The 57,671-nt window shown below is 41.7% G+C and carries 46 protein-coding genes and 1 tRNA gene (1 of these 47 only partly in view); 26 read left to right on the plus strand and 21 right to left on the minus strand.

The genetic code is table 11. The features are described from left to right. Window positions 1-70: 70 nt before the first annotated feature. The 4 genes from DBR43_RS02120 to pdeM are packed head-to-tail and all read left to right on the plus strand — an operon-like array spanning window position 71 to window position 5,866. A complete protein-coding gene (locus DBR43_RS02120; protein WP_124577467.1) occupies window positions 71-1,111 on the plus strand; it encodes a ligase-associated DNA damage response exonuclease in 1,041 nt (346 codons plus the stop codon). Next, the gene (locus DBR43_RS02125; protein WP_124577469.1) at window positions 1,108-2,700 is read left to right on the plus strand and encodes an ATP-dependent DNA ligase; all 1,593 of its coding nucleotides are present in this window, start codon (window positions 1,108-1,110) and stop codon (window positions 2,698-2,700) included. The genes DBR43_RS02120 and DBR43_RS02125 overlap by 4 nt, the downstream gene beginning before the upstream one ends. Window positions 2,701-2,706: 6 nt before the next feature. Next, window positions 2,707-5,247: a ligase-associated DNA damage response DEXH box helicase gene (locus DBR43_RS02130; protein WP_124577471.1), complete on the plus strand. Its 2,541-nt coding sequence runs from the start codon at window positions 2,707-2,709 to the stop codon at window positions 5,245-5,247. Beyond that, entirely contained in the window at window positions 5,231-5,866 is a 636-nt protein-coding gene (pdeM, locus tag DBR43_RS02135; protein WP_124577473.1) for a ligase-associated DNA damage response endonuclease PdeM, read from the plus strand. The genes DBR43_RS02130 and pdeM overlap by 17 nt, the downstream gene beginning before the upstream one ends. A gap of 13 nt (window positions 5,867-5,879) precedes the next feature. Here the strand turns inward: pdeM and DBR43_RS02140 are convergent, their stop codons facing one another. From DBR43_RS02140 to DBR43_RS02155, 4 genes are read right to left on the minus strand one after another with little or no spacing between them, the layout of a single operon-like run. Further along, window positions 5,880-6,509, minus strand: coding sequence for a hypothetical protein (locus DBR43_RS02140; protein WP_124577475.1), 630 nt, complete (start codon window positions 6,507-6,509; stop codon window positions 5,880-5,882). Between the two features lies 1 nt (window position 6,510). Next, window positions 6,511-7,779 carry an adenosylmethionine--8-amino-7-oxononanoate transaminase gene (gene bioA, locus DBR43_RS02145; RefSeq protein WP_124577477.1) on the minus strand — a complete coding sequence of 423 codons (1,269 nt, stop codon included), beginning with the start codon at window positions 7,777-7,779 and terminating at the stop codon, window positions 6,511-6,513. Beyond that, window positions 7,776-8,216, minus strand: coding sequence for an NUDIX domain-containing protein (locus DBR43_RS02150; protein ID WP_124577479.1), 441 nt, complete (start codon window positions 8,214-8,216; stop codon window positions 7,776-7,778). The genes bioA and DBR43_RS02150 overlap by 4 nt, the downstream gene beginning before the upstream one ends. After that, the gene (locus DBR43_RS02155; RefSeq protein ID WP_199756933.1) at window positions 8,213-9,187 is read right to left on the minus strand and encodes a cation diffusion facilitator family transporter; all 975 of its coding nucleotides are present in this window, start codon (window positions 9,185-9,187) and stop codon (window positions 8,213-8,215) included. Before DBR43_RS02155 ends, DBR43_RS02150 begins: the two co-directional genes overlap by 4 nt. Before the next feature lie 135 nt (window positions 9,188-9,322). Between DBR43_RS02155 and DBR43_RS02160 the strand changes: the two genes are divergently transcribed. After that, a complete protein-coding gene (locus tag DBR43_RS02160; RefSeq protein ID WP_199756934.1) occupies window positions 9,323-10,516 on the plus strand; it encodes a pyridoxal phosphate-dependent aminotransferase in 1,194 nt (397 codons plus the stop codon). Between the two features lie 550 nt (window positions 10,517-11,066). Here the strand turns inward: DBR43_RS02160 and DBR43_RS02165 are convergent. After that, window positions 11,067-12,308: an ABC transporter permease gene (locus tag DBR43_RS02165; protein ID WP_124577482.1), complete on the minus strand. Its 1,242-nt coding sequence runs from the start codon at window positions 12,306-12,308 to the stop codon at window positions 11,067-11,069. 357 nt (window positions 12,309-12,665) lie between these two features. On the opposite strand from DBR43_RS02165, the gene queA reads away from it, so the two are divergent. Together queA and DBR43_RS02175 are read left to right on the plus strand one after the other, a co-directional pair. Continuing rightward, window positions 12,666-13,715, plus strand: a complete 1,050-nt coding sequence (gene queA / locus DBR43_RS02170; RefSeq protein ID WP_124577484.1) for a tRNA preQ1(34) S-adenosylmethionine ribosyltransferase-isomerase QueA — start codon at window positions 12,666-12,668, stop codon at window positions 13,713-13,715. Window positions 13,716-13,800: 85 nt separating this feature from the next. Then, window positions 13,801-14,475: a 2-C-methyl-D-erythritol 4-phosphate cytidylyltransferase gene (locus DBR43_RS02175; RefSeq protein WP_124577486.1), complete on the plus strand. Its 675-nt coding sequence runs from the start codon at window positions 13,801-13,803 to the stop codon at window positions 14,473-14,475. A 39-nt stretch (window positions 14,476-14,514) separates the two neighbouring features. Here the strand turns inward: DBR43_RS02175 and DBR43_RS02180 are convergent, their stop codons facing one another. The 6 genes from DBR43_RS02180 to DBR43_RS02205 form a co-directional block, all read right to left on the minus strand. Next, entirely contained in the window at window positions 14,515-14,676 is a 162-nt protein-coding gene (locus tag DBR43_RS02180) for a lmo0937 family membrane protein (RefSeq protein WP_124577488.1), read from the minus strand. Between the two features lie 201 nt (window positions 14,677-14,877). After that, on the minus strand, window positions 14,878-15,099 hold the full coding sequence (locus DBR43_RS02185) for a DUF2795 domain-containing protein (RefSeq protein ID WP_008240955.1): 222 nt from the start codon (window positions 15,097-15,099) through the stop codon (window positions 14,878-14,880). A gap of 85 nt (window positions 15,100-15,184) precedes the next feature. After that, on the minus strand, window positions 15,185-15,733 hold the full coding sequence (locus DBR43_RS02190; protein WP_124577490.1) for a cob(I)yrinic acid a,c-diamide adenosyltransferase: 549 nt from the start codon (window positions 15,731-15,733) through the stop codon (window positions 15,185-15,187). Window positions 15,734-15,742: 9 nt separating this feature from the next. Then, the gene (locus tag DBR43_RS02195; RefSeq protein WP_124577492.1) at window positions 15,743-16,501 is read right to left on the minus strand and encodes an ABC transporter ATP-binding protein; all 759 of its coding nucleotides are present in this window, start codon (window positions 16,499-16,501) and stop codon (window positions 15,743-15,745) included. Between the two features lie 63 nt (window positions 16,502-16,564). Beyond that, a complete protein-coding gene (gene gatC, locus DBR43_RS02200) occupies window positions 16,565-16,855 on the minus strand; it encodes an Asp-tRNA(Asn)/Glu-tRNA(Gln) amidotransferase subunit GatC (protein WP_124577494.1) in 291 nt (96 codons plus the stop codon). Continuing rightward, entirely contained in the window at window positions 16,852-17,586 is a 735-nt protein-coding gene (locus tag DBR43_RS02205) for a lysophospholipid acyltransferase family protein (RefSeq protein ID WP_124577496.1), read from the minus strand. Before DBR43_RS02205 ends, gatC begins: the two co-directional genes overlap by 4 nt. Before the next feature lie 140 nt (window positions 17,587-17,726). On the opposite strand from DBR43_RS02205, the gene trpS reads away from it, so the two are divergent. The 10 genes from trpS (at window position 17,727) to DBR43_RS02255 (ending at window position 32,774) form a co-directional block, all read left to right on the plus strand. Next, window positions 17,727-18,725, plus strand: coding sequence for a tryptophan--tRNA ligase (trpS, locus tag DBR43_RS02210; protein ID WP_124577498.1), 999 nt, complete (start codon window positions 17,727-17,729; stop codon window positions 18,723-18,725). Between the two features lie 51 nt (window positions 18,726-18,776). After that, complete coding sequence (locus tag DBR43_RS02215) at window positions 18,777-19,391, plus strand: deoxynucleoside kinase (protein WP_074605561.1); 615 nt, start codon at window positions 18,777-18,779, stop codon at window positions 19,389-19,391. Between the two features lies 1 nt (window position 19,392). Next, window positions 19,393-20,124 (plus strand): 3-deoxy-manno-octulosonate cytidylyltransferase, encoded by a 732-nt coding sequence (kdsB, locus tag DBR43_RS02220; protein WP_124577500.1) that lies wholly within the window; start codon window positions 19,393-19,395, stop codon window positions 20,122-20,124. Continuing rightward, window positions 20,121-20,672: a hypothetical protein gene (locus tag DBR43_RS02225; protein WP_124577501.1), complete on the plus strand. Its 552-nt coding sequence runs from the start codon at window positions 20,121-20,123 to the stop codon at window positions 20,670-20,672. The genes kdsB and DBR43_RS02225 overlap by 4 nt, the downstream gene beginning before the upstream one ends. A 338-nt stretch (window positions 20,673-21,010) precedes the next feature. Continuing rightward, window positions 21,011-23,791, plus strand: coding sequence for an outer membrane beta-barrel protein (locus DBR43_RS02230; protein ID WP_124577503.1), 2,781 nt, complete (start codon window positions 21,011-21,013; stop codon window positions 23,789-23,791). A gap of 2 nt (window positions 23,792-23,793) precedes the next feature. Further along, the gene (locus tag DBR43_RS02235) at window positions 23,794-24,555 is read left to right on the plus strand and encodes a GLPGLI family protein (RefSeq protein WP_124577505.1); all 762 of its coding nucleotides are present in this window, start codon (window positions 23,794-23,796) and stop codon (window positions 24,553-24,555) included. Window positions 24,556-24,711: 156 nt separating this feature from the next. Beyond that, on the plus strand, window positions 24,712-26,328 hold the full coding sequence (locus DBR43_RS02240; RefSeq protein WP_124577507.1) for a CTP synthase: 1,617 nt from the start codon (window positions 24,712-24,714) through the stop codon (window positions 26,326-26,328). 20 nt (window positions 26,329-26,348) lie between these two features. Then, entirely contained in the window at window positions 26,349-28,151 is a 1,803-nt protein-coding gene (gene yidC, locus DBR43_RS02245; RefSeq protein WP_124577509.1) for a membrane protein insertase YidC, read from the plus strand. A 368-nt stretch (window positions 28,152-28,519) separates the two neighbouring features. Further along, complete coding sequence (locus DBR43_RS02250) at window positions 28,520-31,363, plus strand: prolyl oligopeptidase family serine peptidase (RefSeq protein WP_233602804.1); 2,844 nt, start codon at window positions 28,520-28,522, stop codon at window positions 31,361-31,363. 139 nt (window positions 31,364-31,502) lie between these two features. Continuing rightward, window positions 31,503-32,774: a nucleoside recognition domain-containing protein gene (locus DBR43_RS02255; protein ID WP_124577511.1), complete on the plus strand. Its 1,272-nt coding sequence runs from the start codon at window positions 31,503-31,505 to the stop codon at window positions 32,772-32,774. A gap of 57 nt (window positions 32,775-32,831) precedes the next feature. Here the strand turns inward: DBR43_RS02255 and DBR43_RS02260 are convergent, their stop codons facing one another. From DBR43_RS02260 to DBR43_RS02270, 3 genes are all read right to left on the minus strand, one after another. Continuing rightward, window positions 32,832-34,265 carry a SusD/RagB family nutrient-binding outer membrane lipoprotein gene (locus DBR43_RS02260; RefSeq protein ID WP_124577513.1) on the minus strand — a complete coding sequence of 478 codons (1,434 nt, stop codon included), beginning with the start codon at window positions 34,263-34,265 and terminating at the stop codon, window positions 32,832-32,834. A gap of 11 nt (window positions 34,266-34,276) precedes the next feature. After that, the gene (locus DBR43_RS02265; RefSeq protein WP_124577515.1) at window positions 34,277-37,501 is read right to left on the minus strand and encodes a SusC/RagA family TonB-linked outer membrane protein; all 3,225 of its coding nucleotides are present in this window, start codon (window positions 37,499-37,501) and stop codon (window positions 34,277-34,279) included. A 143-nt stretch (window positions 37,502-37,644) separates the two neighbouring features. Then, a complete protein-coding gene (locus tag DBR43_RS02270; protein WP_124577517.1) occupies window positions 37,645-37,881 on the minus strand; it encodes a hypothetical protein in 237 nt (78 codons plus the stop codon). A gap of 154 nt (window positions 37,882-38,035) precedes the next feature. Here DBR43_RS02270 and DBR43_RS02275 point away from each other — a divergent pair, with 154 nt between their 5' ends. Beyond that, window positions 38,036-38,440, plus strand: coding sequence for an OsmC family protein (locus DBR43_RS02275; RefSeq protein ID WP_124577519.1), 405 nt, complete (start codon window positions 38,036-38,038; stop codon window positions 38,438-38,440). A gap of 24 nt (window positions 38,441-38,464) precedes the next feature. Here the strand turns inward: DBR43_RS02275 and DBR43_RS02280 are convergent, their stop codons facing one another. Both DBR43_RS02280 and DBR43_RS02290 read right to left on the minus strand, forming a co-directional pair. Further along, window positions 38,465-41,872 carry a hypothetical protein gene (locus DBR43_RS02280; protein ID WP_124577522.1) on the minus strand — a complete coding sequence of 1,136 codons (3,408 nt, stop codon included), beginning with the start codon at window positions 41,870-41,872 and terminating at the stop codon, window positions 38,465-38,467. Window positions 41,873-42,279: 407 nt separating this feature from the next. Beyond that, window positions 42,280-45,564, minus strand: coding sequence for a hypothetical protein (locus tag DBR43_RS02290; RefSeq protein ID WP_124577524.1), 3,285 nt, complete (start codon window positions 45,562-45,564; stop codon window positions 42,280-42,282). 372 nt (window positions 45,565-45,936) lie between these two features. Here DBR43_RS02290 and DBR43_RS02295 point away from each other — a divergent pair, with 372 nt between their 5' ends. From DBR43_RS02295 to DBR43_RS02310, 4 genes are all read left to right on the plus strand, one after another. Beyond that, window positions 45,937-46,242, plus strand: coding sequence for a hypothetical protein (locus DBR43_RS02295; protein WP_124577525.1), 306 nt, complete (start codon window positions 45,937-45,939; stop codon window positions 46,240-46,242). Between the two features lie 9 nt (window positions 46,243-46,251). Then, window positions 46,252-47,154 carry a hypothetical protein gene (locus DBR43_RS02300; protein ID WP_124577527.1) on the plus strand — a complete coding sequence of 301 codons (903 nt, stop codon included), beginning with the start codon at window positions 46,252-46,254 and terminating at the stop codon, window positions 47,152-47,154. Window positions 47,155-47,790: 636 nt separating this feature from the next. Then, window positions 47,791-48,309 (plus strand): hypothetical protein, encoded by a 519-nt coding sequence (locus DBR43_RS02305; protein WP_124577529.1) that lies wholly within the window; start codon window positions 47,791-47,793, stop codon window positions 48,307-48,309. Between the two features lie 22 nt (window positions 48,310-48,331). Next, window positions 48,332-48,853: a hypothetical protein gene (locus tag DBR43_RS02310; RefSeq protein ID WP_124577531.1), complete on the plus strand. Its 522-nt coding sequence runs from the start codon at window positions 48,332-48,334 to the stop codon at window positions 48,851-48,853. A 143-nt stretch (window positions 48,854-48,996) separates the two neighbouring features. On the opposite strand, the gene DBR43_RS02315 is transcribed toward DBR43_RS02310, so the two are convergent. From DBR43_RS02315 to DBR43_RS02325, 3 genes are all read right to left on the minus strand, one after another. After that, window positions 48,997-50,121, minus strand: coding sequence for a RelA/SpoT domain-containing protein (locus DBR43_RS02315; RefSeq protein ID WP_124577533.1), 1,125 nt, complete (start codon window positions 50,119-50,121; stop codon window positions 48,997-48,999). Between the two features lie 281 nt (window positions 50,122-50,402). Next, window positions 50,403-50,885 carry a hypothetical protein gene (locus tag DBR43_RS02320; protein WP_199756935.1) on the minus strand — a complete coding sequence of 161 codons (483 nt, stop codon included), beginning with the start codon at window positions 50,883-50,885 and terminating at the stop codon, window positions 50,403-50,405. Between the two features lie 126 nt (window positions 50,886-51,011). Next, a tRNA-Arg gene (locus DBR43_RS02325) sits at window positions 51,012-51,085 on the minus strand. A 179-nt stretch (window positions 51,086-51,264) separates the two neighbouring features. On the opposite strand from DBR43_RS02325, the gene DBR43_RS02330 reads away from it, so the two are divergent. Next, on the plus strand, window positions 51,265-51,735 hold the full coding sequence (locus DBR43_RS02330; RefSeq protein ID WP_124577535.1) for a YciI family protein: 471 nt from the start codon (window positions 51,265-51,267) through the stop codon (window positions 51,733-51,735). On the opposite strand, the gene DBR43_RS02335 is transcribed toward DBR43_RS02330, so the two are convergent. Continuing rightward, entirely contained in the window at window positions 51,732-53,102 is a 1,371-nt protein-coding gene (locus tag DBR43_RS02335; RefSeq protein ID WP_124577537.1) for an exonuclease domain-containing protein, read from the minus strand. The genes DBR43_RS02330 and DBR43_RS02335 overlap by 4 nt on opposite strands. A 268-nt stretch (window positions 53,103-53,370) precedes the next feature. Between DBR43_RS02335 and DBR43_RS02340 the strand changes: the two genes are divergently transcribed. Then, window positions 53,371-53,646 (plus strand): hypothetical protein, encoded by a 276-nt coding sequence (locus DBR43_RS02340; protein WP_124577539.1) that lies wholly within the window; start codon window positions 53,371-53,373, stop codon window positions 53,644-53,646. Between the two features lie 159 nt (window positions 53,647-53,805). On the opposite strand, the gene DBR43_RS02345 is transcribed toward DBR43_RS02340, so the two are convergent. Next, a complete protein-coding gene (locus DBR43_RS02345) occupies window positions 53,806-54,360 on the minus strand; it encodes a GNAT family N-acetyltransferase (RefSeq protein ID WP_158622400.1) in 555 nt (184 codons plus the stop codon). Between the two features lie 340 nt (window positions 54,361-54,700). Here DBR43_RS02345 and DBR43_RS02350 point away from each other — a divergent pair, with 340 nt between their 5' ends. Next, a complete protein-coding gene (locus DBR43_RS02350) occupies window positions 54,701-56,200 on the plus strand; it encodes an acyl-CoA dehydrogenase family protein (protein ID WP_124577543.1) in 1,500 nt (499 codons plus the stop codon). Between the two features lie 162 nt (window positions 56,201-56,362). After that, window positions 56,363-57,671 carry the beginning of a Pls/PosA family non-ribosomal peptide synthetase gene (locus DBR43_RS02355; RefSeq protein ID WP_124577545.1) on the plus strand. It continues 2,660 nt past the right edge of the window, so the window shows 1,309 of its 3,969 coding nt (coding positions 1-1,309); the start codon lies at window positions 56,363-56,365; the stop codon falls past the right edge of the window.

Genomic DNA, 57,671 nt, shown 5'->3' on the forward strand with positions numbered 1-57,671 from the left:
AGGCTTCCTAAACTAAAGCAACAGGCATTGTCCTGTCAAACTTTATTGCTCCGGCTTTGTTGATGAAAAGATGGCTTTAATCAGATTCAGCAATAAGGGCATATACTGTGAACAGGGAGATTTTTATATCGACCCCTGGAAACCCGTTAAACTTGCCGTAACCACTCATGGACATGCAGATCATGTAAAATGGGGCAACCAGGCGTATTTATGCCATGAGTTGACGAAACCGATTCTTTTGCATCGCCTGGGGGCGGAGTTAAATATCCAGACCCTTCGCTATCGGGAGGAAATCAACATTAACGGCGTGAAGCTAAGCATGTTTCCCGCCGGACATGTCATCGGATCTGCACAAATCAGGCTGGAATATAAAGGAGAGGTCTGTGTCATTTCCGGCGATTATAAAGTGGAGTACGATGGCATCAGTACTGCTTTTGAACCGGTAAAATGCCATACTTTTGTTTCTGAAAGCACCTTTGGTTTACCCATTTATAAATGGCTTCCTCAACAGCTGATCTTTGATCAGATTGGAAATTGGGTAAACAACAATCAGGAGCAGGGTAAAACCAGTGTCTTAATTGCTTACAGCCTTGGAAAAGCACAAAGGCTGATCAATGGACTAAAAGACCAGGACCGTCCAATCTATGTGCATCAATCCATTGCCAACCTGAATGATGCCTTTATACAGGCAGGCGTAGCACTTCCGGAAACGATCAGAATCAGCCCGGAAATCCGAAAAGAAACGCTTCAGCAAGGGCTGATCATTGTTCCTCCGGCACTTGCCGACGGGCGCTGGATGAAGACACTTCAACAGGCGGCAACGGGGGTTTGCTCGGGATGGATGCAGGTAAGGGCCGGCAGAAGGTGGAGAAGTGCTGATGCGGGCTTTGCCCTGAGCGATCATGCGGACTGGCCGGGCCTGCTTTCGGCCATTAAAGCAACTGAAGCAGAAAAAGTTTTTGTGACACATGGATTTACCGCCACCTTCTCAAAATACCTGAACGAGATCGGAATTGAAGCCGAAGAAGTGAAAACACAATATGGAACAGAAGAGGAAGAAATAGAAACCGGCGCTCAGGAAAATCCGGAAATAAAGGAGGAAGCAGATTGAAACGATTTACAGAACTGATTGCCCAACTGGAAATGAGCAACAAGACCAACGATAAGATCGCCGCTTTAGTCCGCTATTTTAACGAGGCCAATGACCTGGATAAACCTTATGTAATCGCGATGTTTACTGGAAAAAGGCCCCGGCGACCAGTCAGCACAGCCCTGATTAAAGAATGGGCAATTGAGCTTAGCGAACTGCCACCCTGGCTGTTTGCCGAGAGCTATCATAGTGTAGGTGACCTCAGCGAAACAATTGCACTGATTCTTCCCCCTCCGGCAAAAACTACAGATCTTCCTTTACATCAATGGATCAATGCCCTTCAGGATTTAAACGGAAAGGACGACGAAAGCAAAAAGAAATTCATAGTCAATGCCTGGGACAGCCTGGATACACAGGAAAGGTTCATCTTTAATAAACTCATTTCCGGCAATTTCAGAATTGGGGTTTCCAACAAAATGCTGGTCAACGCTCTTGCCAAACAAAGTGATACGGAAAGCAATAAGATCATGCACAGCATCATGGGGAAATGGAAACCGGATGAAATCAGTTATCAGGAGCTCATTGCAGGTGCGCATGTAGACACCGACCGTTCCTGGCCCTACCCTTTTTGCCTGGCTTATGCCCTGGACAGTCCGCCCGAATCCTTGGGTGATGTCAAAGAATGGCAGGCAGAATGGAAATGGGACGGGATCCGCGGACAAATTGTAAAACGTGGCGGAGAGCTGTTCATCTGGTCCAGAGGGGAAGAGCTGGTCACAGATCAATTTCCTGAACTGCATTTTCTGGTGGATGAACTGGAAGATGGAACAGTGCTCGATGGTGAGATCCTCTCTGTTAAAGAAGGAAAGGTACAGTCCTTCTCCACCCTTCAACAGCGATTAAACCGTAAAACCATTTCAAAAGGGCAATTGGAAAGCGCACCAATTGCGTTTTATTGTTACGATCTGCTAGAGCAGCAGGGAATCGATCAAAGAGGAAAAACCTTGGGTATCCGCCGCAAAGCATTGATAGAAATCATTAAAAAAATAAAGAGCCAGGGAGTCCTTGTCTTATCACCCGGCATTGAAGTCGGTTCCTGGGCGGAACTCGCCCTCCTGCGGGCAGATTCCAGACTAAACAACAGTGAGGGACTAATGCTCAAAAAACTGGATTCATTGTACCATAGCGGAAGAAAAAGGGGCGACTGGTGGAAATGGAAGATCAATCCTTACACCGTAGATACGGTCATGATTTATGCACAGAAAGGCAGTGGCAGAAGGGCGAATTTTTATACCGATTATACTTTTGCGGTTCGGGATGGAGAACAGCTGATCACCATCGCAAAGGCTTATTCCGGATTAACAGATCAGGAAATTAAAGAGGTCGATGCTTTTGTAAAGAAAAATGCAATAGAGAAATTTGGCCCCGTCCGCACGGTTAAGCCAGAACTGGTTTTTGAGATTGCCTTTGAAGGCATCGCAGAAAGTAAGCGCCATAAGGCCGGCCTGGCTTTACGCTTCCCCAGAATCGCCAGGTGGCGAAAAGACAAAAAAGCGGCAGAGATCAATACACTGGATGATTTACGACAGTTGTTAAATTCGACTTTATAAACAGATATGGGCATAGAAACGAGCAAAGGATACAAACAGGTAACCAAGTGGCTGAAGCTGAGCAGAAAAAAACCTTTCCGCTTCCAAACCGATGCCTGGCAGTATTATGCAGAAGGCTATTGCGGATTGGTAAATGCCCCAACAGGCTTCGGAAAAACATTCTCCCTCTTCCTGGCGGTAGTGATCGAAGAACTAAACCGCACTGCAGAACAGACTAAAACTGCCTCAAAAAAGAAAAAGAAAGATACCGGACTAAAGCTGATCTGGATTACGCCTTTGCGTGCCCTGGCAAAAGACCTCGCACGCGCAATGCGGGAAGTCTGCATGGAACTGGAACTGGACTGGCAGGTATCCGTCAGAAACGGAGATACTACTGCCGCAGAAAAGCTAAAGCAAAAGAAGCAAATGCCCGAAGTATTGATCATCACGCCGGAAAGCATGCATTTACTCCTGGCACAAAAAGATACGGCCGCACATTTTCATCAGCTGCAATGTATCGTTGCTGATGAATGGCATGAACTGATGGGGAGTAAACGTGGTGTGATGGCTGAACTGGCCATCTCCAGGATCAGGGGAATCGTGCAGGAAAAACATCCGGAAAGGCTACTCCGGATCTGGGGGATCTCTGCAACGATCGGGAATATGGAACAGGCTTTGGAAGTACTCGTCCCCTATCAGGAAGTCCTTAAAGTCATCATTAAAGCAGATATTGAAAAGAAAATCACGATCAAATCTATCCTGCCCGACCATATCGATATGCTGCCCTGGGCGGGACATCTCGGACATAAGCTGGCGCATAAGCTTTTGCCCATCATCCATAAAAGCAAAACCACCCTCATCTTTACAAATACCCGGGGGCAGGCAGAACTATGGTATCAGAACCTGCTCGTACTGGACGAAAATCTGGCTGGACAAATCGCCATACACCATGGCTCCATTGATTACGAACTGCGAAACTGGATAGAAGATGCATTGCATTCAGGCATCCTTAAAGCGGTCATCAGTACTTCCTCCCTGGATCTTGGCGTAGATTTCAAACCGGTAGATACAGTGGTACAAATTGGATCACCGAAAGGAGTAGCCCGTTTTTTACAGCGTGCCGGACGAAGCGGACACTCCCCTCATGAAACCTCTGTCATTTATTTCCTGCCTACCCATGCATTGGAACTGGTGGAAGCCGCAGCCATAAAGGAAGCAGCAAAAACCCAGCAGATAGAAAGCAGGGACCCCATCGTCATGGCTTTCGACACTCTGATTCAATATCTCGTCACCCTTGCGGTAGGCGATGGCTTTGATGACCATAAAATCTATCTGGAAGTAAAAGAAACCCATGCTTTCAGCGAATTGCTGCCTTCGGAATGGGGATGGATCATGCAATTCATCAGCACTGGTGGCGACAGTCTCAGTGCCTATACGGAATTCAGCAAAGTGTTAAAAAAGGATGGGCTCTGGAAAGTGGAAAGCCGCCAGATCGCCATGCGGCACCGCCTGCATATCGGAACGATCGTAAGCGATCCCATGCTCAAAGTAAAATACCTTGGTGGTGGCTATATCGGAATGGTTGAGGAATCTTTTATCTCGAAAATGAAACCAGGCAATAGTTTTACCCTGGCAGGAAGGGTCCTGGAATTTATCATGGTCAAAGAGATGACTGCACTGGTTAGGCGCAGTAAATTGAAAAGGGCAATTACCCCCAGCTGGATGGGCGGAAGAATCTCGCTCAGTGCCAACCTGGGAAGCATCCTGAGAAAAAAATACAATGAAACGCTGGATAAAAACCATGAAGACGAAGAACTGGACATCATCCTCCCTTTGTTTGAGCGACAGGCGAAGGTCTCTCATGTCCCCAAAAGTGATGAATTTCTGATCGAGCTGATCCATACGAAAGACGGCTACCATTTCTTCGCCTATCCATTTGAAGGCAGACAGGTCCATGAAGTGATGGCTGCCTTAATTGCTTACAGGCTCAGCCGTAAAACCCCGATCAGCTTCTCTATTGCGATGAACGATTATGGCTTCGAACTCCTGAGTGAATACCCAATTCCCCTGGATGAAGAAAATATTAAAGCCTTGTTTAGCCCTGAAAACCTTGGAGAAGATATTGTAGGCAGTATCAATTCCACAGAAATGGCGAAGCGTAAGTTCAGAGACATCGCCTGTATCTCCGGTCTGGTTTTCCAGGGATTCCCCGGTAAATATACCGCCAACAAGCATTTACAATCTTCTGCAGCATTATTTTTCAATGTTTTTACGGATTACGACAAACATAATTTATTATTGCGCCAGGCTTATGAGGAGGCTTTCTATCAGCAAATTGAGGAACCAAGGTTGCTTGCAGCATTACAACGCATTCAGCTGAGTAAAATCATCCTGATAAAAGCAGAAAGTTATACTCCCCTGTGTTTTCCAATCAAGGTAGACAGTTTACGGGAAAACATGAGTACGGAAGAACTGGGACAACGGATCGAAAGGATGACTGCCGAAGCTAATCAGAAAATGCGTCCGGTCCATATGAAATCAAGAAAAAAGAATGACCATCATCTGTAAAGAAGAAGAATTGATATTGAATAAAGAAAGGTCCATCTACTGGGCAGCTCAAAAGATGCTGATCATCAGTGATCTCCATATCGGTAAATCGGCACATTTCCGTAAACACGGGATCCAGGTCCCTTCGGGCGTTGGAGAGGGCGACCTCCAAAGGCTGGCGAGGTTAATCGATCTTTATGATCCGCAAACATTACTCATCACCGGAGATATGTTTCACCATAAAAGCAATAGTGAGGTAGCCGTATTCTCAGAATGGAGAAAGGAATTCAGTCAGCTAAGATTTCAGCTGATCAAGGGTAACCATGATCAGTTACGTCCGGTGGAATATGCGTCCTTAAATATTGAACTGATCCAAAAAGAGCTGATTTGTGCTCCCTTCCGTTTTATCCATGAAAAGCCGGAATCAACCGATACTACGTATACGATTTCCGGTCATATCCACCCGGGAGTTACCCTGTATGGAAAAGCAAGACAACGGTTAAACTTCCCTTGTTTTTATTTTGGAGAAAACAATGCGATACTCCCTGCATTTAGTGCATTTACAGGATTGAGCAGGATCCAGCCGCAAAAGAATGACCGCTTTTATGCGATCACTCCTTCCGGTGTTGTTGCGGTTTAGCTGGCGCTAAGCATTAGTTGACTGCAGGAACAGCAATTCCGGTCTGCAAAGCCAGGCCCTGCATCCAGTCACTAAACATGTCCTGCTCTATTTTGATGACCAGATTGGCATGTTCTTCCCAATCCGGAGAAAAAGTTTTCAGCTGATTCAGCATTTCTTCCAAATGCCCTTCTTCTTCCAGTATAATAGACTTGACATTGACTTTGCTTCCCGCCTGGGTCAATACATCCTGATAAATCGGATACAGCTCGTCTGCACGAACTTCAATGGCATAAGTCACAAACAAATAGGCACCAAATTTCAATTCATAACCTGTTAAATTGAAATGCTGTTTCAGGTAACGGCAAACGGCAACATCCAGTGCGTTTAAATAAAATTTGGTATGGTTGGGCGCCAGCAGCTCTTCATTTGTATAGGTTTTACACAAATCGCCATCCAGCTTATCCAGTTGTTTTTTTAAATAATAGGCATGGCGGTGTTCTTCTGCCGCATGTTTCAGGATGATCAGGTTCACCTGCTCTTTATGTTCCGAGGCAGAGATCTTTTTTGCGCCGGCATTCTCCATGTACGACAAGGTATTTAACCATTTGGCATGCAATTGGTTATCACTCACTATATTTTCCAGGATTGCTTTAATTTCCATGTTAGATATCGTTTAATGCTTGATGAATAGTTTGGTAAATGTACTCCAGATCTTCATCACTAATGATATAAGGAGGCAAAATATATAGAATATTGCCCAGAGGCCTCAAAATGATCCCCCGTTCTAAAAAGTAAAGGTACAACTGATTTCTGAGCCCGCTTAAATAAGAAGTATCGTTTCCGGTTTCCCATTCCAGCACCAGGATCGTGCCTTTCTGACGTACATCACGCACTTTAGGATGATCTTTTATTTCTGCTGCAAAAGTTTCATTTTTAGCTTTTATCCGCTGAATATTGGCCATCGTTTCCGGTTTCAGCAGGATGTCCATACTGGCAAGAGAAGCGGCACAGGCTACCGGATTTGCAGTAAATGAATGTCCATGATACAGGGTCTTCAGCTTATCATCACTTAAAAAAGCATCGAAGATCTTTTGATTACAGGTCGTGACTCCCAATGGCATCGTGCCTCCGGTAAGTCCTTTTGACAAACAAAAAATATCTGGTTTTGCCTGCAATGTTTCACAGGCAAAATACGTCCCTGTACGGCCAAAGCCAGTCATCACTTCATCAGCAATGGTCAGGATTCCGTGTTTCTGACAGGTTTCCATCAGCTGGTCCAGGTATTCCCCTTCGTACATCAGCATCCCTCCTGCTCCAAGTACCATCGGTTCAAAGATGAAACAGGCCACCTCATTACTCAGGTAATTGATTTTCGATTTCAGTTGTTCTATGTTCTTTTCCGTAGGAAGGTCGATGAACTCCACATCAAACAACATGGAATTAAAAGGATCTGTAAAAATACTACGTCCGCTCACAGACATGGCACCAAAGGTATCACCATGATAGGCTTCCTTAAAAGCGATGATCTTTGTCCGCCCTTTATGGCCTGTATTTGACCAGAACTGAAGGCACATCTTCAAAGCAACCTCTACCGCAGTAGAGCCGTTATCGGTATAAAAAACCTTTTCCTGATCACCGGGAAGTAATTCCAGCAAACGTTCTGCAAGCCGGACTGCAGGCTCATGCGTAAATCCGGCAAAGATCACATGCTCGAGTACACTCAGCTGTTCTGCTACCTTTTTCGCAATGTGCGGATGGGCATGTCCATGGATATTTACCCACCAGCTGGACACTGCATCTATATATTTCTTCCCATCTTCGTCAAACAGGTATACCCCTTCTCCCCTGACAACGGGAATATGTGGCAGGGCATTCTTCATTTGCGTATAGGGATGCCAGATTACTTTCTGATCTCGTTCTGTTAAACTCATGTTGTTTGTTTAATGGTCAGCAGTTCTACCACTGTCTGATCCGTTTTAAAGGTCACATCCTCCATTTTAAGTGCTGCAAGGTCTATCCATCGAAAGGACTGCAGGCTATCTCCGTCAAAATCAAAAACCTTTGATTTGAAGTTCAGCTGCAAAGGATGAACTGCCTTTACGAGGTAGTAGATGCTTAAAATCTGGCTGTCATTAAAAGAAGATTTTTCGTAAAAATCAGTGGTATAAAAGTGTTCAAGAACTTCAATTTCTGCATTACATTCTTCCATAAACTCTCTTTTCAGCGCATCAATCAGGCCTTCTCCCAATTCCAGTCCGCCGCCGGGAAATTTACTAAAAATCTTCCCCCCCGACTGCTCGTCACTAATCAGTACCTGTTGGTCCTCATTAATCAGAAGGCCGTATACCCTTACATTAAAATAGCTCATTGGAAATGTTTTTTGTTTTTAGTAGCATTCTCTACCGTCCAGGAAATTTCTTTATTAAAAGGCTCCTTTCTGACATGGCAGTCCTTCATATTGCAATAATTGCAACATTCCGGCAGACAAGGATCGGCATGAATAAATAGTTCTGTTTTATGTTCTGCCTTTCCATTGATCAATTTATCGATATCAGAGATTTCCTGATGGACTTTAACAAGATCAAAATAATAAGGCAGGGTAATGTGACAATCAATATGAAGGTCTGCTCCATACTGCTGTGCACGAAGGTTGTGTACATCAATCCAGGCATCATGCCTGTTCTCCTGCAAAATGCAGACAATATCCTTTACCAGTTCTACATTGCTTTCGTCCATCAATCCTCCGACAGAGCGTCTGGTGAGCTTATATCCATTATAAATGATGTATAATCCCAGCAAAATAGAGATCACACTGTCCAGCCAGTAGATTTTGGTCAACTGAATGAGGACAATTCCTACCACAAGTCCGGCACTGGTGATCGCGTCGGTCATGAGGTGTTTTCCGTCTGCTTCCAATGTAATGGAACGGTGTTTCTTCCCGGTATTGATCAGGTAAAAACCGACAAGCAAATTGATGAGCCCGGTAGCGCCGATAATCGTTGCTCCCTCAAATAACTGACTGATCACCTTTGGAAATAAAAGATCATAACCAGATTTAAAGACAATGATTAGTCCTGCTAAAGCAATCAGGACTCCTTCCACAAAAGCGGAGAAAAATTCGACCTTACCGTGGCCATAAGGATGGTTTTCATCTTTCGGTAAAGTTGCCAGGTAAATGCTGTAAAATGCAAAGCCACTGGCCAGTACATTTACAATACTCTCCGCGGCATCGGTAAGTATGGCATTTGAGTGTGTCATGAAATATGCCGCAAATTTTGCAAGCATTAACACTACACTAATGCACAGGGAAACGAGTATGGCTTTTTTCTGAGGTAACAATTGGCAGAGTTTAGCTGTCAAAAGTACATTTTAACAAGGAAATTATATTAAAAAGTATTTTTTTTAGTTTATAATTCGGTTAGGTTTCTATATTTGCTATCTCACAAAATTATATTTGCTTGCGCACAAATTATTATGACATTTTTATCCAAAAGAATCAATAACCTTTCAGAGTCACAGACCATTAAAATGGCTAAGTTAGGCAGAGAACTATCCGCAAAAGGGATAGATGTAATCAATCTGAGCTTTGGTGAGCCGGATTTCTTCACGCCTGAATTTGTTAAGGAAGCAGCGAAGACCGCTGTAGACGAAAACTACTCGTACTATACGCCTGTATCAGGATATCCTGAATTGCGTAAGGCGATTGCCGAAAAATTATTGAGAGAAAATGGATTGAGCTATAGCTTCGATCAGATTGTGGTGTCTACAGGTGCCAAACAATCCTTAGCCAATGCTGTAATGTGTCTGGTAAACCCTGGGGAAGAGGTGATTGTACCCACTCCATACTGGGTTTCTTATTCTGAAATGATCAAACTTGCAGAAGGAGAAACTGTATTTATCAATGCCACAGTAGAAAACAACTTTAAAATCACAGGTGCACAATTAGAAGCAGCCATCACCCCAAAAACAAAGGTGTTCATGTTCTCTTCTCCTTGTAACCCTACCGGATCAGTATACAGCAAAGAAGAACTTGCAGACCTGGTTGCTGTATTCGAAAAATATCCAAACATCTACATCATCTCCGACGAAATTTATGAGCACATCAACTTTGTAGGCAAACATGCTTCCATCGCTGAATTTGACTCTATAAAAGACAGAGTGGTCCTGATCAACGGATTTTCAAAATCCTATGCAATGACCGGATGGCGTGTAGGTTATATGGCTGCCAATAAAGAGCTTTCCAATGCCTGCGACAAAATGCAGGGTCAAATCACTTCAGGAACTTCTTCTATCGCTCAACGTGCAGCTTTAGCAGCTTACCAGGGTGGATTAGAAACTGTAAATGCAATGGTTCAGGAATTCAAAAGCCGTAGAGACATCGTTTATGCTTTATTGAAAGAAATCCCTAACATCAAAGTAAACCTTCCTGACGGAGCGTTCTATTTCTTCCCTGAAGTAAAAGCTTACTTCGGTACCAGTACTGGTGATTACAAAATCAACAATGCAGAAGACCTTTGCCTTTATCTGTTGAACGAAGCTCATGTATCGACCGTTACCGGCGAGGCTTTTGGAAACGAAGATTGTATCAGAATTTCTTATGCTGCTGCTGAAGATAAATTGAGAGATGCCGTTTCAAGAATCAAAGCTGCTTTAGAAAAATTAAGCTAGTTATTACATTAACATATCGAAAAGGCGGGTTTCTTTAAAGGAACCCGCCTTTTTTATTTATCTGTCGCTGTTTATTTGCGATGTCAGGTCTCTTAAGAGAATTGCTGCATCGTTTATTCCTGCCAGAGAATTGGCGTATCAGTGATTTCCTTCCGGAGAATTGGTATATCAGTAATTCCCTGCCAGAGAAATTAAGTGCTAATAAAAATATCCATCTCCTTTTCATCCCCGAATCTTTGCTGAAGGGCAAATATTCGAATGTCTTCAAAGCAAATGGACATTTTTATTTAAATAATGATTGCTCCATCGCATGATGCAAAAAAACTACCGCTTAAAAACCGCAGGAAAGCAAGCAAAAATAAAAAACCAACTCAGCTACACGGGTCGAGGCTCGTCGGTGGAGCGAGTAATAAATCCGTGCAATATTTCTTCAATAAAAAAAGAGCGTGTTCAGAAAAGGCATAGAAAATTTTGCCGCCCTTCAGCGTGCAAAAGATTTCAGCCTTTGAAGAATATGCTCTTTTTTTATTGAAGAGTGAGTAAGATTTCGTTAGGAGCGAATTGCTTCAACAGGGTCCAGTCTAGATGCCGAAAATGCCGGCCAGAATCCTGAGATCGTACCGATCACCACAGATATCGTTACCCCCAGCATCACATTCTTCCAGAACAGGATCATTTCAAATCCACCTGCCGTTAATGCTAACGTGAGGAGGTATACCAATAACAATCCCAATGCTCCGCCAAGTAAGCAGAGTGCAATCGCTTCAAACAGAAACTGCAGCAGTATAAAATAATTTTTCGCCCCCAATGACTTCTGAATTCCGATGATGTTTGTTCTTTCTTTCACGGATACGAACATGATATTTGCGATTCCGAATCCACCGACAAGAATTGAGAATCCACCGATTACCCATCCTGCGATATCGACTACACCGAACATCTGATCCAGCTGATTCGAGGCAATGGTACTTTTATTCAGGGCAAAATCGTCTTCAGCACCAGGTTTGGTTCTGCGGATGGCCCTCATGGCGCCTCTGATTTCACTTTCTACCTCTTCCAGGGCAATATAATCTTTTCCCCTTACGGTGATGGTTGGATCGTAGCGTTCGCTTTCCACATCCATGATGCCTTTGGCAAAGTTAAGTGGAATCAGAATATTTTTATCCTGGGACATACCCATCATATCTTCTCCTTCTTTCTTGAACACTCCAACAACGGTCAGTCTTCGGGCCATTACGGTAATCGATTTACCGACTGCCGGTTCTCCGTTAAAGAGGCCTTCGGCGATATTGGCTCCGATAATAATTACGGGTGATCCGGATTTACCTTCATTCTCCGTAAAGTATCTTCCTTCCTGAAAATCAAGGTTCCATGTTTTATTAAAATCCTGAGAAGCGGCTCTGATTCCACCACCTTCTACGGAATTACTTCTGTATTTGATTGTTCTGCCATTCGCAGAAATTTCGTAGGATACACCTTCTACATATTCCAGTCTGTCTTTCAGTCCTTCATAGTCTCTGAGCGAGGCTTCGGGTCTGTTCATGTATTTCCACCACGGGTAATCGCCAAAACCACCCCAAGGCCATTTTTGCACAAATACGGTGCTCGAACCTAGTTTATCGATACTGGCCTGCAGTTTACTCCTGAGGGTATCCACGGCAGAGAATACAAAAATGATCGTAAAGATCCCGATGGTAATCCCCAATAGGGAGAGCATTGTCCGCATTTTGTTCTGGCGCAGTGCATCTAATGCAAACCGAAAACTTTCGCCTATTAGTCTGAAAATAATCATAATTGATGGTTAGACCAAAAGTACCTAAAAAGGTTACAGCAAAACCTTATATAATATAAAAAATACAATTCTGACCTGTTGGCCTTTGGCTGCTTCTACAATCGGGAGGCGCTATCTGCTGATTATTTGTGAAACCATCATCAGTCTGTCGGGCGTAAAAACAATTGCAAAAGCCGATGATCGCTTCATATCAGTTAAAAAACAAATGGAATCTAATGAAACCATCATCAGCATACCGCTTATAAAAAACAATGAATGCTGATGATCGCTTCATATCCGTTAAAAAACAAATGGAATCTAATGAAAAAGAAAATTATATTTCTTAAATTTGCGCCCTTAATTATCACATCGAAAAATATGAAGTTATCTCAATTTAAGTTTAATCTCCCTGAATCATTAGTTGCCAATAATCCTTCAGAACATAGGGACGAAGCCCGTTTAATGGTTTTGCATAAAGATAGTGGCAAAATTGAACATAAAATATTCAAGGATGTTTTGAGTTATTTCGATGATCAGGATGTCATGATCTTAAACAATACCAAAGTTTTTCCTGCCCGTTTATACGGAAATAAGGAGAAGACTGGTGCAACTATTGAGGTCTTTTTACTAAGAGAATTAAATAAAGAATTGCGTTTATGGGATGTTTTAGTAGATCCTGCCCGTAAAATTCGTGTTGGAAATAAATTATATTTTGGTGATGACGATTTGTTGGTTGCTGAGGTTGTTGACAATACCACTTCCCGCGGACGTACCATCCGTTTCTTATTTGACGGTACTGATGAAGAGTTCAGGAAGAACATCGAAATTCTGGGAGAAACTCCACTTCCAAAATACATTAAGCGTAAAGCTACTGCTCAGGATAAAGAACGTTACCAAACAATTTTCGCGAAGCATGAAGGTGCTGTTGCTGCGCCTACTGCAGGTTTACACTTTAGCAGAGAGCTGATGAAACGTCTGGAACTGAAAGGCATTAATTTCGCTGAGGTGACATTACACGTTGGCTTGGGTACGTTCAGATCTGTAGAAGTAGAAGATTTAACGAAACATAAAATGGATTCTGAGCAATTCATCATTGAGCAGAAAGATGCGGATATCGTAAACAAAGCCATTGAAGATAAAAGAAAAATCTGTGCAGTAGGTACCACTTCTATGCGTGCGATTGAATCGGCTGTTTCTTCAGGAAAAATGCTTAAACCAGCAAACGACTGGACCAGTAAATTTATCTTCCCTCCATATGATTTCAGTATTGCGAACTCCATGATCACCAACTTTCATACCCCGGAATCGACTTTGTTGATGATGGTAAGTGCATTTGGCGGTTACGACTACGTTAGAAATGCTTATGAAGTAGCATTGAAAGAAAAATATCGTTTCTACAGTTATGGAGATGCGATGTTGATCATCTAATCATATCATAAAAACATTGAAAATAGGAGATTTCAGACCATTATAGGTTTAGATCTCCTATTTTTGTTTTAAAGACAAAATACAAATGAAGTATTACGCAATTATCGTAGCAGGTGGATCCGGAAGCAGGATGCAGCATAAAATTGCCAAGCAGTTTTTACTGTTGGATGGAAAACCCCTGCTGATGCATACCCTGGAAGCCTTTGCAGCATGCCCTTTAAATCCCGAAATACTCCTTGTGCTGAACATTCATCAGCATCAATACTGGGAAGAGCTATGCAAGGCCCACAGCTTCGCCATTCCACATCAGGTCATCAAAGGTGGGGAACAGCGGTTTCATTCCGTTAAAAACGGGCTGAAGGCCATTAAAGGCAAAGGTATCGTTGCAGTACATGATGCGGTGCGGCCATTGGTAAGCCCTTCCCTGATTTCAAGGTCTTTCGAGGCAGCGGAAGCACATGGCAATGCAGTAGCCGGTATTCCTCCTACGGATTCGGTCAGAAAGGTTTTGTTCGATGGAAAAACTGAAGCTTTGAACAGAAACGAGCTTTTACTCATTCAGACACCTCAGACATTTGCAATAGAAATATTAAGGAAGGCCTACCAGCAGCCATTCAGAAATGAATTTACGGACGATGCTTCTGTAGCCGAATACTCCGGCTTTACCATTCACATCATTGAAGGTGCCAGGGAAAACCTCAAAATCACCTATCCTGAGGATCTGGAGATGGCCTCCATTTTAATGAAGAAAGGTTCCTGAGTAATTCAGGAACCTTTCTTTTTATACGATCAGCATCAATTATGCAGCCCTGTTGATCACTTTCAATAGGATTGCAATGATGGCAATCACAAGAAGGATGTGAATCAGGTTTCCTACATTCGGACCAAAGCCCCCGAAGAAAAAACCAATGACCCATAAGATCACGAATACTACTGCTACCAAATAAAGTAAATTTCCCATAACGTTTAATTTTAAGTATGTGTTTTTTTAGATAGATAAAGAGAATTGTCAAACAATCTCATGACATTACATAAACAATGTTCGTTCCAAAAAGTTTACTTAAAAAAAAATGTACAAAACTTGTACATCAAAAAAACGGTATAAAAAAGAAAGGCCCCGGGATGCGGAGCCTCTAAAAACATTACTAAGAAGTACTAAAGATTAATATTCGTCTTCGTTGAAGAAAAAGTCGTCTTTAGTAGGATAATCAGGCCAAATTTCTTCGATGGTTTCATATGGTTCCCCATCATCTTCCAAAGCTTGTAAATTTTCAATCACCTCTACAGGTGCGCCTGATCTTATACCGTAATCAATTAATTCGTCTTTTGTTGCAGGCCATGGAGCGTCTTCCAAATGCGATGCGAGTTCTAATGTCCAATACATATTTCTTATACTATTAAGTTATTCTAATTCGTTTCGCAAAAGTATATTAAAAAACATGAGCAAAACAAACTTTTTTTCAACGTTTTTATAGACGCGGAATCCAGATGTTTTCATCCGTTTTTGCATCTAAATTCAGTTTTCGTGCCAAAACAAATAAATAATCGCTTAAACGGTTTAAATAAATCGTCATTTTTTCGTCAACAAAGCTTTCTGAGGCCAAATGTACGGTTAAACGCTCTGCACGGCGACAAATACAACGTGCAACATGGCAAAAAGAAACGACCGTTGTTCCGCCCGGCAATACGAAATGTTTCAATTCTGGCAGTACTTCATTCATCTGATCCATCTCCTGCTCCAGCAAATTGATGTCACTTTCATGTAAATCCGGAATTTTCATTCTTGATTTTTCAGGATCTGCAGCCAGTGAAGCGCCTACAGTAAACAGTCTGTCCTGGATTTCTTTCAGTATTTTCTGATGATGAACGTCGATATCCTGGCACATGATCAGCCCGATATACGAGTTGAGTTCATCTACTGTTCCATAACATTCTATGCGCAAATGGTATTTCGGTACCCGGGTACCTCCAATCAGTGAGGTCAAACCCTTATCACCTGTCTTGGTGTATATCTTCATGAAAGGATATTAGCTTATTTTCTCAAAATCATCGCCTTTGGCTTCCAGTTTGGTCAGACGTGGCGATACCGTTTTAATGTCAGTATTCAGGTAGTCTTTCTCGATCAGCCCATCACGCATCCGTACAATACGGTGTGCATGTTGTGCAATATCCTCTTCGTGCGTCACCAGGATAATCGTATTTCCTTTACTGTGGATCTCTTCCAGCAAGCCCATAATTTCTATGGACGTTTTTGTGTCCAGGTTCCCTGTAGGCTCATCCGCAAGAATGATAGAAGGATTGTTGATCAATGCCCTGGCTACCGCAACCCTCTGGCGCTGTCCACCGGAAAGCTCATTTGGTTTATGCGTCACCCTGTTGCCCAGGCCCACATTTTCCAGCGCTTTCTGTGCCCTGGCATCGCGTTCCTTTTTATTTGCTCCGGCGTAGATCAGCGGAAGTGCCACATTATCTAAAGAAGTGGAGCGGGGTAACAGGTTAAAAGTCTGGAAAACGAAGCCAATTTCCTTATTACGAACTTCTGCGAGTTCATTGTCGGTCATCTGACTTACATTAATACCATTCAGGACATAGTCGCCCTTACTTGGCGTGTCCAGGCAACCGAGAATATTCATCAGGGTAGACTTTCCGGAACCTGAGGGGCCCATTAATGCCACAAATTCCCCTTTATGTATATCCAATGAAACTGATTTTAGCGCATGGATGACTTCCGCCCCTATCACGTATTTACGACCTATATCTTTGATGTTGATTAACGCTTTTTCCATTGAAATTTATTTATTCCTGTTTCGTTTTAGACGGTCATCTACCCCCGGATGTTACATCTGTCTTTATTTTTCTATGATTTTTGGGACCATAAAGAAGTTTTCATTGTGTCTGGCGGAATTCTTCAGCCCCTCTTCTACCGTAATTTCCTGCTTTATCTGATCTTCCCGCCATACATTCTCCTCTGTATTCATGTAGACCAAAGGTGCCACACCGATTGTATCCAGCTCATTCAGCTTCTCCATAAATGTAAGGATCTTATTCATATCCGCCATCAATGTATCGACTTCTTTATCTTCGATTGCGATTCTCGCCAGGTTTGCAACTTTATCTATCGTTTGCTTATCTATCGTCATGCTCTAATCAGTTTACTGTTTATTAAATCAAAAATGCGTTCTTTTAAAAGATCAGCATCTGCTATTGTTAAATCTGCAGTGTTTACAGGCTTATGGATGTAAATATCACAAATTCCCGGCGTACTACCATATTTCGAGCCGTCATCCCACATCTTTTTCCATACATCCGTTAAACTGACTGCCACAACAGGAATCTTTTTTTCTATCGCCAGGCGGAAAGGCCCGTTTTTAAAAGGATGTAATATAGGAGGATAATGCGTTCCATCAATCTTTCCTTCCGGAAAAATGATCAGGCTCCAACCTTTCCCCAGGGTCTCCCCTGCTTTTTTAAAAGCCCTGAAAGCGGAGATCTTACTTTCCCTGTTTACTGAAATGTCTATCGTATTGAAGAAAATTTTCAGGACCGGGTTACTCCTGAGCTCATCCTTCCCCATAAAATGAAATTTACCTTTCGCCAGGATACAAAAAAGCATGATGTCCAGATTGGAAGCATGATTGGCACAATAAATATAGGTCTGGTCTTGATCCAGGGGCTGTTCATAGGTAAAGCGGAAAAATATCCCGGTCAGCCAGCTGCTGAGGATGCTCTTTACTTTTCGCAGTTTATTTAAGGTCCCATACCCTCCGGGCGATTGCGCGGCCAGGTAATAAAACGGATAGAAAAGTGCCGAAAGGATTAGGATAACAGAGATCGAATAAAGGCGATGGGTATGCTTAAGCAGGCGGATCATTGCGCCAAAACTACAAAAATTACGATATAAGCCTGTAAAAACGTTCAGCCGAATGTAAATTCAAAGCAATTGCTATTTATAAAGCATAAAAATAAAATTATAGGTGTCCCTAATACCTGTTTTTTATTAATTTCGTCCCTATGAAAGAAACGGTAGTTAGCGGGATTCGTCCTACAGGAAATTTACACCTGGGAAATTATTTTGGTGCAGTAAAGAACTTTGTAAAGATGCAATATGATTTTAATTGCTTCTTTTTTATTGCCGACCTTCACTCTCTGACCACTCATCCGACACCTGGTGACCTTCATGGCTATGTAAAACACGTTTTAGTAGAATACCTGGCTTGCGGAATCAATCCGGAAGAAACCACCATTTATATCCAGTCTGACGTGCCTGAGGTTACAGAATTATATTTATACCTGAACATGAATGCCTATATGGGCGAACTGGAGCGCAGTGCTTCCTTTAAAGATAAAGTAAGAACTCAGCCAGACAATGTGAATGCAGGCTTATTAACTTACCCAACGCTGATGGCGGCTGATATTTTAATCCATAAAGCGGTTAAAGTTCCGGTAGGAAAAGATCAGGAACAACATTTGGAAATGACCCGTACCTTTGGAAACAGATTCAACAGGTTGTATAACCATGAAATGTTCCCTGAAGTGCAGGCCTTTAACTTTGATGAGAACCTGGTAAAAGTTCCTGGTTTGGATGGAAAAGGAAAAATGAGCAAGTCTTCAGGTGATGGCAGCTGCATTTATCTGGCCGACAGCCCGGAAATCATCCGTAAGAAAGTTTCCCGTGCGGTAACTGACGGTGGTCCAACGGAAGACAATCAGCCAAAACCGGAAGCCATTCAAAACTTATTTGACCTGATGAAAATCGTTTCTCCGGCAGATACCATGAAGCATTTTGACGACCTTTACAATACCCGCGCCATCCGTTACGGAGATTTCAAAAAGCAACTTGCAGAAGATATGATTGTCTTTAACACGCCTATCCGTGAAAAAATCGAAGAGATCTCGAAAGACACCTCATACCTCCGTCAGGTGGCCAAACATGGTGCATTAAAAGCAAGAGAAAGCGCACAGAAAACAATTAAAGAAGCAAGGGAACTCATTGGATTCAAATCCTTTTAACCCTTTAGTATAAATCATATAGCTACAATAGCTACCTTAAAAGAAAAATATATGCACATAGCTATAGTTGGAAATATTGGCGCCGGTAAAACCACATTAACAGGATTATTGGCCAAACATTATGGCTGGGAAGCTTTATATGAAGCGGTAGAGGACAATCCTTATCTGGAAGATTTTTATAGCGACATGAAAAGGTGGAGCTTTAACCTGCAGATTTACTTTTTAAACAGCCGTTTTCAGCAGATTGTAGATATTGAAAGCAATAAACGTAATGTCATTCAGGACAGAACGATTTACGAAGATGCGCACATCTTTGCGGAAAACCTGCATGAAATGGGTTTGATGACGACCAGAGACCACCACAATTACCGGGCGATCTTTGAGAACATTACCTCTTTCATTAAACCTCCCGATGTACTGGTTTACCTGCGTGCATCTGTACCCACGCTGGTTAACAATATCCAACGCCGTGGCCGTGAGTATGAAGCGAGTATCCGCATCGATTATTTGTCCAAGCTAAATGAAAAATACGAAGCCTGGATTAAAGATTACAGTTTAGGAAAATTACTGATCCTGGATAAGGATAAGCTTGATTTCACGAACAATCCTGAAGATTTGGGTACGATCATTCAATCAATTGATGCAGAAATAAACGGTTTATTCTAAGATGAAAGTATTAGGTGTGATCCCTGCCCGCTACGCTTCCACCCGTTTCCCCGGGAAACCATTGGTGGATATTCAGGGGAAAAGCATGATCCGCCGGGTTTATGAACAGGCGGCTAAAGCCTCCGGAATAGATAAAGTAGTGGTTGCTACCGATGATGAACGCATTGCTGCAGAAGTTAAAAGTTTTGGCGGCGAATTCATCATGACGGGCAGTCAGCACCAAAGCGGTACTGATCGCTGTGCAGAAGTGGTGGGGCAGGTTCCCGGATTTGATGTGGTAGTGAATATCCAGGGTGATGAACCCTTTATTGACCCTGCACAAATCGACCTGCTGATTTCCTGCTTTACGGAACCGCAGGTGCAGCTGGCAACCTTAATCAAGGAAATCAATACGCATGAAGAGCTGTTCAACCACAACCTTCCGAAAGTGGTTCTGAACAGCAAAAGAGAAGCCGTTTACTTTAGCCGGCAAACGATTCCGTATATTAGAAATGCGGAAAAAGAAAACTGGCTGAAAGCACATCAGTTTTATAAGCACATCGGTATTTATGGTTATACAGTTCCTGTTTTACTGGAAATCACGAAACTCGCGCCCTCCAGCCTGGAAATCGCAGAAAGCCTGGAGCAATTGCGCTGGGTAGAAAATGGTTATTCCATTCAAACGAGGGTAACAACCATAGAAACCATTGCTATTGATACCCCTGAAGATCTGAATAAAATCATTCGCTCATGAGAAATACTTATTACGCCTTTCTGTTACTTTCCCTGGGATTCTTTGCTGCCTGCAACAGCAATACAGGAATAGAAGGGTCCCAAAACGGAAAAGTGAATGCAGAGGGCCAGACCTTATTGAAACCTTTCAGCGACTCGGTAAAATTGGATACGTTTAAAGTTGCCCTTAAAGGAGAATCGCTAAAAGACATGGTCATGAGCTTTAACATTACGGCACACGACGGGGCAAAAATCTATCAGAAAGATTTTAAGGCAACAGATCTGATCAAGAATTATGAATCGACCCTTGACCTTAAAAAGGAATCGAAACAAAAGGAATTTATTCAGCAGGAACTGAAACTGTTCTTTGAGGATGAGAATTTTCTGGAGCCTGCAGTGACAGAAAATGAAAACCCGGATGCCAATACCCCCGACAAAGCGTTCTTTGCGGAATTGAAGCGTTCAGGTCTAAACGGCTTCAAGTACAGGACATCAAATGAGCAAAAGGTATATATCGCCTGGTCTGAAAAGGAGCATAAAGTACTTCCCTACTATAGCTGCTGCAAGTAACATTCATAAAACATAACCCCTGAGGCGATCAAGAAAAGGCTTCCAGGTGCCAAAACAGCATATTTTCATTCGCTTTATGAAAAAAGTTGAAAATTATATTGCGATTAAAATATATTTTACATTATATTTAGATAATGAAACTGTAACAAACTAAATTATAAACAACCAAAACCAGCATATTCTAACCAAATATAATTTAAAAATTGCCCGGAATTTTTCGGGCATTTTTTTTTATCCTCAATTTTTCTCTCTAAAACCAACAATATTCCTGAAAATTAATAGTTACAAAAAAATAGTTATTAGATTTAGGAACTCTCGATGAAGTTACCCGGTAATTTATGCTGAAAAAAATTTTCATTTATATAATTTTCACTTTATTTTCTTTTACCGTTTTAGCACAAAAGGCAAGTATTAAAGGGATGGTTGTCGATACATTGGAGAAAAAGGTGCTGGAAAACAGCTCGGTGCTCTTGCTCCGTTCTACTGATTCTATATTGGTAAAAACGACACGTACGGATAAGGATGGGCGTTTTGAATGGAGTAATCTCGCTAAAGGCGACTACAAACTACTCATCAGCTATCCAAAAATGGCCGATTATATCCGCAATTTAAGAATCGCAGAAAATACAGTACTGGATCTGGGCAGCATCAATATGGAATTGAAATCAAAGCTGCTCAATGAAGTCGTCATCGCTGCAACAAAAAATGCCGTGCGCATGCGGGGCGACACCCTCGTCTTTCAGGCCGATAGTTTTGCTGTACGAACCAACGCCAATGTGCAGGAGCTTTTAAAAAGACTTCCCGGATTTGACATCGATAAAAACGGAATGATCAAAGCGCAGGGAAAAGAAGTAAAGACCGTACTGGTAGATGGGGATGAGTTTTTTGGAGATGATCCGCTGCTGGCTACAAAATACCTGAAAGCCAATGCCGTAGAAGAGGTGCAGGTGTATGACCGAAAGAGTAAAACCGCAGAATTAACCGGTATTGATGATGGGGTAAAGAACAAAACCATCAACATCAAGCTCAAAGAAAATGCGAAGAACGGATACCTGTCTACGTTGGATGCCAATGTCGGCAGTGATGCTTTTCAGGATTATGGCGGCATGATGGGCATCTTTAAAAACAAGCTGAAGACCGCTATTTTCGGTACCTATTCTACCCTGGACAACGAATCAAAGATCAACAATTCCATGCGAAAGCTGAAAGGCGAAGAATACGACCAGATCGAAGTTGGCGATGATGGCAGTTCGATCATGTATTCTTCCGGTGGTGATGACGATGACGATTATTATTCTTCTGCAGGCGGACTACCAAGTAATTTAAATCTGGGAGCACATTTCTCTGATAAATTCTACAACAATAAGATGGGCTTAAAGTTAAACTTTAAAGTTTTTGACAATAAGAACGAGAACATCAAAACTTCCAGTGCTCAGGAGCTCCTGCCCGATGGAAAACGCTTTTTCAGTAAAGGCAGGACAGAAGACCACTCCAAGGTGAACGGAGAGAATATCCGTGGCACGTATAACTATCACCTGGATTCTTTGTCTACACTTAAGATCTCCTTTGGTTTAAAAAAGAACAGAAGTTATACCGAATCCAATACGGTAAACGGCAGTACCAGCGAATCAGATAAAATCATCAGTCAGAACAGGCAGTCTAATATTGGCAGCGGTACCGCTGATGCTTTTAACGGAAACATCAACTGGTCCAGAAGGTTTCGAAAAAAAGGCCGGGTATTGTCCATCGATATTCAACCGGAAAACCAGAATAATAAAGGGCTGGAACGAAGTTTAAACCATACCGAATATTTTGACGCCGACGGATACTGGAACCGCAGCGAAGACATCAACCTGATCAAAGACAACTCAGGCACACAAAATTCTATCGGTACCAGGGTCAGTTATGCCGAAACATTGACCAAAAGGTGGTCTTTGGAAGCCGGCTATACCTTTAAAACCATTTCCTCCAGCAGTAACAGATTGGTTTCTGATTATGTAACGGGAGTGAAAACAAAGATAGATTCCCTGAGTAACAATTTTAAGTTCATTAACTTCTCGAATATCGGGAAAATGATCTTTCAGTATAAGGCAAAGAACTTCTCTATTTCCAGCGGACTGGAAGCAACGGTAACGACATTCGAACTGAAAGATCTTGACCGCGGCAGTAATTTTCAGCGCAAGTACCTGAACCTTTCCCCGCGAACCAATCTCTATTATAAACTCAGCAACAACACCAGTCTTGCGGTAAACTACAATGGCTTTACCCAACAGCCGAGCATTGAGCAGATTCAACCGGTAAGACAAATCAACAACCCGCTGTTCCAGGTAATCGGAAACTCTTTATTGAGGCCTTCTTTCACCAATAACTTTGGTGTTTCCTACAACAGCTTCCTGATGAATTCTGATCAATACATCTCCGGCTATCTGAATTACGGCTTTACCAACAATGCCATTGTAAACTCAGAGCATGTGGATGAGTTTAATAAAAGGATTTCCAGCTTTACCAATCTGGATGGAAACAATTCACTTAGTGGCAATATGTATTATTCAAAAGGATTTTCCAAGCTTCATTTCCGGATGGGACTGGACCTGAGTTTCTACAGGTCCAACAATGTCGCCATCATCAATGAGGTGAAAAACAAAACTGCAAATACCCAATATAATATAAAGGGTTCCTTCAACTATTATACCTCAAAAGTAGACCTTAGTTACTCCCCTTCTGCAACGATCATGTATGGCAAATCGTCTATTGGTGGAATCAACGATGGAAAAAGCATTACCCATAACCATGAATTATCAGGCACTGTCCAGCTTCCTTACCGCACGGAGTTTAACAGTACGGTTTCCATTTCCTTAAGACCGGCAAACTCTTCTTTTGGTCAGGACCTGAATGTAGTGATCTGGAACAGCTACCTGGCTACCAAGGTTGGGAAAAATGAAGCATTGGAACTAAAGCTAACAGTAACCGATATTCTGAATCAAAAGATTGGCTATAACAGATTTGTTGGAGGAAATGTGATTAGTGAAAACACATTTAGCTATATTCCGCGTTATGTATTATTTGGTGTAAGCTGGAATCTGAGTGGTAATTTCACGAAAACTCCTGTTAATAAATAAAGATGATGAAAAGGCTGGCCTCCTTCTTGCTTTTAATTTCTGCCTGGACAGGTCTGAAGGCCCAGCAGCTGTTTATTCCATACGGTAAAATCAGTTTTGAAAAAAAGGTCAACCTGCAGCGGAGCCTGGCAGAATGGGACATCCCCGATGAGGCCAAAGAAAAAATAAAAAAATACAAGGTTACGAACTGGGAATTGTCTTTTAGCCGCACAAAATCAATCTTTAAATCTGTAAAACAGGAAGAGGAACAATCAAACAATCTTTTTTTTGATTTTGCCGGAGAACCGGAAAATGAACTATACGCCGATTATCAAAAGCAGCAGAGGGTATTAAAAAAAAGAATCCTCGGAGATGACTACCTTTTGAATGATACCATTCCTAAGGTCGACTGGAAGATTATGCACGACGTGCGGAACATTGCCGGTTATGAATGCAGAAAAGCCATCGGCAGAATTAATGACACCGTTTATGTCGTTGCCTTTTATACAGATGAGATCTTACTGAGGGGTGGTCCTGAAGGATTCAGCGGTTTGCCGGGTATGATCTTAGGCCTTGCGATCCCCCGTTATTATACCACCTGGTTTGCCACAAAAGTTGCTGCATTTAACAGTCCTTCCTCAGACATTGTGCCTCCCTCCAAAGGAAAAAAAACAGAAACGGAGAAAGATTTAAAGAAATTGCTGGAATTATTTACCCGATATGATGAGCAAAAAAAAGAAAAACCTGAAGAGCAGAAAAAGCGGCTCTATGGTTTCGTGCTGTAACATTTTCAGCGATAAGCGCTTACCTCTTCTTTTCCCCGGACAATTTTATTTGTACAATTAGCCCTTCAGCTTCCGTTTTATTTGCTAACTTTGTATCCCGTACAAAAACAATAAAAGTAGCATAAAAGCTGCTTTTATATCAGAAACTCACAAAGCATGACTAAGTATATTTTTGTTACGGGCGGTGTTACTTCCTCATTAGGTAAGGGCATCATCTCCGCTTCATTAGCCAAATTATTACAAGCAAGAGGTTACAGTGTAGCCATTCAGAAATTTGATCCCTATATCAATATTGATCCGGGAACATTAAATCCGTATGAACATGGGGAATGTTATGTGACTGAGGACGGTGCTGAAACAGATCTTGACCTTGGTCATTATGAGCGTTTCCTGAACGTCCCTACTTCACAGGCAAACAACATTACTACCGGAAGGATTTATCAAAATGTGATCAACAAAGAGAGACAGGGAGAATATCTTGGAAAAACAGTCCAGGTAGTTCCTCACATCACTGATGAGATCAAACGCAACATGCGCATTTTAGGCGACAGCGGTAAATATGACATCGTTATCACTGAATTGGGCGGAACCGTTGGTGATATCGAATCTTTACCATTTATCGAAGCGGTACGTCAGTTTAAATGGGAAGAAGGTGCCAACAATGCAATTGTAATCCATTTAACACTAATCCCTTTCCTTGCTGCTGCCGGTGAGTTGAAAACAAAACCTACACAACACTCTGTAAAAGCATTATTGGAATACGGTATTCAACCGGATATCCTGGTATGCCGTACAGAACACCACATCAATGCAGATATCCGTAAAAAAATCGCCTTATTCTGTAATGTAAACATCAATGCAGTAGTAGAATCTATTGATGCTTCTACCATTTATGATGTTCCATTGCTAATGATGAAAGAGCAACTGGATAAAACAGTATTGAGCAAATTGAAACTTGCGCAAAAGAATGAGCCTGATATGGAAAGCTGGAAAGATTTCCTTGGCCGTTTAAAAAATCCTACTGCCGAAGTGAAGATTGGTCTGGTAGGTAAATATGTAGAACTTCCTGATGCTTATAAATCAATCATTGAATCTTTTGTACATGCAGGAGCTAAAAATGAATGTAAAGTAAAAGTAGAATATATTCATTCTGAGAGCATCCACCCGGAGAATGCAAAAGAACGTCTGGCACATTTAGACGGTGTATTGGTTGCTCCTGGTTTTGGAAGCCGCGGTATTGAAGGGAAAATTGATGCCATTAAATATGTACGTGAACATGATGTTCCTTTCTTTGGGATCTGTTTGGGAATGCAGTGTGCGGTGATCGAGTATGGCAGAAACGTTTTAGGTTTGAAAGATGCCAATACCACTGAAATTGATGAGAACACTGTAAATCCTGTGATCAATATGATGGAAGATCAGAAAGCGATCACCAATAAAGGTGGTACCATGCGTTTGGGATCTTATCCATGTGACCTTAAAAAGGGAACTAAAGCTTATGCAGCTTATGGCAAAACCCACATCTCTGAGCGTCACAGACATCGTTATGAATTTAATAATGATTATCTGGCTCAATATGAAGCATCAGGAATGATCGCTTCAGGACTAAATCCTGACAGCCATTTGGTAGAGATTGTGGAGTTGAAAAACCATCCTTTCTTCGTTGGTGGACAATTTCACCCAGAATTAAAATCAACAGTTGCTAATCCTCACCCACTTTTTGTTAAATTTGTCGCCGCCGCGATGGAATTTGCGAAGAAGAAAATAAAATAATACGAGTTTAAATAACAATAATGGATAGAAATACGTTTACAGGCCTGTTCCTGATCATGATCGTTTTGGCCGGTTCTTTTTACTTTTTTGGCCCCAGTCAGACTGAAATCAATAAAGAAAAGGAAAGAATTGCAGCAGATTCTTTGAAGAAAGTTGCCGCCGCTACGAAAACTACTGCTCCTGCAACTGCAGCAGCGAAACCTGCTGTAGATTCAGCAACATTATCAGGTCCTTTTGGTGGCAGCATTGCAGGTACCGTTCAAACTACCGTTCTGGAGAATGAAAACCTTAAATTAACGCTAACCAATAAAGGTGGTAAAATTTTATCTGTAGAGGTAAAAGGCCAGAAAACCTACGATGGAAAGCCGGTCATCTTATTTGATGGAGATCAGAATAAGTTTGGCTTAAAAATGAACATTGGCGGTAAAGAAGTAAATACCAACGACCTTTATTTTGCAGCGACAAAAACAGGAAACCTGGTAAGCATGCGTGCCAATTACCTGGGTGATAAATACATTGAGTATACTTATGACCTGAAGCCTAAAGGCAATAACGTAGCTTTCAATATTAACCTGAACGGTTTAAATCAGGTGATTCAAACAGATTCTATCGCCCTGAACTGGGAGACGACTTTGCTGGAACAGGAAAAATCAGGTAAAAAAGAAAAAGAGCATGCTGCTCCTTTTTATAAATACGTAAACGAAACTCCGAGCCATTTGAGCATTGCTAAAGATGAAACGGAAGAACTGAAAAAAGGAAAAATCGAATGGTTCTCCTTCAAACAACAGTTTTTCTCTGCAGTATTGTTGCCTAAAGTAGCTTTTGAAAGTGGAAAACTGGGTGTTACCGTGTTGACACAACCAGGAGAGATCAAACGTTATTCGGCAGACATGAAAATGCATTTCGGACAACTGGCTACTCAAAACTATGCAATGGATTTCTACTTCGGTACCAATAAATTCGATGTATTAAAAGCACAGGGTCACGAAATTGAGAAACAGGTAGATATGGGTTACTGGCCATTGAAATACATCAACAGGTTTGTGGTATTGCCGGTATTTAAATTCCTGGAAGGCTTTGGATGGAACTATGGTCTGATTATTCTGATCTTAACCATCCTGTTGAAAGTAGCGATGTCTCCTTTGACTTACAAATCTTATATCTCGATGGCTAAGATGAGAATTCTTAAACCGGAGATGGATGTGATTAAAGCTAAAGTCGGTGACGATAACCCTACCCTATTGCAACAGGAATACCTGAAACTGTATAAGCAGGTCGGCGTAAATCCTCTGGGAGGTTGTTTACCAATGCTCCTTCAGCTTCCTTTCGTAATGGCCTTCTTCTTCTTTTTCCCGAACTTATTTGAGTTAAGGGGAGAAAGCTTCCTATGGATGAAAGATCTTTCCACCTATGATGATTTCATCAAATTTGGATTCACCATTCCGTTCATCGGAGATCACCTGAGTCTGATGTGTGTATTGATGACGATTTCTACGTTGATCTATACTTATTTTAACAACCAGATCTCTGGTGCTACAGGACAAATGAAATACATTGGATACATTATGCCAGTGGTTTTCTTAGGGGTACTGAACAGCTATCCTTCTGGATTAAATTATTATTACTTCCTGGCGAATATGTTGACTTTCGCACAGCAGTTCCTGATCAAATCTATGGTTGATGACGAGAAGATTCACCGTACTTTACAGGAGAATAAAACAAAACCTGTGGAAACGAAAAAGAAATCTAAATTTCAAGCGAGATTAGACGATTACATGCGTCAGCAACAACAAACGCAGATCCAGTCTAAAAAAAATAAATAGTCTTTTACAGACAATAAAAGACCATTTCATGGTCAACATAGCCGGAAGATTTTATCTTCCGGCTTTTTTATTCCCCTTTTCTCCGCCATTGCGGCACTCTTCTCCCTAAGACGCCTGATACATTGTCTTTTTTCAGCTAACGCAGATCATTCGCATAACCCCGGTTGAAAAGGCTGTAAGCCCTGGCAGGCCCTTTCAACCCCTATCCTTAGCCTGCACCAGACTATGGTAATTCAGACACTGCATGCCTTTCTTTAAGGCCTAAGATGTCCCCAAATAGAACGAAGGGCCCCTTTTTATTGTAAAAATTTGGTTTGTAATGAGGATATCTGTTAAAAAATCACAATTTTTAACAAAAATACCTTTTTATGATGCACAAAAAACTTACTCTAATTTTTCTATTGTTTGGCAGCGCCGCCTTCGCGCAGAAAAAACCGCTGGATCATAGCGTTTATGATTCCTGGGAATCTGTCGGCGCAAAGCAACTTTCCAACAATGGCCAATGGGCGATGTATGGAATTAATCCCCAGGAAGGAGATGCGAATCTATACCTGAGTAACCTGATCAACAATTCAAAAATAAAAGTACATAGGGCTACAAATGCACAATTCAGTGCAGATTCAAAATATGCTGTTTTTGCTATTAAAGCATTTCAAAAAGACATCCGTCAGGCTAAAATTAAAAAGAAGAAAGCCGACGACATGCCAAAAGACAGCTTAGGGCTCGCCAACCTGACCAGCCTGGGCATCGTAAAAATCGCCCGTGTAAAGTCTTTCAAAATGCCTGAAAAGGTAGGAGGCTTCCTTGCCTATCAATTGGAAAAACCAGTAGATACCACAAAAAAAACGCCTGCTTCCGCTAGCCCTGATAAAAAAGACAACCAGGATTTCTTCGCTGATGATGAACCTGCAAATGCAGCAAAACAGGAAGGAACAGACCTGATCTTCAAAAACCTGACTACAGGACAGGAACGTATTTTCAAATATGTAAGCGAGTATGCTTTCAGCAAAAATGGAAAACAGCTTGTTTTTGCCTGTACAGGTGCAAAGAAAGACAAATCAGCTCCCACAGGTGTCTTTACTTTGAATACAGAAAAAGGAACTTTGAAAACACTCGTTAAAGGAAAAGGAACATTTAAAAACTTTGCCTTTGCTGAAGATGGAGAATACCTTGCTTTTGTTGGAGAGCAAAGTCCGGAGAAAACAGAGATCAAAACCTATAATGTATATTACAATTCACTATCCTTAGATACGGCACAAATCCTGGTCGACAATGAGATTCCGGGAATGCCTGCAAAATGGGCAGTTAGTGGTGATGGAAAAGTAAACTTCAGCAAAGACGGAACCAAATTATTTTTTGGTATTGCTCCTGTTAAAAAAGCAAAGGATACGACATTGGTAGACTTTGAAAATGCAAAACTGGATATATGGGGATATAAAGACGATTATTTGCAACCGATGCAATTGAAAAATGCCGAACGTGATTCAAAAAAATCTTACCTCAGTGCAATTGAAATCTTCAACAGCGATCCTAAAATCGTCCCTTTAACAGACCTTAAATTACCAGATGCTACCATCATTAATGAGGGAAATACACCTTTCGCATTGGCTTCTACTGATTTTGGAAACAGAATTCAGCAACAATGGACGGCAAACTCCATCAGAGATTATTACCTGGTTGATGTAAAAACAGGCAGCAGAAAGAAAATCATTGAAGGCCTGAGTGGCAATGCCTTTGCCTCTCCAAACGGAAAATATGTCATTTATTTTGACCAGACCAAATCCAGCTGGTATACCTATGCGATTGCTACCGGCAAAGTAACCCATTTAAACAATGGCATGAACGTAAAACTGGTAGATGAGGAAAATGATGTACCGGACGATCCTTCTGCTTATGGAATCGCTGCCTGGACGGAAGAAGATAAAACCGTTTTAATCTACGACAGATACGACATCTGGGAATTCTCTCCTGAAGGAAAAAATCCACCTAAAAATATGACCAACGGATTCGGCAGACAAAACAGCCTGACTTTCCGTTACCAAAAATTAGATCCGGAAAGCCGTTTCCTTGGAAAGAAAGAAACGATCATCATGGATGTGTTAAACAACAACACCAAGGAGAATGGTTTCTACAAAGCAAATGTTGGCGACACCAAAAATCCGGAGCTGATCGTCATGGCTAAGTTTAAATATTCCAATCTTGTAAAAGCGAAAGATGCAGAAGAATACATCTACGACAAAGGAAATTACAGCATCTCTCCTGACGTATATGTTTCCAAAGACCTGAAAACAGAAACCAAATTGAGCAATACCAACCCTCAGCAACAAAACTACAACTGGGGAACTGCAGAACTGGTAAAATGGGAAACGCCTAAAGGATATAAATCCACTGGGATCCTGTACAAACCGGAGAACTTTGACCCGGCAAAAAAATACCCGATGATTGTTTATTTCTATGAAAAGCTTTCTGATGGTTTGTATAGTTATAATGCACCAGCTCCTACTCCATCCCGTTTAAACATCCCTTTCTTTGTGAGCAATGGCTACCTGGTTTTTGCACCGGACATTAGCTATGAAAAAGGATATCCTGGAAAATCTGCCGAAGAGTTTATCAATTCGGGAGTAGAATCCTTAAAGAAAAACGCCTGGGTTGACGGTACCAAGATCGGGATTCAGGGACAAAGCTGGGGTGGTTATCAGGTGGCCCACCTGATCACAAGAACCAATATGTATGCTGCAGCATGGTCTGGTGCACCGGTAGTCAACATGACCTCTGCTTATGGCGGAATGCGTTGGGAAACTGGAATGAACAGACAGTTCCAATACGAAAAAACACAAAGCAGAATCGGGGCAACCTTATGGGAGAAACCGGAATTGTATATCGAGAACTCACCTTTGTTCTTTTTACCTAAGGTCAATACCCCGGTAGTGATCATGGCAAACGATGCCGATGGTGCCGTACCATGGTACCAGGGAATAGAGATGTTTACCGGATTAAGACGCTTAGGCAAACCAGTCTGGATGTTAAACTACAACAACGAAGCACACAACCTGGTACAACGTCAAAACAGAAAAGACATTCAGATCAGAGAACAGCAGTTCTTTGATTATTACCTGAAAGGTGCAAAAGCACCAGCATGGATGACCTCTGGAATTCCTGCCACAGAAAAAGGAAAAACATGGGGTTTTGAACTGACAGACGAAAAACCATAATCATTTAAAAGGTCCTGCAAAGTTTGCAGGACCTTTTGCTTTTTATCTATTTTTATCCGGACCTGCATTTTATTCTGCTTTATAAACGGATTATTAGAATCAAAACTATAAATTTAACGACTCAACTAATTTTATTTTAATGGCTTTAAGTAGAATCTGGTCCGCTTTCATCATCATTGCGATTGTGGTTGCCAGTATAAAATGTTTCTTTTTAGGCGAAACCGAAATCTTCAACCTAATGATCGTTGGAAAAGCCAGTGATGCAGGAAATGTGTTAAAAGTAGATGGCATCATTGAAACCTGCTGGACGGCAGTAAATATCTGCCTGAAACTGATCGGTATCATGGCGCTGTTTATGGGCTTTATGGCCATCGCCGAAAGAGCCGGAGGCATCCGCTTATTGTCCAGAATCATTGGACCGTTCTTCTCCAAACTTTTCCCCGACATCCCAAAGGGACACCCTGCAACCGGACACATGGTAATGAATTTCTCGGCCAACTTACTGGGCCTGGATAATGCAGCCACACCTTTCGGATTAAAAACCATGGAGAGCTTACAGGAACTTAATCCAAGCAAAGATACCGCCTCCAATGCACAGATCATGTTCCTTTGTTTACATGCCTCTGGTTTAACCTTGATTCCGGTAAGTATCATTGCCGTACGGGCTTCTTTAAATTCAGCCAATCCTACAGATATTTTTATCCCCTGTATGATCGCTACCTTTGTAGCCACCATGGCGGCCATGTTCATTGTTTCTTTCAAGCAAAAAATCAATGTTTTTCAACCGGTAATCCTGAGCTGGGTATTAGGTCTTTCTTCTGTAATTGCATTATTGGTTTTATACCTGACCAGTCTGACCACTGCCGGCTTACAGCAATTCTCAGGGATTCTGAGCAATGGTTTATTGCTCTTAATATTTCTGCTGATTGTACTTGGCGGACTTTATAAAAAGATCAATGTATATGATGCTTTTGTAGAAGGTGCCAAAGGTGGTTTTGATACCGCCATACGCATTATCCCCTATCTGGTGGGTATGTTGATCGCCATCAGTTTATTGCGCACCAGCGGCACCTTTGATATGGTGATCAATGGATTAAAACATGTATGTACTTTATTAGGTGCAGATTCCCGTTTTATCGATGGCATTCCCACCGCACTGATCAGACCATTGAGCGGCAGTGGGGCAAGAGGAATGATGATTGATACGATGACCACACATGGACCGGACTCCTTTGCAGGAAGGTTATCCAGTATCTTACAAGGCTCTTCAGACACTACATTTTATGTAATTGCAGTATATTTCGGCTCTGTGAGCGTCACCAATACCCGGTATGCGATTGGTGCAATGCTGCTGGCTGACCTGGTAGGTGTTTGTACCGCTATAGGCTTATGTTATATGTTCTTTGGATAACAGGAAATCCATTTATGAAAAAGGCAGGTATTTTTTGAATACCTGCCTTTTTTGTGTTTATGGTTTATCCCACCATACCCTTGCATTGAGGTCGTCCGCTCCCCCATAAGGGAAAGCCGCAACTGCGGCCGAGTAGTTTGGTCCATTGTTTGAAATTTCCTGGGTAGGATATCCTTCTCTTCTTGGAATAGCAAGATTGTTATTGTTCGGAGCAGGATTTAGCAAAGGATAACCCGTTCTTCTCCATTCTGCCCAGCCTTCATAGCCATGCATGAAAAGGTGGATCCAGCGTTGTTCTGCAATCTGACGAAGTCCTGTAGCCGGATTATAAGCAACTTGTGGCTGCGCTATAAATGTAGCGGCACTGCCGGCACTTTTCGTCCATTGAAGAATGGATTGTTCAATCGCCTTATCATAATTGACCTTCGCATCTCCATCTCCACCCGGGATCCAGCCCAATTTTGCGGCTTCTGCTTTTGCAAACAAAGCCTGCGCATAAGTCACCAGATAAGTAGGTGAATTTTGCTGACGCAATGCCGATCCCAATAAAGAAATATTATTGATCACTACAGATACAGAACCTGGAAGTCCGTATTCTAACCCTACATAATTACCAGCCACATTTTTATCTGCAAAAACCGGTAACCGGGGGTCATTTAATGGTTGCATATAGTCAACAACCGTTTTGCTCACTGCAAACCAGTTCCTTTTTAAACGCCCGAAAGAAGTGTACCAAAAGTTCTCATTGACTTTATCCACCAGATGAACATAAGTAAAGTTATCCTCATTCTTCTCCATAATCCCGTTCGCCAGGCTTTTCTTAAATTCGTCGGCACCTTTAACCGGATCTACTTTCGAAAGTCTTAATGCCATTAACAGGTGAATGGTATTGCCCAATTTTTTCCATTTAACCATATCTCCACCGTAAATAATATCATTTTTGATATTACCGGCAACAAACGCCGCGTTTGCTTCATCCAGCAATTTGAAAAGGTCGTTATAGATTTGTTGCTGTGTATCGTACTTAGGCGTAAAATCTGCACGACCCTGAAAGGCCTCCGAATATGGAACAAGCCCCCATCGATCGGTAACATGCCAGAAATAATAGGCCTTCATGATCTTGGCTACGGCGATCTGGTTGGCGATGGGCCCTTCATTTGGATTATTTGCCACTTTGATCGCCTCTGTGAGGTTCATTAATGGCCCGGCATAGATGGGGTAAAAATTAAAATTAACGGTGTTATAACGGCTATTATCCGTAAAAGTGGTCCCGGAAATATATTGGGGATAATGAATTCCATAAGGAGATGCATTTTTATCGAATGCAGAACCAATATCAGGTAAAGATTGCTGTGCACTCGCAATCAGCTGCGTTGCTGAAGCCTTCTCCGGATTATTGGGATCTATATTGATGTCATCATCAAATTTATTGCAGCCTGTTGTTGTTAAAGCAAGAACAGCAATCAGGCACATGTTATATAGTTGTTTCATTTGAGTATAGATTAAAATGTCAGATTCAGGTTAATACCATAAGAACGTACCGTTTGAAACTCTCCTTTTTCCAACCAGCTGATAGAGGCGCTTCCGGTAGACAATTCAGATGGGTCGAGTCCTTTTGGTGCTTTCTGCCAGATCATCGCTGGATTTCTGGCCACCACAGCAAGCTTAGCCGTTTTGAAAGGGGTTTTCTTCATAAAACCTTCTGTAAAATTGTAACCGATGCTCACTTCTCTCAGTTTGATATAAGAAGCGCTGTATAACCATTCCTCATAGACTTTAGTTCCAATGGAGTTTCTGAAATAAGACCTGGCGTCTACATATCCATTAAATTCCTGTCCACTTACATCTACGCCGGCGATTTTTGTTCCGGGACCATAGATTCCATTCAACTTAACCCCTCCATTATTAGCCAGGGGATCACGTACATTTGCGCCCCTATCGTTCATTACAGCGGTCTCTGCTCCCTGTCCTGATTTTGTAGCCAGCATTTTTGTCCAGCTAAAAAATTTCCCTCCACTTTGAAAATCAATCATGGCTGAGATATCGAATTTCCCGATTTTAAAGTTATTCAGAAATCCTCCGGTGAACTCAGGCAATACACTTCCGAAATCATGATTGGTTTCGATTAAAGGCAGGTTATCCGCTCCTAAAAGAATCTTTCCACTCTGAGGATCTCTGGCATAGGCTTGCCCAACCAGGCTTCCGAAACTTTTATTAACTGTTGCATTCAGGTACATGTTTACACTGGAATAGGTATTTATATCCAGCTGGTATACCGTCAGGTCCTGATACAGTTCTTTAATAATACTTTTATTATGGTTAAAGTTCAAGGTGGCATCCCAACTGAACAGCTTGGAACGGACAGGCGTTCCGGACAAGGAGAATTCAATTCCCTGATTTTGAATCATCCCGGCATTTACTACGTTTGTTGTATATCCACTCGCGCCTGATACCGAAAGATTGATGATCTGATTTTTATTTTTCTGTTGATAATAAGTGAATTCAAAACCCAACCTGTTGCTCAGAAACTTCAGGTCCGTTCCTACTTCAAAGGAATTTGCGAAAGCAGGTTTTATATTCGGGTTGTTCAGCTTATCCGGAACGAATAAGGTATTGATGTTCACATCTGTATTTTTATAAACACTTCCCGGAGAGTAGTAAGGTTCTACCTGATAAGGTCGAAGGTCAGAACCTGCAAGGGCATAGCTGGCCCTTAGCTTACCAAAAGAAAGCGGCTCCCATTTCAGCAACTGGCTGAAGACGAAGCTACCTGAGACCGAATAGTACCAATAGGAATTGTTATTTTTCGGCAATGCCGAGGAGTTGTCGTTTCTAAGGGAGGCATCTAAGAAATAGGTATCCTTATACCCTACTGAAGCCATGGCATAAGCACTGCGAACTTCCTTTCTACGCAAATATGAGGTGCTTTCCGGACGATCAACAGAAGCAGCCATACTGTAAAAGTCGGGGCTTGACAAACCGCCTACCGTGGCCTGAAAGGTTTGTGTAAACTTCTCCGTATACAAATTGGCACCAAGATTTCCCGTTAAAGAGATGTCGCCAAACTGCTTATTATATTGTCCCAGGAACTCGTAGTTATTGTCAATTCCCTGGTATTTACCTACAGAATAAGCATCGTCCAGACGGCCGCCGAAAGCTTCCTTATGAGAGATATTTTGTGTATACCTGTCTGAACGTACAAAAGCGCTTAATTTCAATTCCGGTAAGACCTGATAATTCAGGTTTACATCGCCAAATAAACGGTCGCGATCATCATTGTTTAGACTTCTGTAGGCATCAAAAAAAGGATTATTCCAGTCGCTGGGCCTATTATTAGCACTGGTGATCATCCCCGTGCTGGTATTCGGATTCACATTCCAATTCATGATCGTTCCATCGGCATATTGATAATTACGCAATCTGTCGATGTCTATATTTCGCTGGAACCATTGGGTAGCTCCGGAGAAAGACCCCTGATATCCCTGTTCCGGCCGCTGCCCGTTATTGTTGGCATAATTTGCGTTTACGCCAACGGTCAGTTTATCGGTCAGCTTCAGGTCAGAACTTAAACTCAGGTTATTTCTTTTCAGCCAGGTATTAGGGATGGTTCCATTAATATAGGCGTTGTTATAAGACAAACGATAAGAAGAGTTTTCATTTCCACCGGTCACAGAGATGCTGTTATTAATGTTCTTTCCGGTTTCGTAGAAATTGCGGATATTATTGGGTTGTGGAACAAATGGCGTTAACTTTCCGTAATCCGCATCCTGAGGGTAAAAGCTATAATACATTCGTACCGGAGTACCATCCATTTTTGGACCCCAGCTTTCGTCATTTCCATTGATGTACTTATCTCCGTTGGCCAGGGTCTGGAAAGTCTGGTTATTACCTACCCCATAAATATTTTGCAAAGGCAGAAAATTGCTGACCTTTTCAATCGAGAAACCTGAATTGAAACGTACATCTACTTTTTTAGCCCCCTTACTCCCCTTTCTTGTCGTAATCATGATCACGCCGTTTTGTCCGCGGATTCCATAAAGTGCCGAAGCTGCTGCGCCTTTCAAAACATTTAAGGATTCGATATCCTCCGGATTGATGTCCTGAGAGATATTGCCGAGATCCACACCATTTCCACTGTCGGTACTGAAGTTGGCATCAGAGATGGGCGTACCATCTACAACAATCAATGGAGCGCTGCTGCCACTTAATGAGTTAACACCACGGATTTTGATCTTCTGCGTTCCTCCCATGCTTGCACCCGAGGAGCCAACAACCTGTACCCCGGCCACTTTTCCTGCCAGAGAGCCCAGTACATTTTGCTCTTTTGTCATCGTCAGGTTATCCCCTTTGACCGTTTGTGTCGAATAACCGATAGATTTTTCACTTCGTTTGATGCCCAACGCAGTCACCACTACTTCTGTGAGTGATGTTTCATCCGGCATCAAGTTAATATTGATCAATGTGCGGTTGTTAACAGGAACCTCCTGTGTCAAAAAACCGAGGTATTTTACAACAAGTGTTGTTGCATTGGCCGGCAAGGTAAGGCTATAAGTACCATCCGGCTGAGTTGAAGTTCCTGAGGTGCTGCCTTTGACAAGGACACTTGCACCCGGAATGCCTGCTCCATTACCTGCATCACTCACCTTTCCCCGAACAATTTGCTGGGCAAAACCACTGAATGCGAATAAAATAAAACAGGAACAAATAAGGGTAAATCTTTTGTTCATTTGGTTAGTATTTAAGTTTCGATAAAGGAAAATACTAAAAAAATGACGGTAATATCAATATATTATTCGCTTTAGCTAAATTGATACACGATTACCATTAAATGGATATTTAAGGTATAAATATTTACAAAAACAGAAAATAACTAAGCAAGTTTGCTTAGCGACAGGCGGTTGATAATTTGTTCGAGTATCCCAGGTTCGACACTTGTATATTTTGAAGATCTCCAGGTACTGGAGGAATCCAGCCATACGCAAAAGGAATGATAGCCATCCAATACTACGGCATACGTTTCATGAAAATCGTCCTGAATCCTCATGCAAAAACCTTTCACAGGTTTTCCCTGAACATCAAATTGAAAGTTGAGATAATTACTTAGCATATTTATATGAGGTTAGGTATTGACAACAAATTTATTGTCGAAATGTTTAGGTAATCTTAACTAAATAATATTTAATTGTGAAATGAGCAAACGTTTTGTACATCCTGTTGTTCCAGTATTTACATCAGTTTAATAATTACTTCCATTTATCAATATGTCAGACAAACAAATTACCGCAATAACCGAACTGGACAGGTCAAATTACAAAACAAAAGTGTATTCCGATGGACACTTTATTTACTCCGATGAGCCTGAAGACCTTGGTGGAACAAATGAAGGGATGGCACCTGGTGCATTGTTGCTTGCCAGCCTGGGTAGCTGTACAGCCATTACGATAAGGATGTATGCAGACAGAAAGGAGCTTAACCTCGAATTTATCCGGATTGAGCTGGCGATATGCAAGGAAAAAGACATGAACGAGGCTACCGTAATCACCAGAAAAATTGAATTAACCGGAGCGCTGACAGGAGAGCAACATGACCGCTTGATGCAAATCGCAGATAAATGTCCGATTCATAAGATTTTGAGTAACCCGATTAAGATCGAAACTCAGGTTTAATGTTGAAAACAGAAAGCTCCTCTTTTATTCATGTAAAGAGGGACTTTCTGTTTTTAATCTTTTGCAATCTGCAGGATAGTTTTGCGCTCTAAAGTGCTCAAAACTTGTTCCCGGATTATTTCTAATTTCAATTGCGCCGTCCTGTCCTACAGCTATTTGAGAAGCTACAATACCGGCCCAATGAAAGGATATATTTGGACTTCCGGCAGGTAAGCCACCTCTAAATACTTCAATGTTGGCAGTTGTATAGCTTGTTCCAACACCGCCCGCTAGCCTGGCAGTCCTGCTGTAACCACTCCATATAACTTCTCTCCAATCCTCCCTTGTTCCCCGGTCACCATTTATATTTCTGAATGCCAACTGACCTCCGCCTCCATATCCTCCATTTAATTGCAGTCCATATCCACTGCCAAATTGAGTAATCGTGCCGTCAAAAGGAGCGTTTACTGCGTAAGTGAACGAACTTGTATTAGGCTCTACCAAATTAGCATCTACACCGAAAACCTGATTTTCTTGATGATACCTATTGCCTTTCCCTAACGAAAGGAATTTAGACATACTGTCAGCGCTCCCCGGTCTGTAATTTGATCCATCCCACACCATAGCGTATAACGGTGTGTCGCTAAAAACATCACCAAAATAACCTACGCCCATCCATTTAGCACTATTTGCAACACTGAAATTTGAAGGGCTGTAAACGTAGGCATTTGTAGCTTCGTTCCCTCCATACAACCAAGTAGGTTGACCCGGCTGGCCGGACCAGTTAAATTTTAATGCGTTTCCTGAGTTATCAACCGTATTGGAAATTTGAGATCTTCCAGAGATATTATTATTGAAGGTAGAGCCGCTGTTAATCCCAACAAAAGCCTGCACAGATGTTGCATTTTTAAGCTTAGCAACATTAGTTCCGTCATTGGCCATTAACCCGTTTATAGTCCCTCCAACTATGGAAGAAAAATCATTGGCAGACCCATTCCATAAATTTGAATTACCTGCTGAATTAGCGGTGGCAGCATTACCTGTAATGTTAATCCCCCAGGTGCCGGAAACATTGCCACCACCGACAAAGGCGTATCTAGCATCACTTTGAGGTTTAGTGTAGTAGTTAGAAAGATCAAAGGACACGAGTTTATTTGACCATTTTCCGGTTGCGGCGTCAAACATTAATACCTGCCCATTTAATTCCGTGGCTACTTTCAATGTATTGTTAAGGTCCCAAAGCGAAGCAACAATCCCCGGAGAAGTTCCACCGCCACCGGTACCGGCTTCATCGATGTATACCTTCCATTTTTTTGTACCAGTTGTCGGGATAGTCATTTTTGAGGCTTCGCTGAAATCGGCAATACCACCACTATATACCCTTATTTGTTCATCTGGTTTTAGAATGACTCTTGAGCCGGCAAGCTGAAACTTATTGTCTCCACTAATCACTACATCACCGATCTGTGAGCCCGGGCCAGCGGTTATCTTTCCTTCAAAGACACCACCTGCAGCGAATAAGGTTCCGTCCCTTGCAACTCTAAACTTTGCCTGATCAGGCTGACTCAACGATTGGGCTCCAACGAACAAAGGAAAAGCACCCTCATCTCCAATTGCAGAGAAGTGATCGCCGTATCCAACAATAAGTTTTTTGGAGACTACTCCCCCACGGACCGTAAGCTGGCCGGGAACCGTGACACCGAAATCCATTCCGGAAACAGAATCACCAAGATTAAACTTACCGTCAGTCAGGTTAAAAAAGTTCAATCCGGAAAGATCTTTCAGTACACCGGCCGTGATCTGGTCCCCAATTATGAAGGTCATTCCTTTTGTAAACTCATGATCTCGTCTACCATCGATTACTGAGAATAATACACCGGCCTGTAAATTAAAGAAGCCTGTTTCCTGCTCAGCAGTTATAATCGCCGACGAAATCACCCATGTACCGACAAGACTTGTCCGGGATACCCTGGCATATACATAATAAGTTGCCGCCGGATCCAAAGCAGTGAACTGACGAGCTGCCATATTCCAGACAAAGCCTACACCTGGGATATCAAGGGCAAAATGCACCAACTGACCCGCCGAAATATCAAAAACAGAAGGATCTCCACCAGAGTTCGCTTCAAAACCAATGCCTCGCAGTGAGAAGTTGGTCGCTTTCGCGCCTACAGAGAGGTACAAGGTTTCAATGCTTCCCGCTCTGATTTTCTCCAGATAATAGTTGCCTTCCGGATCAACAACATAATTCTGAAGCTCTGAAGTGGTCCTTGCATTTCTGCGGGCCCTGTTGACATCATATAGCTTATTCAGGTTTACAATGTTCTTTACATTCTCCTTTTCAATGATGTTCCTGATGATGGAAGTGATAGTCACCTCATCCGCCAGCTCCAAAGTGATCTTTCGAGGATCCTGCAGGTCAATACTCAATCCGACAATGCGGATATTGACAGCTCCATTCAGTACCGGTGATGTGATGGTACAGAAATCGCCTGCTCTGATGTCAAAAAGGTTGTTAGCCTCAATGAAAGCCGGAGAGCAAACCACCTCACACTTAATAGGCTTTTCTTTGCTTTTGTTCAGCAATTCTAGAGCTTTAGCATCAAGCCTATTCTCAGCATCAGTAACGTATGCTGCCGGCATCTGCAAGTCATGGAGGACGTACTTATCTCCAACTGCGGGCTTTAAAAATTGATTTGGAAGTCCTGCTGCACCGAACGCCGTTTCGCTGGTGTCCGGATTGAATTCAATTGCCTTTGTGGTAGAATTGTAGTTATTGATCTCAAAATCATATCCAGCAAGCAGCCCGGTGGTAAAGGAGATCTTAGCGGTGATGCCTGGTTGCTTTAAAGCCTCGATATCAAAGTTCAATGAACTATCAATAACAACTGTCGTTTTAGGTCCAAGCGCACTAATCACTCCTTCACGTTCCGGAATAACTTCACTGAAGGTCTTGCTTCGCTCAATGACACCGTATTTTGCTATGGTTGCTGCATCCGCCATTAAGAACCTGGAAGATCCCAGCAATTTACGTGAAGCCACGCCAGCAGAATTCTTGCGATATCCCACCGGCAGGTTTTGACTTCCTCCAAAATAATACAGCTTGGTGATTATCTGGAAATCATCAGGAGTGAGAGCCCTAACTTCATACAGGCCTTTACCGTGGCCATACTCGAAATTTAATCCCGTTGCTCTTCCTTGCTTAGAAAAGTGGATAATCTTACCGTCAATCCAGAATTCAGTTTTAAACTGCTCAGCCAATTTGGTTAATACGGTCCGGCAATTATCATCGTCACTGAATGACATCGTAACCGCCTCGCCATCATCAACGCCACCAAGCGACCAACCGGACGATCTTCTATTGGCATTTTTGATAAGTAGGTCCAGAAAAACCGAAGGTTTCCCTGTTAACGAGAACTCAGATAACGTTAACGCATTATCCTGATCATACATGAAATATTGCGTATCAATCAGTGAGTAAGCTGCATCTGCCTCGAAATTGGCAGAATAATTATACTGCAGCGTACTTAGCTAACTTTTCAGTACCATACACTTCATTGATCATCTGCAACTGCCGATCTAAAGCCTTGGTCACGGCCTCAGTTTGTTTTATTTGCAGATCCCTTGAATATGCCGCCTGCTCTTCTCTTTGAGCAGACCTATCAAACAAACTAAAAACTGTATTGAAAATGGAAAGACCAGCTCCGAATATTCCAAGACCAGCTGTTAGTGTTCCAAATGCATCCCCTTTCTTGTTGTTTGCAGCAAGGGCTAGTTTAAGATTATCTGATTCTTTTCTAATATTACCAATTTGAGAAAGAACGCTGCCTAAAGTTCCAAGTACTTTACCAAATGCCTCATCAACATTTGAAACGGATGAAGCAACTTGATCTATCTGATTTGCAAGACCGGCAATTTTTTTCAGGCATACGATCCTTTAACGCCCTTTCAGTGTTAGAAATCATTTCAGCTATATCCTTGGCCATATCCTTACCGATATTACCTTTAAGCAGTAGGCCAGCAAGCATAGTTTTAGCGTTACTTATCACCTTTCTTGCACCTTGTTCAGACATGCGTTCAATCCCAGAAAACAAAACTTTATACGCATCAAGCTTTTGAATATTAGTGTTATCCAGTTGCTTTATATCTTCAGCAAATCGTTGTTTTCTAACCAACTGAGCAGCAGAATTACCCTCCATCGTAGTTAAATCAGCGTTAAACCGTTCGGTAATCGCTTTTCGTTGATCACTATATGATATAAATTCTTTTAAAAGTCCATCATACTTCTTCTGCTCACCTTGAATCTCTTTTTTTATCTCCCCGGCAAGAAACGTCTGCGCTTGAACCATAGCAGGAGTATACCCTCCCGCCTCGCCTGCAGCTGTTACTTTGGCGTATTCAATCTGAAGCTTTTGCAAGAAAGAAACATTTGCTTTCAATTCATCTCTATACCTACCATCCGCAGCTGCCTTGCCTAAATTCCTCTTATACTCTTCGTAATTAGCATACAGTTGCTTTTGCTCAGCAAGTTTAACTTTAAGTTTCTCTGTTCCCTGACGGTAAGTTAAGTCTTCAATAAAAGCCTTTCTCATTGGCTCTATTTGCTCAGTCGTCGGCTTTCGACCTAATAGCTCACCCGCTCGCTTAGCGCCATATTTTCGGGCATAAGCCTCGTATTTTCTGGCTTGTTGTTCGATATCAAAGGCCAGTTTTTTAAATTCATCAGTAATGGCCTGTCGAGCTTCCTCTTCTTTGCTTAATCCCTGACGAGCGTATTTGTCTTTTAGAACTTGAATTCGCTGGAGAAGACTTTCCTGGGCGCTGACCGCTGCATCATCGGCCGAGGCTTGAGCCTCTTGAGCTCTCCTGGCTTTGTCAGCAGCTTTTTCTTCTGCTTTTGAATTATCCGATGTAAATTCTATCGCACGCAGGTCCTTTTCTAACAAAAGAATTTTCTTGGTGTACTCGGCGTATTTTTGGCTACCATTGTCAAGTTCCTTCCTCAGATTTTTTAAGTCTGCGATTTTCTTTTTTAATACATCTGGATTATTTTTATCAATCTCATCTTGTCTATTAGTCAACATTGACCCGTAATCAGCATTTAGGAGAGCATTATTCTTTTCAATTTCAGCAGCAACCACTTTTCTTCTTGCGATTACTTCCGCAACTTCTCTGGCGGTAGCCTTCCGAATTTCTGTTTTGTATGCTGAACCAACGCCGCCTGTACCAACTGATACAGTTTCAGTTATATTAAATGTGCCGATGCCACCTGCCTTCGCCGATTTAGTTATCTGATCCTGCGCATCCTGCAATTCGTAGAGTTCATAGCCTAAATCTTTTAATTTGTTAGTCGTTTTCTCTATTCTTTCTGCATTTAAGGCTTGCATTACCAACACTTGTTGCCTAATAAATTCCCGGGCACTTTCAGTGTTAATGTCCATCGCCTTACCGTACTTATCAAACTGGGTAATTGCTGTAGGGATCTCTTCTCCAACCTGCTTTATCACATCCTTCATTAAGGCTTGCTCCTCCTTTGTTAGCTTAGTTATGCCACCATTCTTTTGAGCCTTTTCAGATAGCTCATCGTATTTTGTAAGAAGAGGAGCGATATTTTTTTGAAGATTCTGAACGCTTAAGCCAGTCTCGTAAAATGCATTTGTAGCATCACGAAGGGAATCATGGTTCAAAACGAAGTTTATTCCCTGGCCAATTTTCTCTTTAATGTTGGCGATCTTAGTTGCGAACTGAGCCATTTTATCGGCTGTGGTCATCGCAACATCTCCCATAGAGGCAAGCTTTTCATTCACAACGTTTGAAACAGCGGTTTGAAAATTGCCAGTCTTCTTAATTTCTGCACGAAGTTGTACCTGGGAGATCTGTAAATTATCAAGGATCAAGAGTGACTTGCGACCTAAACCATTAACAAATGAGTCGGTCAGATAAGTCACATCTTGCCCTGTTTGCCGGGAAACTTTACCCGCCAGCTCTAAACCTTTTGCGAGAAGTTCCGGTGCAATTTTAAAGTTTCTGGCCCGGAGTGCGGCGGCCATCAGGTCAATATCCGATGTCGCTCCCCTAGTTGCGGTCCGAAGGAGATTAAGTGTTTTTTCATTTCCGAGTTTACTGAAGGCATCGCGAATACCCTCACCACGGGCAGCAAGCTCGCGCGCTTCTTTAGCCCAGTCAACTATCAACTGGACACTGAAGGCTGCAAGAATTGCCGCAGCGATAGCTTTAAGAGTGCCTATAAATTTGCCCCCAGCTGTATCAGCTACAGTAATCTTGTTACCTAAATTATCAAATCCCTTTTTACCTGCATTGGCCAGGCGGTTAAGGTTAGCCTCTGTTTCCTGAATTTTACGGTTTAATTGAACAAACGATTCAGGTGCTTTTGCATATTGAAGCTGGCTCTGGAAATAACGAAGCCTATTAGTAAGAGTTTCTTGAAGGCCAATAGTGGACCGTATCCGATTTCCAATCTCATCAAAGCCTCTTTTCCCAATGTTGCTTAATTTTGCAATTTCACGTCCAGTTTCTTCGATCTTCTTTTTGTACTCAGCGATGATGGCCGGATCAGTTGCGGTTTTCGTTATTGATCTGTAAGACTGAATTCTGGCTTCTAACGTACTTTGAGCAGTAATAGTTCCTTTAATTGCCTCCGTAGTAGCTGTAGCAGCAGTTGTTGCGGCTTTATTAGCGTCCGTTGCAGCGCGTCCATATTCTGTAGCTGCTTGTGTTGCTCTAGCGTAATCTATTTCAACTGGATTAACTACAGGACCATTTAAGATCGTCCCGGTCCTTCCTTTGTTTGCATTATCAACCTCTGCCTGAGAGTTTGACATCTGAACAGGCTTAATTTGCCTACCGTTCTCATCAAAAGCAGCGCTTTTTCTTCTAATTGCCGCAGCAGCTGCATCATGGGCCTTAACCTCTTCGTTGATTGAAGCGACAACATCCTGAGAAGCTTTCCTTTGATCAAGAGTCGCCTTTTCAGCCTTTTTTCGCTCCTTTTGCTCCATCTCTAAAGTGGAGGATATATCCTTTGCTAACTGTTCATTAGTTTGCCTCTGCAACTTGGCAACATTATCCAGCGACTTCTTAAGCTCACTCTCATCCCCTGTTATTCTGAAGTTCAATTCCGGCATGTTTCAAAATTACCGGAAGGTATTCCCGAGTAATAGAGGCAGTATTGACAACGAGGACCGTTGTCAAGGATTTGATTAAAAGGATATGGAAAAATGAATAGAAATAAAAAAGCGGGCCCGTCCTCACGATATGCCCGCCCGCTCAATAGTGTTGTCTATGAGCTATCCCCCGAAGGGTTAATCACGCTCTCAAGTTAAAGTTAAAGTATTTGGTTTACGCAAAAATACGGTTTCCCGTACTTGGTTAAAATATAACAACAGAGGCAATTGTTAAGGATTTAATATCAAAGTGAGCGATTAAGTTAATACCACAATTAGATAATTAAGAAATAAATAAGATATATTTACAGCCTAACTATAAAATTAAAAATAATGAAAGGAAATTTAAAAACTTACTTCACCAAAGCGTTAATAATGTGCGCTTTAACGATTACAGCTATTAGCTGTTCTAAAGATAAGGAGGCACCTACTCAGTCCCCTATTGAAAACAAAATTGAAGCTGCAAAACTTCAAAGAATTGAAAAATTCATTACAATTAGTTTTGGAGTTCCAGCCGGCACAAAGGTATACAATGAAGTTAAGGAAGAATTTACCATCAACGACTTCAAAATGACGAGAAAGCAGATGGAAGAAGTTTATGACAGAGCTAATGAATACAAACTAAATCACGAAAAATAAGCCGATCCAATGAAAAAATTATTATTAATATCTTCCGTACTATTACTTTTTATTAATGTAAAAGCTCAGCATTTTGGCTCTATATATCTTACAAGTGGAATAAATTTACGAACCTATCCCAATCAGCCGACATCTGTCGGTATCGATTTTGGTGTTACAGCCCTTCCAAATGAATACTATTCAATGATAAAAGTTCAATTAATTTATACCACAACTTCAGGTGTGGAAGAGGTAATAACAGATACAGAATGGGCCTTATTTAGGACGAAACAACCCAATGGGGGCCTTTGGCAGTCAAGTATTAGCGGCACTTTAGCTGCTGGAAAACTTTATGGAAAGATTGGAATGAAAATGCTTGTAAGCGCCCCGGCAGGGCCACAAGCTAGATATAGTAATACTAAATTCGATCTAATTGGCCCCCCGGTTGATCCGGTAGATCCAGGAACACCCTCTGTTCCAGGAATTTTTCCAATTGATGGTGTAACCGGACCGACTAGTAGCGGCCCTAACGGTACCATTGGCATTTATTCTTGGGGAATCAAACCAGGGGGAAGTCATTTTTTAAATCAACATCAATCAACAAGTAATAACTATTATGTATTTGAGGGGCGCCAGTTTTACGCATTTTCCTCACAGACACCGGGAACAGTTCCTATACATCGTCTCCAAGCTTACTACTCAGATAACACCCGCACAAACTTCTATAGTACTGGAACTAGCGGAGAAGGCTTCTTTCAATATGTAGGAATTGCATTCTACGCCTTCACAACACAGGTACCAGGAACAGTGCCGATTTATTGTTATACCAATCAACAAGGAAGAGATCACTATTTCACTACCGGTATTAATCACCCCTATTGGGTGCAAAAACATATAGCATTCTATGCGTATCCAAATAACTGGCAGGGATAACAACTAAGTGTCTTCTTATGCTTATAAGTGTAGACACAGGTAAAAGGGATTCTTCGGAATCCCTTTTATAGTTAAAGGCGGCACCAATACTAACTCTCCTTATCTTTTTTTCAAAGAACCCTCCATATAAAGTTCACATCATCTTTCAAATTTATTTCACAAAAAGTTATTCATTTGATAACTTTTTACTATATTTGTTAAGCGAAAGCGAGATAGTTATTTGAAACTTTAATCCCCGGTAGGCTCCGGAATATAAATGCCAAAGCAACATGAATATAATCGAAAGATTAAAACAGATTGCCGAAGAAAATCCAAACGGATTCACGGTTTAGACTACGAACCTGCAACCAGTAAAAAAAGGTTGGATCGTAGCACAAAAAGAAACTCAAAACTGCTTCGGTGATGAGGGACTGCAAAAGGCGTTAGAGGTCGCAATAAAAACCTCACAAACAATAGGAGGTTGGAAAGAAGAAGATTTGTTTTACTGGGACGCTGTAATGATCTACGACAACGAAGAAGAAGCCTCCAGAGCAGGAATTGAAAACGAACAGATAGCTATCTACCAAATCGAAAACAACAACCTTAAATTTCTTTAACTAAACAGGGAGGATAAAACATCCCTTTAAAAAACATACTATGAACACAATTAAAAACATTCATAAGATTGATCAACTGATATCAGCCAGGGATCTCGCGAAACTGGAAGAAGGTGCAAAATTGCATTTGAGACATTCCAACATCAGTTTCAAAATAATGGGTATTAGCGCAAATGGTTTATTCATCAAGACTGAGCAGGGGAAACACTTGTCCGAAAATTACGCGGATGAGCACAGGTTAATTGAACTCACAAAGGATTTGTTTATCAAACCTAAATATACCCTTGACTTTGATCCTGGTGATATACTAAATGAACCCGGCGAGATCGATCGTGCAAAAATAATGGTGCATGCTTACCCGTATGTCGTATCCCCTATTGACAAAGTTGATTCTAAATGGGTAAATGAACAGATGTTAAAGACCGGCACTAAGGCTAAAGATATCGCTGCGGAAACCGGTATTGAAAAAACCAATATCTCTCCCTGGATAAACGACAAAAAACCAATGTCTCAAATAGTAAAGGCAATGTTTTATTATTACTTTGCAAGTAAGAAATAAATCTTAAATTAACGAAAGCATCATGCAACCTCTCAAAGTAATTATTGAAAATTGGCAAAAAGTCCCTTGGTTCACTACGTGGGTACCACAAATAGTTGGATTAATAGCCCTTGGAGTATCATTATACGCCTTAGACGTAACTAGAAAACAGTTTATGCTCAGTACTAGACCATACATTCAGGCGATGAATTTTTGGGATCAAAATGAAAACAAACAGGTTAATGAGAATTTCATTTTCAGTCTTGGTAATGCTCCTGCAAAAATTTCAAAAATGGATGTTAAGCTTTATTACAAAGATCAGATTGTTGACAAAACACTATACAACCTAGTTAGATTTCCAGCTACAGGATCGACTTGGGCTTACGCTTTTCCACAAAAAGAGTTTGATAAATTGTTAAATGCCTCTCGCGGTGATGAAGCCAATTTTTTCAGATCAGTTCGGATCGAGTATACTGGTATAAACGGAGGTAAAGTTTATTTTAGCGAACTAGTTCAAAATTTCAATGGATTCGCTTGGCAAAATGTTAGTGAAGAGGCAAATTAAACAAAAAAACTAGGCATGATTAAAAATCCCTTCGTGATAGAAGGGATTTTTTACCGACTCCACCAGGAGCTACTAATCTCGACCAGCGAGGGGGGGCGAACCGCATTCTTCTTAAATATGATTAATTAAACACAAACCGATTTTTACTTCTTTTTTGATTTGCTCTCGGCTACAATCTCCAAAGGAGTGGTTACTTTGTTTGCGATTTCTTTGTCCAACCCTCCTAATATTAAAGATTTCCGAAAATCAAAAGACGCCGCGCGATCATAATTGGACGCAATCTCAAATCCTTTAATCAAATTTTCGACCCCAGTAATATTTTGAAATTTGCTCGTAAAAACGTCTGATGAGACAGTCGAAAGTGCCTTCCCAAAGGTGGTTAAAAGACTGTTATCAGTTAGTGAGCTTAGACGGTTCAGTTTATCAAGACTAGAAGTAATTGAAGCAGCCTCTTTTTCTTTTAAATTCAGCTTTTTAACATATGCATTAAGCTCTACAATTATTGCGTCCTTTTCCTCGATATCCTTGATGTGGCTAATTTCTTTCGCAGTTTGATATCGTTTTAAAAACGAAATATAGGTACCCATTTCATCTGCGCTACCAGCCAGTCTATTTAAAATTGAAAGAAATTGACCGTAAACAATGTTATTTTGATCATATGGATATCTTATTGTGTGGTCAATTTCACTCCAAGCCTCTTCAAATATAGTTCTTACTTGAATTTCTGCGAAATATTCAGTTTTTCCAGGCTTAGATTTAGCAATATAATGAACAGAGCGATATCCAAATTGATGGGGCTTAGTTTCGCATCCGAAAGCTTCATATTCATCCTTAAACTCTTTTGGATCACCCTCACGATAATTAGCTTCAGGGTTTTGCTTTAAATCCCATTGAGTAATAATTGCTTCATGGATAGATCTCCACTGCTCTTTGAACAAATGTAATGCACGGACACCTATTAAATCTGTTAGCTCAGATTTGTAATTACCAATGTTAATAATGTGGTCAGGTGTCGAAATTCTCTTTCTAATGATTTTTTCAATTACATGCTCAGGATCTTTCACCCTATATCTAACTGAATGAACATCAGCAATCTTCATAATATTATTAAAAAAATAGATTGCGGAATCTTCTAAGAAAGGTATTTCTATAATATAATCGCGGTATATTTCTTCTAAATCAGCCCAAGAAATATTGGTTGATTCAAATTTCTCCAATTCGATATTGTACTTTTTAAAAAAGGAGACTTGAGGCATTAATTTTTCCATAAAATAAAATTTTAGTTCAAATATACTCAGGATTATGTGAGAGTGGTATTATCGTGGCAAATGCAAGCATTGATTTTCTGATTGTCTTGCAAACTTACATAAAAGAGCACAAAATATTAATTTATGTTAATCTGATAGATTATTTTTTATATTTTGCCAGCTATGATAATTACCCCATCATTGATAGCATGCCTTTGCGGGATTCCATGTGCTATCGCGGCCGTAGTGCAACTCTACGACCGGTTCGTGAAGAAATAGGGCGCAAATAACCTATTTACAGATTATAGATGAAGAGATACTACAGGATGAGTTAGATCATGAGGGGCGTTAGCTTTCGACGCCCCTTGCTTGTAATACCACAAACTAAGCGCACCCTTCACGTTCTCAATAGGTTTGTCATACAGGACCGGATTAGCCAGCACCCAATTGTAAACCGGCACTTCCAGCTCGTGATAAATTCCATTTTCCTTACGCATAACAAAAGCTTTCTTTTCAGCCCATACTGATTTATGACCAATAACACAGTCAACAATATCGACCTCGCCAATGATTGCGCCAAATGCAGCTTTCCCCTCTGCAAATAAAGGGATAATGGGTAGTGCTTTGATCATCTGATCATCGGTAAGCTGAACATCAAACTTCTTAGGTGCAGAAACATGGATGTAAATCCGTCCCCTGTAAGTAGTTCTCCAGGTCCTGTTCTCGATGTCTTTAATGCCAACTAGCGCGCCAAGTGCGCGCCAAATCGAGATAAAAACAGCCAATTGGTTGAATAAATGGATTAGACCCTGATTCTTGAATTTTGTGAAAGTTTCGGCCTGAAAACCCTTTAAACAAAAAAAGACGAAGTCTGGAGCAACTTCGCCTTAATTTAAGAGATAAATCCCTCGTACACCCAATAGGATTCGAACCTATGACCTACGGTTTAGAAAACCGTTGCTCTATCCAGCTGAGCTATGGATGCGTTTTCCCTTTTTTGGAGCCCCAAAGATAGGAGTAAAAATGAAGAACCGCAAATCTATTTTACAAATAAATTCAGCTCTAATGCGTATTTCACTGCTTTTAAGCACGATAGGATGCAAAAAAAAATGTAATTTAGAAATACAGAAATATCAGGGGGAATTCACAATAATCTAACTTCACATGAAAAAACGCTATCTAATAACCGCATTAATTATTTGTTTAACAGCTTTTTACGAGGGAGCAATCGCTCAGGAAATCAACAAAAATTACGATGAGAAGCTGGCGAAGGAACTGAACGCCGACGAGTACGGAATGAAGACTTATGTACTCGCTATTTTAAAAACAGGCACAGAAAAAAGTCTTACAAAGGCAAAACAAGACAGTGTTTTTAAAGGACACATGGTAAATATTGGAAAATTAGTGGCCGATGGGAAATTGGTTGTTGCCGGACCTATGGGTAAAAATGACAAGAGTTACCGGGGTATTTTTATCCTTGATGTCCCTACCATTGAAGAAGCCAGAAAATTGGTAGACACAGATCCGGCCATCCAATCCAAATTACTGGACGTAGACCTTTTCATCTGGTACGGTTCCGCAGCATTAAAAGAAACTTTAAAGATTCATAGTAAAATCGAAAAACGGAGCCATTAAACCGCGATTCGCTTTTGGGGATATTGCTCCGTGTGTGCAAGGATCAGGTGCATGATATAATCATTCGAAGGATAGGCCTTTAAAGCCGATTTTAGAAGATCAGGCGCATTAACATCTGCATATTGGGAAATATACCCCATTCCATATAATTTACCTTGTTCCACTAAAATGCAGCTCTGCTCATCTTCCGTTCTTCCCGCGTCGATAACAGCAAAAGTCGGAAGCATGGATTTCAGCTGTTCAATCGCGTATTTCACCCTCACATTATAAGCAGGTGCCGATTCCTTCCCTACACAGGCACCACTGCAATTTCCCTCCTCATGGCCGGTGCAGGCGATCCTGTTTTTCTGGATGTAACACAGCTTCTCACATAAAAAATGATCTTTGATCAAAATCCTTAAAATATGATGACCTTCCAGAATCGTATTGAAACTATACAATACCGGCATATTCTTCTTAAAAGTATCAATGCCTAGCCTGAGGTATCCTTTCTGGTCTTCAAAGGAATATATCGCATATTTTTGCTCATAACGCTTTAACGCACGGTTATTTTCAGGCCATAACCTCTTGATTTCTGTTGCTTCCAGGATGAAAGCCATCAATTCAGTTCCGCAGATTTCAAAATCTACACTATAAATGTTCTTCAGGAAATCCTGACGTTGTTTACCTGCATTGTTTCCGCTGAAATGCGAACACACTCTTTTCTTTAAGGTTTTCGCTTTCCCGATATAGATGACTTTGCCTTTCTCGTCTTTAAAATAATAGACACCAGGACTTAATGGAAGCTTGTCTATCTCCGATTTTGGCAGATTAGGCGGTAATACCTGTTCTTTGGAAGCAGACTTAAGCGACTGCTGAATGAGGCCCTCCGAATCATGACTAAGCAACATACACAACAATTCGGCAGTAGCTTTAGCATCTCCCCCGGCCCTGTGGTGGTTATTAAGTGAAATTTTTAACGCAGCACACAGTTTCCCCAGGCTATAGGATTTATGTCCGGGCAATATTTTCCGGCTTAATCTTACCGTACATAATTTATTACATTGTAAATCATAGCCCGCTTCGCTGAGGTTGTGTTTGATGAATGAAAAGTCAAAATTCACATTATGTGCCACGAAAACCTTGTCATGCAATAAATCATAAATCTCCGAAGCCACCTCCGCAAATACAGGTGCATTTGCCACCATATCATTACTGATGCCCGTCAGTGCTTCAATATGATCAGGAATATATTGCTTTGGATTAATCAGCGTCTCAAATGAATTGATTACCGATACGCCATCATGAATCAGAATGGCAATTTCAGTAATCCCGTTTCCCGAGGCATAACCACCAGTGGTCTCTATATCTACAACAGCGTACAGCATGATTCTTTAAAAGTAGTGATTTCAGGCTGTAAATATGCTAATAAATTTAGTATAACAAAGTTAAATTTAAATAATATCCTATCTAACTGCTCTTCCGGGCACAAAGACACAGCAAGCCTTTCCATTAAGATAAAACAAATTTCTAAGAGAATCCGACGCTCACACGGATGAAACACCTGCAGAAAGGTCGGATTCCAGTCAAAAACAGGAGTTTAGTCTCAGGACCATTATATTATCCGTACCTTTGCCTATTAAAGTAAAATGTGATATGATGGATTATAGTGAATTGATTAATAACGATAAAAGTTCCGGTAGAATTAAAGATCTTGAAGACGCCCTGGATGGTGTTGAAGTAACTTATTCCCGCTGGTTACTGAATCGTGAAAATATCCACACGGGAGAGAAACCTGATAGATTGGGCAATTACTTCCGTTATTTTTATGACGAAAATGGAATTCAGTTTTATGTAAAAGACGGACTTCCTACAGACATAAAAAATGCATGCTGGTCTGCTTTTAAAGGTGTTTTTGTAAATAAAAAGTAGTTAAGGTATTCTTCAGGAAAATAGCAAAGGCAGAAGCGGAATTTAATTTCAGCCCTGCCCTGCTCCTACCCAGGCCAAACAATAGCTTTATGAATAAATCAGTGTCATTAGTCAACAGAAAAAGACTGGTGATGTCACGGTTTTGTGCTAAAAAAACGATTATGGCGCTCTAAATTTCTGCCAGTTTTCCTTTCTCAGTTCCCAGATCTCGCATGCGCTGAAGCCTGGATCCACGAATGTGGCCTCCCTTTGGCCAATCAACTGCGCACCGGTCTTTTCCTTGATTCTTCGGGAACCAACATTACCAAGCGCATTAGCAAAGGTTAAGCGCTCAAAACCAAGCTCCGAAAAGGCATAGTCAAGTACCGGAAAGTTTGCTTCCGTCATAAATCCCCTTCCCCAGAATGATTTACCTAACCAAAAGCCCCGGTGCTCCGGCTTCCCTTCCCTCCTCAGATCTATGGTGCCAATAAGCTGATCAGGCTGTTCCTTTAAAAAAATTCCCCAAACCCAATGCCCGTCTCCCTGCTGGGGCAGCACCACATGCTCAAGATAATCTTTCACCCCGTTTTCCGGATACGGCCAGGGCACTTCTGAAGACAAATAACGAATCACATCGTAATCAACAAAATGCCTGGTATAAGACGGTACGTCTTCCATGCTTACCCCTTTCAGGATAAGCCTTTCAGTGTTTAAGGTTGGAATTAACTGCATAATTGTAAATATAAGAAATTGACAAAGGCCAAAAAAATCGCCGATTCCTACCATTCTTTTGATTTAAACCGTATATTTCCATACTCTCTTTAGCGTACACTGAAAGACACATCCTTCTTTCAGTGCCTATGGAAAGGATTAAACAGCTGTGTAAGAAGGAATAGGGACCTACTTGGTCATACTAAATCAGAGCAATGTGACCGTGATCATTTTATAGTTCGCGGCATTGTCATTATTTTGAATTTGATATCCAGCAAAAATTGTTTATTATTTATAAAGATTCTAGATAAATATTCACTTATTTGCAGAAAGATCTTAAAAAATATTTGTATCCTAATATATGACATTAACCGACATCAGGTTCTCTGATTACATCAAAGACTTCGAGCAAACTTTAAAAAATCTATTCCACGTACAGTCCGACATTGATAAGCTAAGTCTTGAAAGGGGTTTACCTCCTGAAATACTAAAGGGAATCATGGATCAGCAGCCACTTTCGGTTGCTATCCCTACTGAATTTGGCGGACGGGGAAGTATCGTTAAAGAATGCCTGGGCGTTCTCGCCGCAGCATCTTATGAATCCCTCCCCTTGTCCCTAACCTTTGGAATCAATATCGCCCTTTTTTTAGAGCCGGTTTCTAAATATGCTGATGAATCTGTAAAATCGGGGATCTTCCAAAACTTCCTTGAAAAAGGACAAATGGGTGGCCTCATGATTACCGAGCCTGATTATGGTAGTGATGCCCTAAATATGAAAACAACCTCCAGAGCACTGGAGCAAGGTTACGAAATCAAAGGTACCAAACACTGGCAGGGACTTACCGGCATGGCCGATTACTGGATCATCGCGGCAAGAAATGCAAATGAAAACGGAGACCTGGGCAGAGACATTGATTTCTTCCTGTGCGACATCACCCAACCCAAGCAACACATCGTTGTAGAAGAAGTTTTTGACAACGCAGGCCTTTATATGATTCCTTATGGCTTAAATAAACTTGACCTGGTCGTACCTCATAATTTCAGACTGAAACCGGAAACTACCGGTATCAAAATGATGCTGGACATCCTCCACAGAAGCAGGATGCAATTCCCGGGAATGGGAATGGGCTTTATCAAAAGAATGCTGGACGAAGCCATGCAACACTGCCATACCCGTATCGTAGGTGCCGGTAATTTAATGGCGATAGACAATGTACAATTCCAGATCTCCAGAATTCAGTCGGCTTATACGATTTGCTCTGCCATGTGCGCGCACAGCAGTGAAATCAGTGGGATTCAACACAATCTCGCCACAGAAGGACTGGAGGCAAATACCATGAAAGCGGTAGTAACCGACCTGATGCAGGAGTCAGCTCAGTTGCTGGTGCAGCTTTCAGGTGCCAATGGATACAGAACAACACATATCGGTGGCCGCGGGATCATGGACAGCAGGCCTTTCCAGATCTTTGAAGGTTCCAATGAAATGCTGTACAACCAAACCGCAGAAATGATCACCAGAACCATGAAAAAACAGAAACAATCAAATCTGTTTGATTTCTTAAACGTATTCAACCTCACCGCAGAAGCTTGTCAGCATTTCAAAAAAGACCTTTCTTTTAGCCTTGCAGAAAACCTTTCACAGCGTAAAATGGTAGACTTAGGTAAGGTGTTAACCAGGGTGATTTGTGTTGGATATGTACTCAACTTACAGAAAAAAGGATTTAGAAAAGACCTGGTAGACAATTGCATCATCATGGTCAGACAAGAAGTAGCTGCTTTAATTGCCTCCTTCCAGTTTGACAATAGCGTTAGGGCAATTGACGATTATTCGGCAGACAGCTCATGGCTAAATTTCGCATAAACAGTTAAAAATCAGAATATTCACATCAGCATCCACCCAAAAAGGTGGATGCTTTTTTTATTCCGTTCTGCCAGAAAAAGACCCTTAATTTTTAACATTTAATTTCCCTTGTTTTACCGAAAATTTTCGGTTATTTCGATGAACTAAAATTAACAACGCTTAATGGATTCGAAGAGTATTGTCATCGGTAAACAACATCCTGAATTTATCCGGGAAGAAACAATAGGCGATATTTTCAGGTCTGCTGTGGCCAGCTACCCTCAGAAAATAGCTTTAATATTTAATGAGCAGTCATTAACCTATCAGCAGTTAGACCAATGGAGTGATGCTGTTGCTGCTTTTCTTCAATCCAAAGGAATTGGAAGAGGTCAGTCTGTAGGCCTTTGGTGGCCAAGAAGCATGGAATTACAGGTAGCCATCCTTGGCATTGCCAAATCGGGTGCTGCTTACGTTCCCTTAGACCGGGAAATGCCCGAAGAACGGGTACACGTGGTGATGGAAGAGGTTGGTGCCGCTGCCTGCTTCAGTGATGCACTGAGCTCAAATGGCTGCGCTGTATTCAACATCCCTCCATTTCCGGCTGAAATCGCACCTTTTACTATAGCCGCCCTGCCAGACGACCGTGCCTATGTATTGTATACTTCCGGAAGTACAGGAAAGCCTAAGGGAATCCCAATCAGCCACCGCCAGATTTGCCACCTGATCAGGTCCGAACAAAGCGTCCTTCAGATTGTACCGGAAGACCGGGTTTATCAGGGCTTTTCCGTATCATTTGACATGTGGTGCGAAGAAACCTGGATCAGCCTTTCGGCAGGAGCCACGATCTGGGTTGCAGATGCCACCACCGCCAAATCTATCGATGAACTGAGTGATATTTTACGCGCACAAAAAATCAGCATATTACATGCCGTACCAAGCCTATTAGCCGTTATTGACGATGATATCCCCAGCCTCCGCTTAATTAACGCGGGTGGAGAAGCCTGCACCAGTCAGGTCCTGAACAGGTGGAGCAAACCCGGATACAACGTTTTTTATAACAGTTACGGCCCAACCGAAACAACGGTAACTTCCACCATGATCCCTTTGAGGCCGGGTGATGCCATTACTATAGGAAATCCACTGCCCAACTACAACCTTGCCGTGGTAGACGAGCAGTTTCAGCTCGTTCCACTGGGAGAACAGGGACAATTGATCATATCAGGTCCCGGGGTATGTGATGGCTATGTAAACCGTCCCGACCTGACCGCAGAAAAATTCCTGAACAAACCGGAATCACTTCATGAAGTTCCCGGCGACAGGATTTACCTGAGCGGAGATGCAGTAGTGATGCATGCAGATGGCAGTGTAGATTTTCGCGGCCGGCTGGACGATCAGGTCAAACTCCGGGGCTACCGCATAGAGCTCGGCGAAATAGAAGTAAAACTAAATGAACTCGAGACCGTTTCCGCAGCAGCAGTCGCTTTAAAGAAAG

The organism is Pedobacter sp. KBW06, from assembly GCF_003852525.1.
Classification (GTDB): domain Bacteria; phylum Bacteroidota; class Bacteroidia; order Sphingobacteriales; family Sphingobacteriaceae; genus Pedobacter.

What these genes read in the sequence shown, in the direction of transcription:
- DBR43_RS02265 (WP_124577515.1), bottom strand. Translation starts at nt 37,501, where the DNA reads ATGAACAAAAGATTTACCCTTATTTGTTCCTGTTTTATTTTATTCGCA.
- DBR43_RS02350 (WP_124577543.1), top strand. Translation starts at nt 54,701, where the DNA reads ATGACATTAACCGACATCAGGTTCTCTGATTACATCAAAGACTTCGAG.
- DBR43_RS02275 (WP_124577519.1), top strand. Translation starts at nt 38,036, where the DNA reads ATGTCAGACAAACAAATTACCGCAATAACCGAACTGGACAGGTCAAAT.
- DBR43_RS02315 (WP_124577533.1), bottom strand. Translation starts at nt 50,121, where the DNA reads ATGGAAAAATTAATGCCTCAAGTCTCCTTTTTTAAAAAGTACAATATC.
- DBR43_RS02205 (WP_124577496.1), bottom strand. Translation starts at nt 17,586, where the DNA reads ATGATCCGCCTGCTTAAGCATACCCATCGCCTTTATTCGATCTCTGTT.
- DBR43_RS02130 (WP_124577471.1), top strand. Translation starts at nt 2,707, where the DNA reads ATGGGCATAGAAACGAGCAAAGGATACAAACAGGTAACCAAGTGGCTG.
- DBR43_RS02165 (WP_124577482.1), bottom strand. Translation starts at nt 12,308, where the DNA reads ATGATTATTTTCAGACTAATAGGCGAAAGTTTTCGGTTTGCATTAGAT.
- DBR43_RS02230 (WP_124577503.1), top strand. Translation starts at nt 21,011, where the DNA reads ATGCTGAAAAAAATTTTCATTTATATAATTTTCACTTTATTTTCTTTT.
- DBR43_RS02140 (WP_124577475.1), bottom strand. Translation starts at nt 6,509, where the DNA reads ATGGAAATTAAAGCAATCCTGGAAAATATAGTGAGTGATAACCAATTG.
- DBR43_RS02290 (WP_124577524.1), bottom strand. Translation starts at nt 45,564, where the DNA reads ATGCCGGAATTGAACTTCAGAATAACAGGGGATGAGAGTGAGCTTAAG.
- DBR43_RS02295 (WP_124577525.1), top strand. Translation starts at nt 45,937, where the DNA reads ATGAAAGGAAATTTAAAAACTTACTTCACCAAAGCGTTAATAATGTGC.
- DBR43_RS02235 (WP_124577505.1), top strand. Translation starts at nt 23,794, where the DNA reads ATGATGAAAAGGCTGGCCTCCTTCTTGCTTTTAATTTCTGCCTGGACA.
- DBR43_RS02335 (WP_124577537.1), bottom strand. Translation starts at nt 53,102, where the DNA reads ATGCTGTACGCTGTTGTAGATATAGAGACCACTGGTGGTTATGCCTCG.
- yidC (WP_124577509.1), top strand. Translation starts at nt 26,349, where the DNA reads ATGGATAGAAATACGTTTACAGGCCTGTTCCTGATCATGATCGTTTTG.
- DBR43_RS02260 (WP_124577513.1), bottom strand. Translation starts at nt 34,265, where the DNA reads ATGAAACAACTATATAACATGTGCCTGATTGCTGTTCTTGCTTTAACA.
- DBR43_RS02330 (WP_124577535.1), top strand. Translation starts at nt 51,265, where the DNA reads ATGAAAAAACGCTATCTAATAACCGCATTAATTATTTGTTTAACAGCT.
- DBR43_RS02255 (WP_124577511.1), top strand. Translation starts at nt 31,503, where the DNA reads ATGGCTTTAAGTAGAATCTGGTCCGCTTTCATCATCATTGCGATTGTG.
- DBR43_RS02225 (WP_124577501.1), top strand. Translation starts at nt 20,121, where the DNA reads ATGAGAAATACTTATTACGCCTTTCTGTTACTTTCCCTGGGATTCTTT.
- DBR43_RS02160 (WP_199756934.1), top strand. Translation starts at nt 9,323, where the DNA reads ATGACATTTTTATCCAAAAGAATCAATAACCTTTCAGAGTCACAGACC.
- queA (WP_124577484.1), top strand. Translation starts at nt 12,666, where the DNA reads ATGAAGTTATCTCAATTTAAGTTTAATCTCCCTGAATCATTAGTTGCC.
- DBR43_RS02305 (WP_124577529.1), top strand. Translation starts at nt 47,791, where the DNA reads ATGAACACAATTAAAAACATTCATAAGATTGATCAACTGATATCAGCC.
- DBR43_RS02270 (WP_124577517.1), bottom strand. Translation starts at nt 37,881, where the DNA reads ATGCTAAGTAATTATCTCAACTTTCAATTTGATGTTCAGGGAAAACCT.
- DBR43_RS02300 (WP_124577527.1), top strand. Translation starts at nt 46,252, where the DNA reads ATGAAAAAATTATTATTAATATCTTCCGTACTATTACTTTTTATTAAT.
- DBR43_RS02150 (WP_124577479.1), bottom strand. Translation starts at nt 8,216, where the DNA reads ATGAGCTATTTTAATGTAAGGGTATACGGCCTTCTGATTAATGAGGAC.
- DBR43_RS02250 (WP_233602804.1), top strand. Translation starts at nt 28,520, where the DNA reads ATGATGCACAAAAAACTTACTCTAATTTTTCTATTGTTTGGCAGCGCC.
- bioA (WP_124577477.1), bottom strand. Translation starts at nt 7,779, where the DNA reads ATGAGTTTAACAGAACGAGATCAGAAAGTAATCTGGCATCCCTATACG.
- kdsB (WP_124577500.1), top strand. Translation starts at nt 19,393, where the DNA reads ATGAAAGTATTAGGTGTGATCCCTGCCCGCTACGCTTCCACCCGTTTC.
- DBR43_RS02190 (WP_124577490.1), bottom strand. Translation starts at nt 15,733, where the DNA reads ATGAAGATATACACCAAGACAGGTGATAAGGGTTTGACCTCACTGATT.
- DBR43_RS02340 (WP_124577539.1), top strand. Translation starts at nt 53,371, where the DNA reads ATGATGGATTATAGTGAATTGATTAATAACGATAAAAGTTCCGGTAGA.
- trpS (WP_124577498.1), top strand. Translation starts at nt 17,727, where the DNA reads ATGAAAGAAACGGTAGTTAGCGGGATTCGTCCTACAGGAAATTTACAC.
- DBR43_RS02345 (WP_158622400.1), bottom strand. Translation starts at nt 54,360, where the DNA reads ATGCAGTTAATTCCAACCTTAAACACTGAAAGGCTTATCCTGAAAGGG.
- DBR43_RS02280 (WP_124577522.1), bottom strand. Translation starts at nt 41,872, where the DNA reads ATGTATGATCAGGATAATGCGTTAACGTTATCTGAGTTCTCGTTAACA.
- DBR43_RS02185 (WP_008240955.1), bottom strand. Translation starts at nt 15,099, where the DNA reads ATGTATTGGACATTAGAACTCGCATCGCATTTGGAAGACGCTCCATGG.
- DBR43_RS02215 (WP_074605561.1), top strand. Translation starts at nt 18,777, where the DNA reads ATGCACATAGCTATAGTTGGAAATATTGGCGCCGGTAAAACCACATTA.
- DBR43_RS02175 (WP_124577486.1), top strand. Translation starts at nt 13,801, where the DNA reads ATGAAGTATTACGCAATTATCGTAGCAGGTGGATCCGGAAGCAGGATG.
- DBR43_RS02180 (WP_124577488.1), bottom strand. Translation starts at nt 14,676, where the DNA reads ATGGGAAATTTACTTTATTTGGTAGCAGTAGTATTCGTGATCTTATGG.
- pdeM (WP_124577473.1), top strand. Translation starts at nt 5,231, where the DNA reads ATGACCATCATCTGTAAAGAAGAAGAATTGATATTGAATAAAGAAAGG.
- gatC (WP_124577494.1), bottom strand. Translation starts at nt 16,855, where the DNA reads ATGACGATAGATAAGCAAACGATAGATAAAGTTGCAAACCTGGCGAGA.
- DBR43_RS02195 (WP_124577492.1), bottom strand. Translation starts at nt 16,501, where the DNA reads ATGGAAAAAGCGTTAATCAACATCAAAGATATAGGTCGTAAATACGTG.
- DBR43_RS02310 (WP_124577531.1), top strand. Translation starts at nt 48,332, where the DNA reads ATGCAACCTCTCAAAGTAATTATTGAAAATTGGCAAAAAGTCCCTTGG.
- DBR43_RS02120 (WP_124577467.1), top strand. Translation starts at nt 71, where the DNA reads ATGGCTTTAATCAGATTCAGCAATAAGGGCATATACTGTGAACAGGGA.
- DBR43_RS02240 (WP_124577507.1), top strand. Translation starts at nt 24,712, where the DNA reads ATGACTAAGTATATTTTTGTTACGGGCGGTGTTACTTCCTCATTAGGT.